This is a genomic window from Acidobacteriota bacterium, from assembly GCA_034211275.1.
Taxonomy (GTDB): domain Bacteria; phylum Acidobacteriota; class Thermoanaerobaculia; order Multivoradales; family JAHZIX01; genus JAGQSE01.
In genome coordinates, this window is the sequence record JAXHTF010000026.1 from 1 (window position 1) to 54,842 (window position 54,842).

Sequence of the window (54,842 nt, forward strand, 5' to 3'; positions counted from 1 at the left end):
ACCAGCTGCGCTTTCGGCGACTCCAGGACCGCAACCGGCGGCTGGAGGAGATCATCAGCCGGCGCACCGCCGAGGTCCTGGAGCGCAAGGAGGAGCTGGGAGCGGCCAACCGGCAGCTGGCCCACGCCAACCGGCAGCTGCGGCGGATCAACGACGAGCTGGCCAACCTGGACCGGGAGAACGCCGACTTCCTGGCCATCGCCGCCCACGACTTGCGCACCCCGCTGGTCAACCTCAAGGGCTTCGCCGGGGAGATCCACGGCGCCCTGAAGGTCTTGGGCGAGGTCCTGGCCGCCGGCGAGAAGCACCTCGACGCCCGCGCCCGCCGCCGACTGCACATGGCCTTCGTCGAGGACATGCCCGAGGCTCTGGGCTTCATCGACAGCTCGACCGAGCGCATGGACCAGCTCATCGACGCCCTCCTCGCCCTCTCCCAGCTGGGGCGGCAGAAGCTGGTGTTACAGCCGGTGGATATGCGCGCCTTGGTCCACGAGACCCTGCGCAGTCTGACCTACCAGATCTCGCGCAATCGGGTGCGGGTGACGGTGGGCGACCTGCCGGTGGTGCAGGCGGATCGCGGCTCCATGAAGCAGGTGATGGAGAACCTACTCAACAACGCCGTCAACTACCTCGACCCCCAGCGGCCGGGGCGGGTGGAGATCAGCGCCGAAGAGCAGGGTTCGGAGGTGGTGATCCACGTCCGCGACAACGGCCGCGGCATCGCCGAAGACCAGGCGCATCAGGTGTTCAAAATCTTCGGCCGCGCCGGTGCCGGGGACGTTCCCGGCGAAGGCGTGGGACTGGCCTTCGTCCGTACCCTCATCGAGCGTCACGGCGGGCGGATCTGGTTCGAGAGCGAAGAGAACCAGGGAACGGTCTTCAGCTTCAGCCTGCCCAAGCGACATCGGGACCAGACCCATGGCGCGTGATCTGACGGCCCACGGCTTGACGGCGCATGTTTTGACGGGGCACGGCCGGCCGGTTCCAGCCTTCTCAGCGATGCTGCGGAGCCTGTCCCGATGCCTCCTGGGCCTGCTGCCGCTACTCGCCCTGGTGCCGAACCATGCCGCCGCCCATTCCCTCAGCGGTCCCGACTGGCAGATCTGGCGCTCCGTTGACGGCATGCCCCAGAACACCGTCACCGCCATCGCCCAGGACCCCCTCGGCTATCTGTGGATCGGCACCCAGGAAGGGCTGGCCCGTTTCGACGGCCTGCGCTTCAACGTCTTCGACCGCCTCAATACGCCCCAACTGGAGCACAACCTGATCAACGCCCTGGCCATCGACGCCGGCGGCACGCTGTGGATCGCCACCCCGCGGGGGCTCACCTACTATCGCCAGGGCGTCTTCCACCACTTTTCCGGCAGCGACGGCCGCCTCGACCAGACCATTCAGGACCTGACCCTCGACCTCCACGGCCACCTGTGGATCGCCACCCGCAACGGCCTCAGCCGCTGGGACGGCGCCAGCCTCACTACCTTCACCACCGCCGACGGGCTGCCCCACAACACCATCCAAACCCTTTGGACCGACCCCGAAGGCCGGCTGTGGGTCGGTACCGAGGGCGGCCTGGCCCGCCTGGGGAAAGGCAGCGAGCAGCGCTTCCTCGCCGTCACCACCCGGGAAGGCCTGAGCGACGATCTGATCATCGCCATCGGCCCCGGACGCGGCGCCGAGATCTGGGCCGCCACCCTCAACGGCGGGGTCAATCGCATCGACCCCCAGACCCTCGAGCCGCTGGGGCTGGTGCCGGAGCTGGCGGACCGCATCGTCTTCGCATTGCTGGAAGACCACCTCGGCGACCTATGGCTCGGGACCCGCAACGGCCTGCTCACCATGCCGCGGAGGCCCCGCCACAGCTCCGCCGGCACCTCGGCGGAGCTCGGGCCGACGATTCGGCGGGCGGAGATCCTCCAGCCCGGGGCTCTGACCCCGGAACCCTCCAGCGCCACCGTGCTCAGCCTCTTCGTCGACCTCCAGGGGCACCTCTGGGCGGGAACCTCCAAGGCCGGCCTGATGCTCTTCGACCAGTCCAGCTCGGCCGTCGTGCGGGAGGTTCCGGTGCTGGTGGAGTCCCTGCGCCAGGACGGCGAGATCCTGCCGCCGGCCCCCGGATTGCGTCTCGACCCCAGAGCCCAGGAGCTCGAGCTGCGCTACACCGCCATCGACTTTCATCAGCCTCGGCTGCTGCGCTTCTGGCATCGTTTGGAGGGCTTCGACGACCGTTGGATCGACAACGGCTCTCAGCGCTTCGCCACCTACACCAACCTGCCGCCGGGCCGATACAGCCTGCAGGTCGCCGCCTTCCTCCCGGGCCGTGAGGATCCCGTGGGCACCGCCGCCTTCAGTTTCCGAGTGCCGCCGCTCTTCTACCAGACCACTCTGTTCAAGATCTTCGCCGGCATCCTCCTCCTCGCCTTCGCCCGTCTCCTCTTCACCCTCCGCATGCAACGCCTGCTGGCGCGGCGGGAACGGCTCCAGGCCACCATCGAGGAACGCACGGACGAGATCCAACGCCAGCGGGATCATCTGGAGGAGACCAACCGGCGCCTCGAATTCGCCAACCGTCAGCTGCAGCTAACCAACCAGGAGCTCAAAGCCCTGAGCCGCGAGAAGGCGGATTTCCTGGCCATCGCCGCCCACGATCTGCGGGCTCCCCTGGTCAACCTCAAGGGCTTCAGCGGCGAGCTCAAGCTGGCCCTGACGGAGGGTCAGGAGGAGATCGAGCCAGTGCTGGAAAAAGTCGACGACGAGCTCCGCCAGCGGGCGCGGCAGGTCCTCGACGAGGATATGCCGGAGGCCCTGAGCTTCATCGAATCCGCCTCCGAGCGCATGGACGGTCTCATCGGCCCGGTCCTCAAGCTCTCCCGCATCAGTCGCCGGGAGCTCGACCTCGGCATGGTAGACATGCGTCAGCTGACCCTGGAGGTGGTGGAAGGTCTGGCCCCCGAGCGTCGGCAGGCCGGCGCCAGCATCCGGGTGGGGTTGCTCCCCAAGGTCTACGGCGACCGCACCTCCCTGGCCGAGATCATGACCCAGCTCCTGGACAACAGTCTGCGCTACCTGGTGCCCGAGCGCCCGGGCAAGATCGAGGTCTTCCACCAGGAAAAATGGGGCCGGACCTACTTCCACGTGCGCGACAACGGCCGCGGTATTCCGGAGGAGCAGCGGGCCAAAGTCTTCCGCATTTTCGGCCGCGGTGGCCTGCCGGACACCCCCGGCGACGGCATGGGCCTGGTTTACGTGCGCACCCTCATCCACCGCCACGGAGGGCGCATCTGGTACGAGTCCAGGTCTGGAGAGGGGACAATTTTTAGTTTCGTCCTGGGAGATCCTGAACCCACCCAAACGGACTTTTCCAGCACAGAATCCGAGGATGGACGAAAATAGGCATCACTTTACAGATTTCCGAAAAAGTGTATTTGACGCGCAGAAAAATACTTGCTAGGGTATAAGTACAGCTCGTTTTTTACAATATAATTCTGATGATTACAGCTGAAAGTATCAACAGCCCTGACCGACGTCAGGTCGTCGGCATCCGAGCTGTTGAACCGTAGGAAAGGAGGTTCGCCATGTCCATCAATCTCACCGACTTCCTCATCGAGCTTTCCGAGAACCCAGCACGCTTGCGCGAGTTCCGCCGGGACCCCCATCGGGTGGCCACGGAGATGGGACTCGGAGACCGCGAGCGCAACGCCGTCGTCCGTCGTGATGCTCAGGAGATCCGCAACTGTGCCAGCTCCGGCCTGGAGCCCACGGAACCGCGGCCCATCTTCGTTCAGTCCACCGTCGCCGAACTCCCTCTGCCGGTCTGAAGTCTGTCGTTCGACCAACGGCGGTGACGAGTCAAATCCAGCGAGCTGATTTCCGGACCCGTTTCCGCCGTGTCGACATCTGACCTCACCACCCAGAGCCAGGAACGCCGTGGAGGGGATTCCCGCGGCTCCCTGGTCGTAGTGGGCACGGGCATCCGCTCCGTGGCCCAGACCACCATCGAATCCCGGGCGGCCATGGAGCAGGCGGATCGCCTGCTCTACCTGGTCGCCGATCCCATCACCAAGGCTTGGATCCGCAAGCTCAACCCCCGCCACGAGTCCCTCGAAGACTGCTACTCGGAAGACTTGCGGCGCATCGACTCCTACCGTCAGATGATCGCCCGCACCCTCGCCTACGTCCGGGCCGGTGAGCACGTCTGCATGGCCCTCTATGGCCATCCCGGGGTCTTCGTCTACCCCTCCCACAAAGCCATCGCCGAAGCCCGGGAAGAAGGCTTCGAGGCCGAGATGCTGGCGGGGATCTCCGCCGAGGACTGCCTGTTCGCGGATCTCGGCATCGACCCCGCCGACTTCGGCTGTCAAAGCTTTGAAGCCACCGACTTCCTGGTCCGCCGCCGGGTCTTCGACACCACCAGCCACCTGGTGCTGTGGCAGATCGGGGTCATCGGAGAGATCGGCTACCGCCCCAAACAACGCTTCCATGAGCAGGGACTCCGAGTGCTCATCGAGCACCTGGGGGAGTTCTACCCGGCGGACCACCCGGTCACCGTCTACGCCGCGGCCCAATACGCGGTATGCGAGCCGTCCATCGAGACCTGCCCGTTGAATCGCCTCATGGAGGCGGACATCTCCGCCATCTCCACCCTCTACGTCCCCCCCGCCGCCCCCGGCACCACCGACGAAGAGATGATGCGCCGGCTGGGGCTGGTGAAATAGTTCCCTGACCAGCCTGGTGGGCGGTTGCCCACCCTACGACTCTTCTCTCATCCCCGAGCACCGGCGACGTAGGCGGCGGTGATCTCGTGCCGCGGGGCTTCGAAGATGCCCTGCACCGGGCCGTGCTCCACCAGGGTGCCGCTGCCGCCGTCGACCCAGAACATGGCCACGTCGTCGGCGATGCGCCGGGCCTGCGCCAGATTGTGAGTGACGATGATCGTCGTATAGCGTCCCCGCAGGCGCTCGATGAGATCCTCCACCACGGCACTGGCGAGGGGATCGAGGGCGCTGCAAGGCTCGTCCAGGAGGATCACCTCCGGCTCCAGCAGCAGCGCCCGGGCCAAACACAGCCGTTGCTGCTGACCGCCGGAAAGATTGCCCGCCGGAGCCTCCAGGCGATCCTTCACTTCCTCCCACAGCCCCACCTGCCGCAGCCCCTCTTCGGCTCGCCGCCGGCGCTCCCCGCCGCCCTTGATCCCGTGTTGCCGCAGCGGGAAGGTGAGGTTTTTGAGCACCGAGAGGGGAAAGGGATTGGGCTTCTGGAAGATCATCCCCACCCGCCGCCGCAGGCGCAACAAATCGACGTGGGGATCGAGGACGTCCTCCCCTTCCAACATCACCCGGCCCTGGACCCGGCAGTCCGGGATCAAATCGGTGAGCCGGTTGAGGCTCGACAGGAAGGTGCTCTTGCCGCAGCCGGAAGGCCCGATGACGGCGGTGATGCAGCCCCGGTGCACCGGCAGCGAGACGCCCCGTAGCGCGGCCTTGGAGCCATAGCTCACCGCCAGATCCTGCACCACCAGACAGGGTTCGCGGGTCGGGCAGCATTCCTCCCGCCGATCCCAGGGGTGCTGGGTCCAGGGGCGCTCTTGGGGGTCTTGGGTCATGGCTTCCTCGGCGTTGAACGGCTCATCGGCTTGGGCTCATCGGTTTGGGGATTCAGGTTCGGGTGATCCGCCGGTGCAACCAGCGCTCGGCGATCCACGAGGTAAGACCACTCACCCCCAGGAGTAGAGCGATGAGCACCAGGGCGGCGGCGAAGGCCCGATCCTCGCCGCCGGGAACGTTCATCGCCAGATCATAGATGTGCACCGACAGTGACCTGCCGGAATCGAGCCAGGAGCCGGGCATGCGGTCGACGTAGCCGCTGGTGAAGAGCAGCGCTGCCGTCTCCGCCAGTGCCCGGCCGATGCCCAGCACCAGCCCCACCACCAGCCCCGGCGTCGCAGCGGGCAGGAGGATGCGCCAGATGGTGGCACTGCGAGACAGGCCCAGGGCGGCAGCGGCGCGGCGGTACTCGTCGGGCACCGAGCGAAAGCCGGCCTCGGTGGCGCGGATGAGAATCGGCAGGACCATGCACGCCAGGGTCAAACCGCCGGAGAGAATCGAAAAGCCCAACCCCAGATAGAGGCTGAAGAAGGCGTTGCCAAAGAGGCCGAAGACGATGGAGGGAACCCCCGCCAGCACGTCCAGGGAGCGCCGCACCAGGGTGCCGAAAAGCCCGTCTCCGCGGGTCAGCTCCGCCAGCAAGAGGGCGGTGCCGAGGCCGATGGGGGTGCTCACCGCCAGACAGACGGCGAGGATCATCAGGGTCGACACCAGGATCGGGGCCAGGCCTCCGGCGCGGCCGGCGTCCCGCGGTGCTTCCAGCAGCAGCGAGAGAGAAAGCTGGGGCAAGCCGTGGCGCACCAGATCCGCCAGCAGCCACAGGAAGACCGCGGTGATCACCAAGGCGACGCCCCAGGCCGCCACCGCGGCGCAGCGATCCGCCCAAGGGGCGCTGCCGCTCCCTCCGCCGGCCTTCAGGCGCAGACCCGGCGCTTCAGCCACGGCGGCGCCCCCGGGCAAGCCACTCCGCCGCCGCCACCAGGGCGACGATCATCGCCATCAACACCAGGGCGCTGACGAAGAGCGCCGACCGGTGGTGGTCCAAGGCATAGCCGAGCTCCAAAGCGATGTTGGCGGTGAGGGTGCGCACCGGATCGAAAACGCTGGCGGGAACCTGCACCACATTGCCGGTGACCATCAGCAGCGCCATGGTCTCCCCCACCGCCCGCCCCGTGGCCAGCAGCACGGCGACGGCGATGCCGTTGCGGGCCGCTGGCAGCACGACTCCGGAGAGGGTCGCCCAAGGGCCCAGCCCGAGGGCCGCCGCACCGCGCAGATAGCTCGCCGGCACCGCCCGCAACGACGCCTCCGAGAGCAGGGCGACGGTGGGCAGGATCATCAACGCCAGGATCAGGACGCCGGTGAGCAGGCTTTGCCCCGGCGGCTCCCAGCGGCGGATCAGCGGCGCCAAGGTCACCAAGCCCCAGAACCCATAGACCACCGAGGGAATGCCCGCCAGCAACTCCAGCAGACGGCGGAAGATCCCACCGATCGAGGGCGGGGCGTAGTAGCGGCAGAAGAGGGCGGCGAGGATCCCCGCCGGCGTCGCCAAGACCAAGGCGCCGAAGCTGGCGGCGAGGGTACCGGCAAGCATGGGAGTGAGGTTGAAGGACCCCGCCTGCGCTCCCCCGGTGGGATGCCAGGACGGGTCGCCGAAGAAACGCTCCAATCCCACCGACGACAGCGCCGGCCAGGCGTCCCGAGCCAGGAAGATCAGGATCAACCCCATCACACCGGCGGCCAGGGCCGCCAGCGTGCCGGTGCCCCAGCGCAGAGCGCGATCAGCCGGCGTCGCTGCCAAGGTCGACCGTGACGAAATATTGAGCCTCCACCAGGTCGTACACCGCCGGAGAACGAGAGTAGTCGAGGAACGCCCGAGCCAGCGGCGACACCGGTCCCAAGGTCACCAAGTTGAGCTGGCGAGAGAGAGGGAACGAGCCGTCCCGGACGCTGGCCACCGACGGAGCCACTCCCCCCAGGGGCAACAACTTGAGCGCGCCCCCCCGATCCACCTCTACTTGCGCCGCGCCGATGGAGACATAGCCCAGGGCGTTGGGATCCCCGAGCACCGTCTGCACCCCTTGTTGGTTGTCGCCGATGATCACCGTCGGCTGCACTTGACGGTTGTCGAGGCCAAAATGCTCCAGGAAGACCTCCAACGTCGAGCGTCCCTCCGCCTTGTGCACCACAGTGATGGGACCGGGCTCCCCACCCACCTCCGACCAATCCGCCACCTCGCCGGTGTAGATGGCCACCACCTGGTCTGCGTCGAGCTCCGCCACCGGATTGCTGCCGTGGACGATGAGGGTGACGCCGTCGAGGGCGACGGTGTGGGAGTCGAGATCCGCCTCCTCCGGCGCCAGGGCCCGGGAGACCATGCCGATATCCGCCGTTCCCCGGCGGACGTCGGCGATGCCCCGGGACGAGCCGCCGGTCTGAACGTCCACTCGTACGCCGGCATGCTCCGCTTCGAAACGCTTGGCGATCTCCCCTGCCAAGGGCGCCACCGTGCTCGAGCCGGTGAGTACCAGCCGCCCCTGGAGGCGGTCGGCGTCCCCGGGTTCCTGACCGCCGGAGCACGCGGCCAAAATCAGCAGAACCACCGCCCCCCACGCGGCCACTCCCCGGCGACCTTCCCGGGCTCTCGTGCAGTCGTCATGACTTCGATGCATGCAACCCTTCTCCATCGTTGCAGCGCTCTCCTCCGCTACCGGGAGGCCGGACACTTGAATGCTCGAGGCGCACGGACTAGGCCGCACGGACTAGGCCGCGCGGACGAGGCCGCGCTCCCAAGCCGTGTTCAATGAGGTATTCGGATCAGCTCGCCGCTTGGATCGCTCGCAGCATCGCGATGTTGTCGCGGTGACCGGTGAGGCGGGCGGTGATCTTGCCGCGGATGGGGTAGCCGAGCATGTAGAGATCGCCGACGATGTCGAGGATCTTGTGGCGGGCGAACTCGTCGGGAAAACGCAGCTCGGTGTTGATGACGTTGTCCTCGCCCACCAAGATGAAATTGTCCAGCCGACCACCGGACCCCAACCCCAGCTCGTTGAGCATCTTCAGATCGCGCATGAAACCGAAGGTACGGGCCGGGGCGATCTCCCGTTCGTAGGCCTCGAAGCTGTCCATCTCGAACTCGTAGTGCTGCTCCCCCACCGGCGCCGGGTAGCGCAGCTGGTAGGAAACGCAGAAGCCATCGTAGGGCTCCGCCACCAGGCTTTTCTCCCCCTCCCCCACCTCGTAGCGGCGATCCACCACCAGCTCCCGGCGGGGCGCGTCCTGGTCCGCGATACCTACCTCCCGCAGAGTGCGACAGAACTCCGCCGCCGAGCCGTCGAGCACCGGCACCTCACCGTGGACCTTGATCAACAGATTGGTGATGCCGGCGGCATGGAGCGCTGAGAGCAGATGCTCGACGGTGCGAATATTCTCGCCGTCCCGATCCAAGGTGGTGGCGTAGTCGGTGTCCCCCACGTGGCTGACGTGGGCGGGGATCAGGGTGCCGGAGGGAATGGTCTGGAGGTGGATGCCGCTATCCGGCGGCAGCGGCTGGAGCACCAGCCCGGTGCGGGTGCCCGAATGCAGGCCCAGCCCGTAGATCACCTTGTTGGTGCTGAGGGTGCGCTGGGGGCGCTCCGACACCTGCACTTGGGGCAGCAGCGGCGGAGCTTCCAGGCGCCGCTGCGGCTCCACGCCCACCGCTTTGCCTTCGAGGTTGGCAGCCTCCAGATTGTCCGCGACCTTTGCAGGGCCGGCGTCCTGCCGGCGCAGTCCCAGGGCGCCGGTGACAGCATCCATCACCCGCTGATAGGACAGGGGCTTCTCGATGTAGTCATAGGCTCCGAGCTTGATGGCCCGTACCGCCGTGGAGGTGGTGCCGTGGCCGGAAATCATCACCACCGCCGCGGTGGGATCCAGGTCCCGGAGGGCCTGCAGCGTCTCCAGGCCGTCCCGGTCCGGCAGCCAGATATCGAGGAAGACGACATCCGGCCGCTGCTCGCGGTAGATGCGTAGAGCCTCCTCACCGCTGTCGGTGCCCAAGGCCTCATAGCCCTCGTCCTCCAAGATGTTGGAGAGAGTGGAGAGAATGCCGGGTTGGTCGTCGACGATCAGGACTTGTTGTTGAGCGCCCGCTTCATGGGCGCCGGACGGGCGGGCGTCTTGTCGATTGCTGGCTCTGGCCATAGGCGGGATCCTCCGTTCCTCGGCCCGTTTCGCAGGCGGGCCGCGAGGGCGCGTCGATCATACCCCAGCGGGTCCGGGGAGGGCCGACGGTACGTCATCCTCCTCCTCGTCCGGCACCGCAGAGCCGGCCTCCCGCCCTGCCGCGGGGCTGCTCTCCCGCTCCGTCGCCGGCGCGGCGATCCAGGTATAGACGGCGGGGATCACATAGAGGGTCAGCAGGCTCCCCAGGAGCAGGCCGCCGATCACCGCGATGCCCATGGAGGCGCGGCTCTCGGAGCCCGCCCCCAGGGCCAGCGCCAGGGGCAGGATGCCCAGAATGGTGGACAGGCTGGTCATCAACACCGGCCGGAACCGCGCCGCCGCGGCCTTCTGCACCGCGGTGAGCAAATCGGCGTCGCGGCTACGCCGCTGGTTGGCGAATTCGACGATGAGAATGCCGTTCTTGGTCACCAACCCGATGAGCATGATCAAACCGATCTGGCTGAAGACATTGAGGGTTTCGCCGGTGAGGGCCAGTGCCACCATCGCTCCGCACAGCGCCAGCGGCACCGTGAGCATGATGGTGAAGGGATCCCGGAAGCTCTCGAATTGTGCCGCCAGCACCAGGTACATCAGCACCAGGGCCAAGAGAAAGACGAAGCCAAGGCTCGACGAGCTCTCGGTGAAATCCCGGGACGGGCCGGTGAGGGCGGTGCTGAAGGTCTCGTCCAGCACCCGGGAGCCGATGGCGTCCATGGCGGCGATGCCCTCGCCCATGGGGACGCCGCGGGCGAGGCCGGCGGAGACGGTGGCGGAGACATAGCGGTTGTAATGGTAAAGCTGGGGCGGACTGCTGGTCTCCTCCAGGCGCACCAAATTGTCCAACTGCACTAGCCGCCCATCGGCAGCCCGTACGTGCAGCGAGCGCAGATCCAGCGGCTCGTCCCGGGCCCCCCGCTGCACCTGCCCCACCACCTGATATTGCTTGCCACCGCGGAGGAAGTAGCCGAAGCGCTGACCGCTGAGGGCGGCGTTCAAGGTGTCCGCGATATCCAGCGCCGAGACTCCCAGATTGCGCGCCCGATCGCGGTCGATATGCACCTCCAGCTCGGGCTTGTTGAATTTGAGGTCCACATCCACCGCCGAAAAGCGCGGTTCCTCGTCCGCCGCCTGCAGAAACTCCGGCAACACCTCCCGCAGCTTCTCGAAGCTCGGCGCCTGCAGCACGTATTGCACCGGCAGCCCGCGGCGGGAAGAGCCGATGGTCTGCTCCTGGGAGACGAAGACCCGCGCCCCGTTGAGCCGCTGCACCGCCTCCGACAGATCGTCGGAGATCTCCTGCTGGCTGCGCTGACGCTCCTCCGCCGGCGAGAGGATCAGGCGCACGAAGCCCGAGTTCACCGAAGAGCTGGCGCCGAAGCCCGGCGAGGTCACGGAGATCACCGCTTGCAGCTCCGGCACCTCCTCCTGCACCAGCGCCACCAGCCGGTCCATGTAGTCCTCCATGTACTCATAGGAGGCGCCTTCCGGAGCGGTGACGTTCATCCGAACACGTCCCCGATCCTCCAGCGGCGCCAGCTCCTGGGGCAAGCTGCGGCCGACCCAGAAGATCACCCCGGCGCAGGCGGCGATGATCACCAGGGCGAGCCAGCGGTGGCGCAGGAAGGCTTCCAGGGAACTGCGGTAGCCGGAGGTGAGGCGGCGGAAGAAGGGCTCGCTCCAATGATAGAAGCGGGAATGACCGCTCCGCCGGTGGAGCAACCGAGTGCTGAGCATGGGGGTGAGGGTGAGGGCGATGAAGGAGGAGATCACCACCGCCCCCGCCAGGGTGACGCCGAACTCGCGGAACAGCCGGCCGGTGAGGCCGCCCATGAACAAGATGGGCATGAACACCGCCACCAGCGCCAGGGTGGTGGAGATGACGGCGAAGAAGATCTCCCGGGTTCCCTCGATGCCCGCCTGCTGGGGCTCGATCCCGTCCTCGATCTTGGCGTAAATATTCTCCAGCACCACGATGGCGTCATCCACCACCAGCCCGATGGCCAGCACCAACCCCAGCAGGGTGAGGACATTGATGGAGAATCCAGCGGCGTACATGATGAAGAAGGCGCCGGTGAGGGAGACCGGAATCACCACCGCCGGAATCACCGTAGTGCGCCAGTCCCGCAGGAAAGCGAAGATGATCAGCACCACCAGGCTGAGGGCCACGAAGATGGTCTGCTGCACCTCCGCCACCGACTCGCGGATGTAGTCGCTGGTATCGAAGCCCACCCCCAGCTGGATGTCCTCCGGCAGATCCTTCTCGATCTGCGCCACCCGCCGGTAGAACTCGTCGACGATCTCGATCTGATTGGCACCGGGCTGGGGCCGCAGCACCACCCCCACCATGGGCACGCCGTCGCGCTTGAGGATGGTGCGCAGATTCTCCGGCCCGATCTCCGCCTGGCCGATGTCGGAAAAGCGCACCAGCCGCACCCCGTCCTGCTTGATCACCAGATCGTTGAAATCCTCCACCGTCAGCAGCCGGCCACGGGTGCGCACCGTCAGCTCCACCTCGCCGCCCTCGATGCGGCCGGAGGGCAGCTCAACATTCTCCCGCCGCAGAGCGTCCCGCACATCCACCGGCGTCAAGCCATAGGCGGCGAGCTTGGCGGGATCCATCCACAGCCGCATGGCCGGCCGTTTGGAGCCCCAGATATCCACCTCGCTGACCCCGGTGATGGTCTGCACCCGCTCCTTGAAGTCGTTCTCCGCAATGGCGGTGAGCTCGAGCAAATCCCGGTGATCGCTCTGGATGTTGAGGAAGATGATCGGCGGCGAGTCGGCATCGGCCTTGGACACCGACGGCGGATCCGCCTCCGGCGGCAGCTGGCGCACCGCCCGGGACACCCGGTCCCGGATGTCGTTGGCGGCGGTCTCCAGGTCCACCCCGAGATCGAATTCCACCCGCAGCGTGCTCCGACCCTCGCGGCTGATGGAGGTCAGGGAGCGGATCCCCGCCACCGAATTGACCTCCTCCTCCAGGGGCTGGGTGATCTGGGACTCCACCACGTCGGCGTTGGCGCCGGTGTAGCTGGTGGTGACGCTGATGACCGGCGCGTCCACCGACGGGAACTCGCGCACGCCCAAGGACAGGAATCCGATGACGCCGAAGAGGACGATGACCAACGACATCACCACCGCCAAAACCGGGCGGCGGACGCTGATGGAGTACAGGCTCATGGCTCTAGCGCGCCTCCACCGCCGCACCGGGCTGAACTTGCTGGAGTCCCGAGGTCAGTACCAGATCCCCCGGCTCCAGGCCGCGGACGATCTCCACCTGACTCTCCAGGCGCGCTCCGATGGACACCTCCCGCTGGCGGGCGACGCCGTCCTCCACCACGAAGACGGTGGTGCGTCCGAGTTCCGGCACCAGCGACAGACTGGGCACCAACAGTGCCTCCGGACGGGTGTCGAGCACCAGCCGAACCTGGGCGAAGGCGCCGGGCACCAGGCTGCGATCGGGATTGGGACTGCGCGCCCGCAGCTGCAGGGAGCGGGTCTCCGAATCCACCGCCGGCTCCAGAGCGTAAATGGTGCCCTGGTGCTCTTGGTCGCTGCCGGCGACGGTGAAGATAATCTCCTGACCATCCCGCACCCGGCCGGCGTATTTCTCCGGCACCGAGAAATCGATCTTCACCGGGTCCAGGCTCTGCAGCGTCGCCAGCGGATCCGACGGCGTCACGTAGGCTCCCTCGCTGATCCGCCGCAGCCCCACCACGCCGGAAAAGGGCGCCCGCACCTGGGTCTTGTCGAGACGAGCCTGGATCAGCTCGATCTCCGCTGCCAACGAATCGAGGTCGGCGGAAGCCTCGTCGTAGGTTTCCTGGCTGATGGTCTCCTCGTCCAGCAGCCGCTTCGCCCGGCGCTCCCGGGTTTCCGCCAGCTGCCGCTCCACCTCGGCGCGTTGGAGCTGGGCCCGGAGCTCGCTGTCCTCGATCTTGACCAGCACCTCGCCGCGGCGCACCCTAGTCCCTTCTGCGAAGAAGATGCTCTGCACCCGGCCGGCGGCGGAAGCGGTGAGCTCTACTCGCTCGCTGGCGCGCACCTCACCGGTGGCCGTCACCGCCTCGGTCAACGGCTGGGCTTCGACCCGGTGAACGTCGACCCGCAGTGCCTTGGGCTCCTTCGTCCCTCCCGCCGCCGCTGGCGGCGGTCCCCCCGCCGAAGCGCCCCGGCCCCCCTCGCTCCACTGCCACACCCCCCAGCCCGCGAGGGCGAGCACCAGGATTGCTATCCACCAAGTTCGTTTCACTATTATCTCCATGAAGCCAGGGCTCCCCGAGCTCTTCCAGCGGAAATCGAGGAGCTCATGGGAAGCCCGGATCGCGCCGCGCCGGGCGCTGTGCCGTCGAGGATTGAATAGAGCACCGCGGAGCGATGAGCCCCGCACCAAAAAGTCTACTACGTAGATCGTAGGCAAAGGTTCTTCGGCCAGCGCCGGAATCTCTCAACCACCCAGCGGGCTTCCCGGAAGTGTTTGCACCCAGCGCCATCGAGGAAGTATTCTTATCCTTCTACATGGCCCGTCCTGCCTCCGAGGCTATCCCCGCCGGCAGGAACACCGGCCCCTCCCAACCAGAATTTTCGAGCAGGGTTCATGGATCGATTGCCGCACCTTCATCAGCGTTTCTCCACCACCTTCAACCCCTCCCGACTCCTCGTTCTCCTGCTGCTGGCAGTGAGCTTCGCCGGGGAGCCCTTCGCCCTCCAAGCTCAAGAGCCGCCGCCGCGGTTTCCCAACGTGCTGGTGATCACCGTCGACACCCTGCGCACCGACCGCGTCTCCGCCTATGGCTATCACCGCAAAACCTCCCCGGCCCTGGACCGGCTGATCCAGCAAGGCGCACGCTTCGACGAAGCTCGTTGTGTCGAGCCCCTCACCGGTCCCTCGCTGGCCTCGATGCTGACCTCCGTCCACCCTCACGACCACGGCGCTACCCGCAACGGCCTGGCGGTGCGCCCCGGCCTGACCTCTCTCGGCACGGTCCTCGGCCAGCGCGGCTACCGCACCGCCGCCCTGGTGAGCAACTGGACCCTGCGCAGCCGTCTGTCAGGCCTGGACGAGCATTTCGAGGAGTACGTCGAGGTCTTCACCCGCAAGCGGTGGTTCGGCCTGATGAACTCCGAGGCCACCGCTGAAGACGTCACCACCGAAGCCTCCCAGTGGATTCGCGACCACGCCGAGAACCAGGGCCGCCGGCCCTTCCTCGCCTGGGTGCACTACGTCGAGCCCCACGCCCCCTACCGTCTTCACGAGGAGCAGGCGGAACGTCTCCGGCTGGGGGGCGGCGAGCTGAGCAAATCCGACCGCTACGACACCGAGGTGGGCTTCGTCGACCAGGCCATCGGCGAGCTCCTGGCCACCGTCGAAGAGCTCTACCCCAAGAACCGCACCGTCGTCGTCTTCGCCTCCGACCACGGCGAGAACCTCGGCGAGCACGGCTATTGGGGCCACGGCCGCCACCTGTGGGAAGAAAACCTTCGAATCCCCCTCTCCATCACCTGGCCCGGCACCATTCCCCCCCAGGTGGTGCGGGCTCCGTCCACCAACCTCGACATCGCCCCCACCGTCCTCGGCCTCATCGGCCTGCCCATTCCCGAGGGCTTTCAAGGCCTCGACTGGACCCCCATCCTGCACGGAGACCAAGAGCAGCCTCTCCAACGCACCACCCACCATCAAGCCCACCGCGGCGCCGTCCACTCCCCCAAAGACGAAGACCGCGCCCGCCGAAAGGGACTGCTCGAAGTCGCCATAGTCGAAGGCCAGCGCAAAGAAGTGCTGCGCATCAAAGGCAACGATAAACACCGCGCCTACGATCTGAGCACCGACCCCGGTGAGCAAAAGAACCTGGTCACCCAGAGCTCCGAGGCCTCCGCCACCCTCGCCACCTGGCTCGGCCAGGTCAACGAAGGCCTCACCGCCGCCGACAACCTGCCGGCCCCGGCGCTGGACGAGGAATCCCGAGAACAACTCCGCGCCCTGGGCTACCTCGACTAGACACCCATCTACTGCCCCAACCTCCCCAAGGGGGGTGCCATTTGTTGGTTCTTAGACATCTCCTACCTAAGGGAGGTGCCAATTGTTGGTTATTGTTGGTTTTTGGCCATCTCCCGGCGTCCCCTCACCAGATCTTCCACCTGCCAACAGCCCCAAATCCCCTAGACAAGCCCCCCCAACCAACGACCCAGCCCTCCAGAACCGCTCAATCTGCCCCGGTAAACCCATTGCCCACTGCCCTCTCCCCATCCAAGGCACACCTCTCCCCAAGCCCCGCAGCCCGGCGGGCACTGTTGATCCGACTTCGCTTGTTCCGAAAGGTCGCCAGCCCCGACTCAGAACATCATCTCGCCTGTGCCCAGGCCGATGGCTCCACGAAGGCCAAGGCCGGTGGAAACGTGCCTTCCGGGAACCGAACGAGCCGATCCCCAGCCCGGAGCTTTGCCGAAGCAGCCATGTAGGCAGCAACCACTTGTCGGTAGGCTTCCTCGAAGGCCTTCTGAACCGCCTTGGAGGCTGCGATGGTCAACGGTGCCGGGCCCTTCTTGGGCCTCCTGGGAGCTGCATGGGGCTTCTGCCGCAGGACTCTCTTTCTGCCCATAGGGCGGGTGCCGTGCTTCCGGTGCCTGGCCCGGGTCTCGTCCTCGATCTGCTCCACCAGAGCCCGAACCCGAGCCTGGTACTCCTCCCAGGACAGGCCGGCCCAGCAAGGTAGCTGAGCCAGCTGGAGGATCTCCTCTTGCTCGTAGTCTTCCTCCTTGGGAGGCGATGCCGGGCGGTTGTGGCGATCGCGGCATAGGCTCGTGCGATCGACCCAGGTACCTCGGTGAGCTTGGCCCTCCAAGATCATCGAGGCGGGATGGAGCCCCGGCCATTGGAGAGGGCTAGCGACCAGATCTTCCTTGCAACCGTGAGAGAGCAAGTAGCGCAGGATCTGCACCTGGGATTCTTCGTCGTCGGCGACCACTGAGTAGGAGTACTGGCGATGCCAGAACTTTCCGGACCAGCGGTGGATGCGGCCGGCTTCCCGGGCCAGATTCCCCGCGAAGTAGTGCATGAACTGAGCCATGGCGTGGGCGTTGGGAACGCGCAGGAGGAGGTGGACGTGGTTGCCAAAGATGAGGACCACCACCACTTCCACGCCGGCCCTCCTGGCGGCGCGGGCGACGATGGCTTTGGCCAGCTGATTGAGCTGGCTGTTGGGGGTGAGCAGGAAGCGGGCTTGGAGGCACCGGTGGGTGACCAGGACCAAGGCTCCGCCAGGGGGAACGAATCGAATACTTTGTTTCATCGAGGCTCCTTTCCATCCCTACAGGAGGGAAAGAGAAGCCGGGATCGCTCACCTTTTTGGAGAAAAGGGCGAGATTTCTGGAGATTCCGGGGGTGGGACCCAAGTGTTGGTTCTGTATCGGAAGGATTCTCAGGAAGGGGGACCCAAGTGTTGGTTCTCGACCTCCGGAGCGAGCCCCTGGTATCCTGCACTCCGCCACGACGATTCACCCCACCGACGCCAGGAGACCTCGACTATGCGACACGGGACCTTCCAAACTGCCCTCCTTTGGACTCTCACTGCCCTGTTGACTCTTGGGTGGGCCGGCACCGCCCTCGCCCAGGACGCCGACGCCATCCTCGGTGTCTGGCGCACCGCCGAGACCGACAAAGGCTACTCCCACGTCAAGATCTACCGCGACGGCGATACCTACTCCGGCAAGATCATCTGGCTCAAGAAGCCCACCTACGGTCCGGAGGAAGGACCGGAGCTCGAGGGCAAGGAGAAAACCGACCGTCAGAATCCCGACAAGAAGCTCCGCGAGCGGCCCATCGTCGGCCTCGAGCTGTTGGAGGGCTTCACCTACGATGCCGGTGATCAGGAATGGGGCGGCGGCACCATCTACGATCCGGAAAAGGGCAAGACCTACAAGAGCTATATGAAGCTCGACGGCGACACCCTGATGGTTCGCGGCTATATCGGCTTCTCCCTCCTCGGCCGCACCACCGAATGGTCCCGCGTCGAGGAGAAAGAGCAGAAGTCCGACGACTGAGGAAGGACTCCCGGCGCGGCTTCAGGAGCTCAGATCTTCGATCCGTAGCGGCGCCACCTGCACCGTCGACGAGCGGCCCAGCCGCACCTTCCCCGGCGGTAGCCCCTTAGGCTTGGAGACCTCGCTGCAGCGGGTCACGTGCACCGGCACCCGGCCGCCTCGGCGTGCTTTGGAATAACCTGCCGCCAACCCCGCGGCCATCTGCTGGGTCTCCCGCGGCAGCCGATCGAGATTGTCCGGGTTGCGCACCACCACGTGGGAGCCCGAGTCCGCAGCTACGTGAAACCAAAAATCCCGTGGCGAGGCCAGGCGGAGAGACAGGATGTCGTTGTCGGCGGCGGTGCGCCCCACGAGGATGGTGAGGCCGTCCGGCGAGACCACTCGACGCGCTACCGAACGGCCGCGCCAGGTTCCCTGTTCCGGGTCGGGAGGGGGTGGAGGGGAGGATCGCTTGGCCGGGCTCACGGCTCCATTGTACCCGTCATCCGCCGCCCCCATCAGCAGCGGGACGGCCCTTCGCGTTGATCGACGAATAGCAGGCCGGGAGTGCTAGCGCGCCAGGACGATGTCAAAGCTCGCCCGGACGGTTCCGCCGTCCTCCGGTGCCTCCAGCCGTACCGCCAGCCGCTCGCGCTCTTCTTCACCGGTGACGAAGTCGTCCGCCGCCTGGGGATCTCCGCGGAACTGCATCTCCGAAGCCAGCGTCTCGTACCCTGGATGGGTGATGCGGAAGTGGACGTGGGCCGGCCGCCGGCCGTAGCTCCCGGGAACGATGGTGCGGAAGGAATAGCGTCCGTCGGCGTCGGTGAGGGTCTTGCCCCAATATTGGAAGTTGGGATCCTTGGGCAGCGGCACACCGCTACCGGTCGTCCGCTGCTCCGCCGGGTGGTCGTACTTGCCGTGGATGTCCGTCTGCCAAATCACCAACCGCGCGCCGGAAACGGGCTGCCCGTCGGTGTTGCGCACCGTCCCCTGGATGGCCAAGGGCTGACCTTCCGGCTCGCCTTGGGAATCCGGCACCGTGGTCAGGTCCGCGTCCGCCGGTAGCGAGTCGTCCACCGGGTAGAAGGGGCCTTCGCCGGTATGGGGCGTCGGCCGCAGCTGCGCCTGCAGGATGAACCACGGAATCATGGTCAGCCCTGCCGCCAGGATCACTCCCCGCAACCACCGGCCACGGCGGTTCGGAGTGTCTTCTCGGTGCGTCCTCGCCATCATTTGCCCTCGATTCCGGTCTAGAGCCAGGGATCCGAAGCACGGGCTTCGGGCTGCGGTCTCGGACTACTACGTCCGATCCCGGGGCAAGGTTGCGACCCTCCATCGGACCTCGGAGCCCCGGCGGCGGCATCACTCCCCGGCTGTGCTCTGCAGCTCCTCCCGGGGAGTGAAGATCAGCGAGACGGAATTGATGCAGTAGCGCAGACCGGTGGGCTGCGGACCGTCGGCGAAAACGTGGCCGAGGTGGGCGCCGCAGCGCGGGCAATGGACCTCGGTGCGGCGCATGCCGTAGCTGGTGTCCACCTCTTCCCCGATGTGGGATTCCTCGATGGGCTCCCAGAAGCTCGGCCAGCCGGTGCCCGACTTGAACTTGGTGCGGGAGTCGAAGAGGGTCAGGCCGCAGGCCATGCAACGATACACGCCGTCCCCCTTGGAATCCCACAGATCACCGGTGAAAGCCCGCTCCGTCCCCTGCTCTCGGGCGACGTGGAATTGCTCCGGAGTCAGCCGCTGGCGCCACTCTTCTTCGCTCAGCTCCAGCTTCTCGATGGTTCCTTCGGGGTCCGGGTCCAGCCCCGGCACCGCCGGCTCCCCGGCTTTGTGGGTCGAGGCCTTCTGGGCATCGGCCTCCTTTGCATCGGTGCTCTGCTGAGCCGCCGTGCACGCTCCAGTGGAGACCACCAGCACCGCCAACGCCGTCAGCACGAACCTCCAGCCCCGAAGTCCCGAACGAGCTGCGCCGCGAGGTGGGCCGGCCGCTTCGAAGGGCACCGCATGGGAAGCGGCCGAGCCGCGGGCCACCGATTCCTGATTCCTCGCTCCATATTCCATCGCTATCTCCTTCCGAGTGTTCTGATCGAGGCCGGGAGAGCCCTGTTCAAGCCTACGAGCTGGGCCGACGGCATGGATCTACCGGCCGCTGGCGATGATACTCTCCCAATCCACACCGCTATGAGCGTATCGACCCTTTATCCCGATTCCGGATCCGTGTTCGCATCGCCGGTCTCGGCGACCGCAGGCTCCGAGGTGCGGTCCTGATCGTCGAGACTCGCTACGGCCGGCTGCGCGGGCAGCGCAGCCGGGGCGTGACCGCGTTCCGAGGCATCCCCTTCGCCCGGCCGCCGGTGGGAGAGCTACGCTTCCAGCCCCCCCAGCCACCGGCGGCTTGGAGCGGTGTCCGGGACGCCAAAGACTTCGCCCCCATCGCCTATCAACAAGAGGTGCTGCTTCCCGTCCTGGGCAAGCTGTGGCGCTGGCTGCGGGGGAATCAGAGCGAGGACTGCCTGTACCTCAACGTCTGGACCCCCGGTGGTCCCCCAGCCCGCCGGCCGGTGATGGTGTGGATCCACGGCGGCGGCTTTCTCTTCGGCTCGGGCACCTTCCTGCTCTACCGCGGCCGGGAGCTGGCGCGGCGCGGCGACGTGGTGGTGGTGACCCTCAACTATCGCCTGGGAGTGCTGGGCTTCCTCGATCCCCGGGAGCTCGGCGCGCCCCGGGACGCCGGCTTCGTTCCCAATCTGGGATTGCGGGACCAGCTGGCGGCGCTGCGCTGGGTGCAGGAGAATATCGCCGGCTTCGGCGGCGATCCGGACAACATCACCGTCTTCGGCCAGTCCGCCGGCGCCATGAGCGTGGGAGCGCTCCTCGCCGCCCCCGCCGCTCAGGGCCTCTTCCACCGCGCCATCCTCCAGAGCGGTGCCGCTCACCACATCTCCACCGGCGACGACAGCGCGCGTTACGGGCGCCGCTTCCTCCGCCACCTGGGGCTCGAGACCTTCGATCCCCGGGTGCTCCAGGACCTCTCCCCCAAGCAGCTCCTGAAAGCCCAAACCCAAGCCATTCCGGGCATCCCGGCCCGCGGCTTGCTGCCCTGGCAGCCCACCGTCGGCGACGACCTGCTGCCGCGGCCGCCCCTCGACGCCATCGCCGACGGCGCGGCTTCCGGAGTGGAGCTGATCGTTGGGACCAACCACGACGAATGGGCCTTCTTCACCCCCGCCCGGCCGAGCCTTCGCACTCTGACCTGGCAGCAACTGGAGCGCCACGCCGAGCGCATCTTGCGCGAGCACCGCATCGAAGGGATCACCGGCGCCGAGGCGCTGGCGGTGTACCGAGCCTCGCGCAAGGAGGAGTTGGACTCCCCCTATCGCCTCTATGTCGCCTTGCGCACCGACGAGGTCTTCCGCATCCCGGCTCAGCAGTTGTTGGAAACTCAAGCACCCCATCAGCCACGGATCTTCTGCTACCGCCTCGACTTTCCCGTGCCCGCCCTCTCCTCCACCCTCGGCGCCTGCCACGGTGCTGACCTACCGCTGGTTTTCGGTACCCACACCCACCCCGCTCTGCTGCCCTTTTTTCTCGCCAGCGGCGAAGCCCGGCGGCTCAGCGACGCCATCCAGGACGCCTGGAGCTCCTTCGCCCGCCGTGGCTCGCCCTCCCACAGCAGCGTCGGACCGTGGGCTCCCTGGGAACCCGTCGCCCGCAAGACCATGATCCTCGACCAAGACTGCCGGCTCGAGCGCGCCCCCCGGGAGGCCGAGCGGCGGCTGTGGCTGGGGCAGCCCTAGGAGCCGGCCTGTTCGCCCCACGCTTGCACCCCGGGATCCGCTAGAATAGCTTTCTCTCGAACGCGTATCCGGACTTGCTTTTCGCTGGCGACGGTAGATCCATCGGTGCAGCGAACAGGCGGGACGGATACCAAGGACAGCCACCACCGACCCACTCAACCGTTGATTTACCGGTAGCACGAGCCATGGGTAAGAGTCACAAGGATCAGAAGAGCGTCAGCCGCAGCAAGCGACAGTTCAAGCGCCGCTTCGCCGAGCTGGAGAACGAGTTCGACGAAGACATGGAGGACGAGGAGCTGGAAGAAGCCCTCTCCGACGAGGACGGCGAAGAAGGCGACGGCGACGACGAGGAAGAATAGGTCCTCGGCGGAAAGCCTTCGTCAGGCTCCCGTGGCAGCTCCGCCGGGGATCTCCTCGGCTTCCGCTGTCAGCTGGGACGTGCACTGCGGGCAACGGGTGGCCCGGAAGGGAATCTGCATCCGGCAATAGGGGCACTTCTTGTGACTCGGCTCCTCCGGCGGAGCTTTGTCCTGGCCGAACATCTCCTCCATCTCCTCATCCAGCCGGTTGATCGACCGGATGATCAGGAACATCACCAGCGCCACCAACAGAAACGCGATGACGTTGTTGACGAAGATGCCGTAGTTGACGGTCACCGCGCCGGCCTCCTGAGCGTCGGCGAGGGTGGCGTAAGGCGGTAACTCTTCGCTCCCCGCCTTGAGCAGCCAGAAGAGGTCGGAGAAGTCCGCCCGCCCCATCAACAATCCCACCGGCGGCATGATGATGTCGTTGACCACCGACTTGGCGATGGTGGTGAAGGCGGCTCCGACGGTGAAGCCGATGGCCATGTCGGCGATGTTGCCACGCAGAGCGAATTTCTTGAATTCGGCCATGAAAGACATGAGAGACCTCCACTCCTCGGATCGCTCCTCGGATCGAGCTGTTGGTTGGCGCTGAAGACCGATTCCGCGGCGAGAATTCTACCGAAGACCGGCCCGTTTGCTATCACTCCCGGATCTCCTTGCTCCCATCGTCGCGAGCTTGGACTGAGACGCCGAGGCTTCCTCCGGCTACGATATGATGGCCAGCAAACACCGTTGTCTTCACCCCGTGATCCGGCTTTGCCCCGATCTCGGTCCGGCCGCCGGCCACCCCCATCCGATAGGAGGAAGTCCATGCCCCGATCCCACCGCCTGCAGCCCTGCCGTCCCCGGCTTCTTCGATTCCCGAGGCTACCTTGCAGCCCTGGCCTGCTGGGCCTGAGCCTGCTCCTCTTGCTCGCCTTGGGCACCGCCGGTGCCGCCGAGGCCGCAGTGGTACCGGAGCTGGACGCGGCGGTGCGGGTGGTCCGTACCACCGACGGCATTCCCCATGTCTACGCCTCCCGGGACACCGACGCCATCGCCGCCCTGGGCTATCTCCACGCTCGGGATCGCCTCTTCCAGATGGACTCCCTGCGCCGGATCTTCAGCGGCACCTACGCCGAGCTGGTGGGATCCGCCGCTCTCGGCTCCGACATCCAGCTGCGCACCCTCGGTCTGCGGCGCGCGGCGGAGCGCACCTATGCCGCCCTCTCCGCCTCCGACCTCGCCTGGATCGAGGCCTATGCCCACGGCGTCAACGCCTACCTCCAGCAGGCCCCGCTGCCGCCGGAGTACGGCGCCTTGGAGCTGTCCAAGGCCTCAGTACCGCCATGGACCGTGGTGGACTCCCTGGTCATCGCCAAGGGCCTCGCCTTCGGTCTCTCCTTCGACCTGTCGGATATCGACAACACCGTCAGCTTCATGACCTTCAGCCTCACCGGCGCCGCCGCCGGCTTCGACGGCGCCGCTCTCTTCTTCGAGGATGTCTTCCGGGTCGATCCCCTGGCCGCCGTGGCCTCCGTCCCCGCGGCGCCGGGACAGGCTCCGTTGGTGCAACCAACGAGCCTCGACGCCGGCTCCCCGGCGGCGGCCCGAAGCGCCGCCCAGGCCGCCGCTCAGAACCTGCAGAGCTATCTCCGCCCGGCAACTCTCGATCTCGCCCGGAGCTATCTACAGGAGGCGCGGGAGAACACGGTGCTGCGCGCCGCCGTCGAGGCCCGGGAAGCGGATCGCGGCAGCAATTGGTGGATGTTCAGCGGTGAGCACACCACCACCGGCACCTCCATGATGGCCAACGACCCCCACTTGGCCCTGGACAGCCCGGCGACCTTCTATGAAGCCCACCTGCTGGTCTTCGATCCCCAGCGCTTCCGGGTGCTCAACGCCAGCGGCATCAGCTTCCCCGGCGTACCGGCCCTGGCCCAGGGCTGCAATATGGACATCTGCTGGGGCTCCACCACCAATCCCATGGACGTCACCGACGTCTATCAGGAGATCCTGGTCCTCGATCCCACCACCGGGCTACCGGTGGCCACCCTCTTCGACGGCCAGCCCGAGCCGCTGGTGTTGATTCCCCAGGTCTACCGGGCCAACACTCCGGGCAACGGCGTCGGCGACGACGTAGCGCCCGTGCCGGTGGGGCCGGCGGAGGGCGGCATCACCTTCGTCGTGCCGCGGCGCAACAACGGCCCCATCGTCAACTTCGACTTCACCGACCCGGCCAACGCCGTGGCCCTCAGCGTCCAATACACCGGCTGGGGCGCCACCTTCGAGGTCGAGGCCTTCCGCCGCTGGCTGCGGGCGAAGAACGTCGACGACTTCGTCGACGCCCTGCAATCCTTCGACGTCGGCTCCCAGAATTGGTCCGTCATCGACCGTAGCGGCACCATCGCCTACTTCACCAGCGCCGAGATGCCCCTGCGGGAGGATCTGCAGGAGCTCAATGCTCCCGACGGCGGCATCCCACCCTTCCTCATCCGCGACGGCAGCCACCAGTTCAACCACGAATGGCTGCGCGCCGGGGACTCCGACCCGCGGCGGGCGCTGCCCTACCAGATCCTGCCCTTTGACGAGATGCCCCAGAGCGTCAACCCCGCCATCGGCTTCTTGATCTCCGGCAACAACGATCCGGTGGGCACCACCTTCGACAACAATCCCCTCAATCAGCTGCGCCCCGGCGGCGGCCTCTACTACCTCAACGCCGGCTACGCCAGCCTGCGCGCCGGCCGCATCCAGCAGATGGTGGACGAAGCCCTGGCGACGGGACCGGTGAGCCTGGAGGACCTGCAGCGCATGCAGGCGGACAACCAGTTGCTGGATGCCCAGCTCCTCACTCCCTTCATCCTCGACGCCTTCGACAACGCCTCCGCCGCCGGTGCTCCGGCGGCCCTGGCGGCCTTGGCGGCGGACGCCGAGGTGGCGGAGGCGGTGAGCCGGCTGGAGGCTTGGGACTTCACCACCCCCACCGGCATCACCGAGGGTTACGACCCCGGTGACGATGCCACCGCCCTCACCGCCCCCGGCGCCGACGAGGTCGCCCACAGCGTCGCCGCCACCCTCTACAGCACCTGGCGCGGCCAGGCGGTGCGCCGGGTGGTGGACGACACCCTCGCCGCGGTGGGGCTGGACTCGGTGGGTCCGGGGAGCCGACAGGCCCTGATGGTCCTCGGTCACCTCCTGCTGGAGTTCGACGACAACCAAGGAGTGGGCGCCTCCGGCATCCCCTTCTTCCCGCCCACCGCCGCCGCTCCGACCCCGGAGAACGCCCGGGATCTGGCGATCCTGGAGAGTCTACGGTCGGCCCTGGATCTGCTCGCCAGCGATGATTTCGCACCGGCCTTCGGCGGCTCCACGGACCAGGACGACTACCGCTGGGGTTACCTCCACCGCATCGTCTTCGACAACGATCTGGGGAGCCCCTTCAGCATGCCCTCCGGCGGCGGCCTCCAAGACCTGGCGCCGGGGCTACCCGGCGTCGCCCGTGCCGGCGGCTTCCAGACCGTCGACGCCTCCGCCCACAGCGCTCGCGCCGACGGGGTCAACGAATTCATGTTCGGCAGCGGCCCGGCGCGGCGCTTCGTGGGTACCTTCACCGGCGGCGGGCTGGACGCCTGGGAGACCATCCCCGGCGGTGCCAGCGCCCTCCCCGGCAGTCCCTTCCAATCCAACCTCCTGATGCTCTGGCTGACCAACAGCTATCGGCCCCTGGTGCTGCGGCCCCAGGCGGTGCAGCAGGATCGGCTGGATCAGATGGTGCTGCGGCCCGCTCCCTAGCCCCAGAGCTAGAGGTAGCGTTCCTCGACGATCCGCCGGTGGTGCTCCGCATGGCCGGCGAGGATCCACACCAGGGCCCGCACGGTGCACGGAGCGTCGCTGGCGACGCCGCGGCGCTCCAGCATCTGCGGGGTCAGGCTCTGCACCAGCGCCCGGGTGGAGGCCCGGATGGCCCGCAGCTCGGCCACCAGGGCCGCCAGGGACCGTCCCTCGAACTCCCCCGCCTCCACCCACGGGTCCTGGTCGATGCCCGGCAGCGGCGCCGGGTCGCGGCGGGCGAACCACACAATGCGGTGGCTGAACACGCGCTCGGTGTCGTTGACGTGGCCCACCACCTGGGCCACCGTCCACTTGCCCGGAGCGTAGCGATCGCCCGCCCGCTCCTCGCCCAGGTTCTCCAGGAGCGTCGCCAGCTCCTCGCCGAGACGCTCCAGAGTCCGCCGCACGTCCCCGTCGGGCACCCGGCCGATGTAGCCGTGGTAGAACGGAGCACACTCCTCCGGCGCCGGGCGCTGGTGGAAAGCCTCGGCGGACAGGTCTGAAGATAGGGTGGAGGCGGATTCAATGCCCATTGCTGGTTTCTCCTACTTCTCAAATCACGAGTTGCTGGTGGCAAGCGGCGATCGTCAAGCCTTAAGGCTAGCTGGTAGGGTCCCCGTTGGAATCTTGCGAAGACTCCGAGCCGCCCCCCGCGGGCAAGAGCCGGAGCGGCGAGACCTGAGCAGATTCCAATGGGGACCCTACCAGCCGGTCCGGATTATCCGTCGGCTCCATAGCTAGTCTCGGGAGGTTGTCATGTTCTCATTCCGCTACACCACTGGTGATTTCCATCTGCGCCCCCGCGTCGTCGCTCTGGGGCTCTGCCTGCTGCTCTCCGCATCCGTCCAAGCGGATGACACCGCGCCTCGCTCCGAGGCACCGAGCCCGCTGCAGCAGCAGGCCCTGGCCGCCGCCCGGGAGTATCGCCAGGCCCACGGCCCCGCCATCCTCCGGGACTTCGCCTCCCTGCTGGCCATCCCCAACGTCGCCCGGGACGATGAGAATATCCGCCGCAACGCCCAGCGCATTCGCGACGAGCTCACGGCCCGGGAAGTCAGCGCACGGCTGTTGGAGGTCGAAGGCGCACCGCCGGTGGTCTTCGGCGAGCGCAATATTCCGGGCGCCCAGCGCACCCTGGCGTTCTACGTGCACTACGACGGCCAGCCGGTGGACGAGGCCCGCTGGACCGTGCCGCCGTGGCAGCCGACCCTGATGAGCGCCGCCCTGGAAACCGGCGGCGAAGCCATTCCCTTCCCCGAAGATGGCGCACCCGTGGATCCGGAATGGCGCCTCTATGCCCGCTCCGCCGGCGACGACAAAGCGCCCTTGGCGGCCCTCTTCGGGGCCCTGGATGCCCTCGAGGCCGCCGACATCGAACCGACGGTGAACCTCAAATTCTTCTTCGAGGGGGAGGAGGAAGTGGGCTCGCCGCACCTCGAGCAGTTCATCACCCGCTATCGAGAGCTCCTCGACGCCGACCTATGGCTGATCTGCGACGGACCGTCCCATCAGAGCGGCGCTCCCCAGCTGGTCTTCGGCGTGCGCGGCTACACCGGCTTCGACCTCACCGTCTACGGCGCCAACCGCTACCTGCACAGCGGTCACTACGGCAATTGGGCTCCCAATCCAGCCCAGGAGCTGGCTCAATTGCTGGCAAGCCTGAAGAATGATCAGGGCCGGGTGCTGATCGATGGCTTCTACGACTCCACCATCCCTCCCGGTGCCGCCGAGCGCGCGGCCCTGGACCGGCTGCCGGTCTACGACGAAGAGCTGCGCCGGGAGCTCGATCTGGCAGCCACCGAGGCGGACAACGCGCCGCTGCTGGATCGCCTGCTCATCCCCTCCCTCAACGTCCGAGGAATGGTCAGCGGCGCCATCGGTGACGCCGCCCGCAACGTCATCCCCACCGAGGCCACCGCCTCCCTGGATATCCGGCTGGCCAAAGGCAACGATCCGGTGGCGATGCTCGACCGGGTTCAGGCCCATCTGGAAGGTCTCGGCTACCACGTGGTGGCAGACGAGCCGGACGGCGCCACCCGCCGAGCCCACCCTCGGCTGGTGCGCATGGTGCGCCGAATCGGCTACCCCGCCACCCGCACCCCCCTGGACGAGCCCCAGGTACGGCCGGTGGCGACGGCCATGACCTACGCCGCCGGTCAGGAGCCCCTCTTGGTTCCCACCCTCGGTGGCTCTCTACCGCTCTATGTCTTCGTCCAGCACCTGGAGACACCGCTGGTGGTGCTGCCCATCGCCAACCACGACAACAACCAGCACGGTCCCGACGAGAATCTGCGCCTCGCCAATTTATGGCTAGGCATTGATATCATGGCTACGTTAATTACCATGCCATAATCAACTAGCCGTCGTCGGCTGACCTGCCGGTCTCGGCTAGTTCCTCGCGAAGACCCCCGCCAGACCCTATGCAAACCCCACGCTCTCGCCACGCCATCCGCATCGGAGAGCAGCTCGTGCTGCTGCCCCGGGGGGTCACCATCGATCAGTGGTCGCTGGAGAAGACGCGCTGGCAGAATCCCCGGATCCGAGCCTTCCTGGGCTGCATTCAGCTGCTGGAGAGCGTCCTCGACAGCAATTTCGCCATCCTTCACTGCTCGCCGGAGCGGCTTGACGAGATCTGGGCCAAGGTGCAGCGGGTGAGCGAGGGCATCGAGAAGGAGCTCATTCCGCTGCTGCGGGCGGAGTCCAAGGTGCACGGTCTGGAACAGGCGCGGCAGCGGGCCGAGACCGCCGCCGAGATCTTGCTCAAACAGACCTTGCAGCCGCTGCAGCAATTCCCTTCGAACCTGCCGCCGGAAGGGCTACTGGAGCTGCGCAAGAGCTTGTGCACCGCCATCGGAAAGATCTACGCCTTCCTCCAGGACGCCTTCGGGGACATCATGACCAACGATCCCCGCAGCCGCTACGACGCCGACTACTTCCTCTCCCGACGCTTCCATCGGGACATGGAAGAGGCGGAGTGGTTGTACCGCTCGGTGGCCGGGCTGGAGAGCTACGTCCAAGGTCTGGAGAATCCCCGCAAACGCAAGCTCGGAGGCTTGGCGGCGCTGCTGCGGGAGGGCGGCGCCTTTCCCGAGCCCCACGATTGGTCCGACACCGCCCCTTTCCTGGACGAGCTCCTCTCGGTGCTCACTCCCAGGCTGAAGCAGATCCTCACCCTTCAGGGCGTGCGCTTCGAAGAGCTCGAGGTCGTCGACCGCTACGCTTCCGACATTCCGGCCCAATGCCAGCTCCTCCAGACCCTCTACGAGGTCGGCCGAGACACCCTCGACAAGATGGCCGACGAGGTCGGCGATTCGTGGCAGGAGCAGTCCCAGAACCGCCGGGATCAGGAGCTCTTCGCCCGCACCGTAAGCCTACGGCTGGCGGAGAACCTGGATCGTCTGAATCAGCCACTGCAGGATCTCTCCGCCTTCGTTCCCCTGTGGCGGGAGGGCATCAGCAAACGCCGGGCTCTGCTCTTCCACACGCCGAGCTCCGACCCCAAGCCTTCAAGCAACGGCACCCCGGAGCTAGAAGGGTCGGAGAGCGACTCGGCACAGCAGGACTGATCCTCCGCTTTCAGTCCGGTAGCGTCCTAGGTCGAGCTCCCTCAGGGCATCACCACCCGACTCCAGCGGTTGGTGTCCCCGGTCTCGAAACCGTCGATGAAGATTGGGTCGAGGGGCACTCCGCCGACCTCCACCGAGCCAATGTCGCACACCGCCATCAGATCTCCGTCGGCGTCCACCGGCCGGACGAAGCCCCGCTGATCCGTGGTCAGCGTCGCCCCGTCGGGATCCTCGCAGCCCATGGGGTCGCCCAGGTCGAGCACCGGGCTGCCCATCATCGGCAGATGGGTCTGGGTGCTACCGCCGTTGTCCGCCAGCGCCGCCAGCAACGGATCCAGGGGCGCGGCATTGTCCCCCACCTGGTCGCCGGCGACTCCGTCGACGAAGCCGCTGCATTGAGTGCGGTCCCCCACCACGTTGTAGCCCCGGGAGGTGAAAGCGGCCACCGGCGTCCGGCAGTCGGGGCTCGCGGTGCAGGTGGGGCAGGGATTGGTATTGCCCGCCAGCACCGAATTGCCCAGCTCCGTCTGGTCGCCGCCGAAGGGCGAGCCGTGGATGCCGCCGGCGACGCCGTTGTCGTCCATGTCGGCGTCGGCGACGTTGGCGGTGACGGTGACGTTGAACAGACGCACAAAATCCAGATTGTAGATGCCGCCGCCGTCGCCGTTGGCGGAGTTACCGGAAACCGTGGAGTTGGTCAGATCCACCTGCCCGCCCTCGTTGGTCAGACCGCCGCCGTCGCTCCCGGCCTGATTGCCCGACAAGGTCGAGGCGTTGAGCACCACCGCCGCGCCGGAGAACATGAAGATGCCGCCACCGTCGGTGCCCGCGGTGTTGCCGGAGACGGTCTGGGTGGAGAAGCCCACGGTGCCGCCACTGATGTACACGCCGCCGCCGGCATCGTCGGCGAAGTTGCCGGTGATCGGGCTGGCGGTGAGAGTGGCGGGAACGGCGTTCAGGTACACGCCGCCGCCGTCGCCGGTGCCGGGAGCCTTCGGATCGTCCCCGCGCAGGGCCATATTGCCGGACACCGGCGTATTGATCAGGGAGAGCAGATCGCCGCTGGCGTAGATTCCCCCGCCACCGTTCTGCGAGTTGTTGCCGCCGGCGATGTTGCCGGTCACCGAGCTGTCGGTAAGGTTCAGGGTGCCGGTGCTGAAGATGCCGCCGCCCAGGTTGTTGGCCTGGTGGTCAGCGATGACGCAATTCTCCACATTCAACACCGCGCTATTGAGAATGCCGCCGCCGACGTCCTGCCCGGCGCCGTGGCGCAAGGTCAGGTGGCGCAGGGTAGCGGTGCCGGCGGAGACCAGCAGCACCCGGTCGCTGGCGGTGCCGGCGGTGGTGTCCGCCTCGATGATGGTGGTGGCGGCATCCGCCCCCTCGAGAATCTGATCCTGCCCCAGCTGCAGCGCCGTGCCCAGGGTCAGGGTGTAGGTACCCGCCGGAATCACGATGCGATCCCCCGCCAGCGCGGTGAACAACGCGTCCCGCAGCGAACAATCACCGTTGGTGCAGCTGAAGTCCTGCTCGTCCACGGTGGTGTCGACAAATACGTCCGCAGCCTCCACCGGCAGCGCCAGCGACGCGCCCAAAGACAGCGCGGCTCCCAGGATTACCGACTTCCAGACTTTCATCCCTAGCCTCCTTCTACGCTCGGGTTGCAGCCGGGGGGCCGCTCATCGCTTGAGTTGAGTTCGAAGCGCAGAAGCTACCACAGATCACAATGATTCAGTGAAGTACTGAATCTCTATAGTTGGATATGGGCAGAGGGGGAAGAGGCTGGACTCCTGCGAACGAGGGAGTGAGGAGGTTGTTGGCGGAAAGGATGATGGAAGTAGGAAAGGCCTGTGGTCTCAGCACCTCCGCCCGGGGATCCAATCCCCGGGCTACTCAGGTGCCGCCAGCTCCGCTGGCTCCGGAGGGGAAGACGTGGTTGAGCAGGCTCTGGGAGCCGGATTCATCCGGCGGTGTCCTGGGTAGCCCCGGGATTGATCCCGGGGAGGGACTCCAATTCGCCGAAGGTGCTGGCACTATTCGGAATTCGCTCAGGACCCCCCCACCCGCAGCTGCACCCCGCTGGAGTAGGCGTTGAACTCCGGCGCGTAGAGGCTTTGAACGGTGGCCGGGCCGACGCGGAAGATGCCGTCCTGGGTGGCCCGCAGACGGTGGCGGAGGACCACCTCGCCGGCGGGGAGCTGCTCGACGAAGAAGTGGATGCCGCTGTCCCGGACTTCTCGATACCAGGCGAGGCCGAGATTCCACTCATAGCCGCTGGTCACCGCCTCCGGCTCGAAGCCGGCGCCCCGGGGGTCCTCCAGGTGCACGTACTCCGCTGCGTGGCTGGCGCGCACCGTCAGCTCTACCTCCACCTGATCCCCCACAGCTACCGAATCCCCCTCCTCGATGGGCGTCAAGACCCAGCCGTCGCCGGGGTTGTGGCGGCGGTAAAAGCGCCGCTGAACGGTGAAGAAATCCCCCTCCGCCGACTCCGGGAGCCGCTCGGTGGAGAAATGCCAGGTGGCGGAGGCGAAGAGCAGGCCGGGAGTCTCCTTCTCCACCGTCACCGTGGCCATGGCCGGCGTCACGTCGGCCCCGTCCACCACCATCTGAGCACCCTTGCCGGTGTACTCGTCGGGCTCGAAGATGAACTCCCGGCGCCGCTCCCCCGCGCTCACCGTCGCCGCCTCCGTGGCTCCCAACTGCCCTTCCCGCTGCAGATAGTGCGTCAGGCCGTAGAGCACCTCCGCGGTGGCGCGGGTGGACTTCCAATGGTTGAGCTTCTTGTTGAGCAACAACCACTGCACCAGCCCGTGGCGGCGCTCGTCGTCGGGATCGAGCTCGGTGAGCACCCGCAGAGCGAAAGCGTGGCTCTCGATGGTGTCGTTGTACCAAAGCCAAGCGCGCTCCTCCGGCGCCCAGTAGGTCCCCAGATCCTCGTCGGTATGCGCCGAGTCCATGATGCTGTCGAAGACCAGTCGGGCGTCCTCGCTGCGGCCGGCGCGCTCCAGGGTGAGGGTCAGATACCCCTTGAGCAGCGGCGAATGCTGCTTCCAATGACTGAAGGAGTGATCCAGCAGCGCCTTGCGGTCGTCGGCGCTGAACACGCCGCCGGTCCAGCTCTCGTCAGGATAGGAAGAGAGCACGTAGGCCAGGAAGGTGGTGGATTCCCAACAACAATCCTCCTCCACCATCCGCCGCGCCAAATCGTCGACGTAGTGGCGGTGTAGATAGGCCCAGGCTCGGACCACCACGTCCTGGGGCACCTCGACACCGAACTCCAGGGCCTTGGAGAAGCCGTAGAGGATGTACATCGTCATATAGGGCGACGGCGGGCCGCCGGGCCACCAGGGGAAAGCCCCCAACGAGGTCTGGGCCTCCCGCAGCTTGGCCAGGGAAGTCTGGCGCTGGGCTTGCGCGATGTCCGGGTCCAGAACCTTGATCAACGCCGCACCGTCCTCGCCGGTGCCGCCGCCCTCCGCCTGCCGCAGCCACGGCGACTCCACCAGCAGCATGCTGCGGTTGGGATCCGGCTGCGCCCAGGTCTCGAATTGGGTCTCGCGTTCGGCGAATCGGCGGGCCATGGCCGCCACCGCCGGATATTCGTCGAAGAGGCTGGACAGAATACCGGTGGAGACGAAGCGGTTGAGGGTTTGCTCGGTGCACTCGTAGGGGTAGTCCACCAAGTAGGGAAGAGCCTCCAGCACGCTGTAGAAGAGCTGAGCGTCGAGGGTCACCACCAGCTGCTCGTCGATGCGGCTGGCGTCGTCGTCCGCCGCCAGATCGGGGAAGGTCAGCTGGCGCCGGTCCGCGCCCTGAAGGGCGGCGAAGCGGCTCTGGCTGAGATGAATCCGCGAGGGCAGCACCGGCAGCGGGCGCAGCTCACCGTCGCTCAAGGAACCGGCTCGGCCCACCGCCCGGAAGGCCACCAGGCCGACGCGATTCGGCGCCCGCACCGGGAAGGTCAGGGTGGCGCTGCCGCCGGGCTCGAGATCGAAGGCCACACCGGTGGCGGCCTCGGCGTCGAGATCGAAGGCGGCGCCCAGGTCGCTGCCGTCCTGCGGATCCTCGATGGAGAAATCGAGACTGCCGGAGAAGGCCTCCTCACCGGCGTTCTGCACCACCACCCGCAGCTCGGCGCGGTCCCCCTCGCGCAGGAAGCGCGGCAGATAGGGCCGCACCAGCAGCTCTTTGACGCTGCGGGTAGAGGCCTGGGCCCGGCCGGAGCGCAGATCCCGGGTCACCGCGTGGGCCCACACGCTCCACTCCGTCACCGCGTCCGGCACCTCGAACTCGAAGCTCACGGAACCGTCCTCGGCGACGAGCAGCTGGGGCTGCCAAAAGGCGGTCTCGGAGAAGTCGCTGCGCACCTGGGGCTCGTCGCCGCCGTCGGCACCCCCGTCCCCCTCCGGCGGTGGCGGCGGTGCCGGTGGTGCACCTTCCTGATTCGAGGCCTTGAAGGCGATGTCCACGGACTCCTCGACGGCGGGCGCCGCCGCGGCCACGGAATCCATCGCCATAGACTCCATCACCGGCGCCTCTCCCCGAACGGCGAGCTGGCGGGTCATGCCGCCGCGGCCCATGCCGCCGACCCCGTAGGAAGCGAAGAAGCGCAGGCGATCCCCCATCAGCGCCATGGCGCTCGTAGTGGCCCCCCAGCCGTCGGTGCGCCCCCACACCTGGTTCTGACTGCCGAGGGGGCTGAGCAGCGGCGGCGCCGCCCCGTGGCGGGGATAGAGATCGAGAGGATGCGGGGGCTGATGGGGAGCGAAGACCTCCAGGCTGCGGTCGTACATATAGGCCAGCACCTCTGCCGCCCCGGCGGCCAGCGCCTCCTCTCCGTCCGCCGAGGCCACCCGTACCCGCCAGGTCTCCCGCTGGCCCGGCCGCAGCCGGTCGCGGAAGGTCTCGAAGCTCACCGCCAGTCGGCGGTCGGTCCAGGGCACGGCGACGGTGCGCGTCTGGGTCATCAGCTGGTGATCCTGGAGCCCGGAGAGGGAAAGGCTGATGCCGCCGCGCTCCTTCGCCGTCACCGGCACCTCGATCCACCCGGACCAACCCGACGGCAGCTCGCGGCGCAGGAAGCGCCGGGGGCCGGCGTAGGCGTCGAAAACCATGGGCAGGGCCTCCAGACCGGTGTGGACCCACACCCGCAGGGTCTCCCCCACCTCCACCGACGAGGTCTCCGCCAGCAGCGCCATAGGCACCGCCAACTCCCCCTCCGCCGGCTCCTTCGCAGCCTCCTGCGCTGGCGCCGGGGCCACGACGATCTGCTCCTGGGTCTCGAAGACCGCGCCGAAGGAATCCTCGGTGCGATAGTGAAAGCGGTAAGCACCGGGCTCCAGCGAACCCAGGTCGACGGTGGCGGTGGCTCCCGAGGCGCTGGTTTCCGGGGCGGGCCGCACCGGCGGCGGCTCGATGCGTCCCGTGGAGGTAGGGGCCGAGGCCTTCGCCGCCCCCTCAACGCTCTCGGAGGCTGCCTCGTGCCTCACTTCTCCCGAGGCGAGCTCCTGGCCATCAGCCCAGCCCGCCAACACCTGCCCGATGGCGAAGTCCGTCTGCCAGCGCGGCCGCAGGCCGTCGCCGGGGGTGCGGTAGGCGTCGTCGTCGGGACTCGGCCGGCGAGTATTGGGAATCTGGTCCAGAGGCGGCAGCGCCGCCGGTAGCGGCGTCTCCGCCGGTTGCTGGAGGCGGGTCAGCCGCCAGCTGCCCCGTCCGGCCCGGGGATTGCCGTCGAGGTCCCGCCGGGCGATGGTCACCTGCACCGGCCGGTCGCTCCGTTGCACCTCTGCGCCGGTGTCTACCACCGCCTCGACGGCGACGAAACCAAGGCGGAAGGCGCGGCTGGCGGAGCGCGTCTCGCCTCCCTCGTCGGTGACGTCCGCCTCGACCCGGAAACGGTACGTGATCCCGAGGTCCGCATCCGCTTCATCGGCCTGTGGGGTGAAGGCGAGCTCGAAGCCGCCGTCGGCGCCCAGGGAAGCAGTACCCGCCGCCACCGTCTGGCTCTCGAAGCTGCGGTTGGGGCTCGCCCACCACCAATAGTAGGGCGGCAGCTGAGGCTCCCGCACCACCCGCCAGTCGACCTCGCCGGCCACCACCGGCAGCCCGAAGTAATACCGCGCCGTGCCCTGGAAAGCCGCCCGGCGGTTGAGCCGCAGCTCCTCCTCCGGTGCTTCCAGCTCGACCTCGAAAGTCGGCCGTTTGTACTCCTCCACCACCACCCGCGCCCCACCCCCCAGGGAGGTGCGCACGCGCCAATTCCCCAACAGCCGTCCCGGCGGCAGGGTGAAGCTGCCGGCGGCGGAGCCGAATTCGTTGCTCGTCACCTGGCTCTTGGCCACCGACTGACCGTTGGCGTCCACCAGCTCGACCTCGAAGCTCTCCCCCTCGAGGGTCTGGAAGCGCCCCTGGTCCGCCCGGCCGCGGTAAGCCACCACCTTCCACAGCAGCTCCTGGCCGGGGCGATAGGCGCTGCGGTCGGTGTAGACCAGCGCCGCCGTCCGACGGCGGGTGTCGGCGACACCGCTGAGGTAGACACCGTTGGCGAGCAGGCTGGTGTCCTCGCCCTTGCGTACCAGCAGGAAGTGGCCGTGACGGGCCACCGCAGTGCCGAGCGGCGTGACCCGGCCGTCCTCACCGGTCTCGAGGTCGCGCACCCGTTGATGACCGGAGTTCCAGTCCCGCCGATAGAGCAGCACTTGGGCCCCCGCCACCGGCTCACCACTGGCGCCGGAGCGCACTTGCACCTCCAGCGCTCCGGGGGTCTGGCGCACCGTCGGCACCAGATCGCTGACCACCAGATTCACCGCCGCCAACCGATTGGTCTCCCGGCGGAAGTCCTCCCGGGCAGAGGCCACCAGCACGTAGAGGCCCGGTTCCTCCCCCAGCGGGGGCGTCACGAAGATGCGGTGATGGCGATAGTCCGGCGTCGGCGGCAGCTCCTCCGTCCATCGGGTCAGGGGGTCGCCGGAGGCGACGAGCCGCTCCACGGTGCGCTGCCGGGGCAGCAGGTTGTAGTCCTGGGCCTGCTCCACGGTCTCCTGAAGATCGAGGCGGTAGGCGCGGAAGTGGAGCCGGGAAAGATTCTTGAAGCGCACCTGCACGGAGCGCTTGCTGGGGCCGTCCAGGAGCATGGAGCGGAGCTGATAGTCCGGCGCCTCGATGACCGCGACGCGGTCCCGGCAGCGCTTGCCGCCGAGGGAATCGGGATGGGCTTCCAGACCCTCCTGAGCCAGCCGGTGAGCCTGCACCAGGGCCTGGGGGTCGTCGAGCTCCGCCGTCAGCCGCGCCTGCTCCGCCATCCCCATGGACCACCAGGGGAAAGCCCGGCCCAGGGTCTCGCGATGGTTTTCCAGATCCGCCAACAGCTGCCGGCGGTGGCGGTCTTCATTGAACGAAGCCTCCAGCCGGCGAATGCGTTCCAGCCGCGCCTCGAAGGCCGCCTCCGGACGCTCCCCGGAGCGGTGCCAGGACTCCAGATCCTCCAGCAAGAGCGCGATGCGCGTCAGGGGATGAGTCTCCGGAGCCGTTAAGGCTTCCTCCACAGAGATCTCTTCGGAGGTCGGATCCGAGCTCAGCAAGCGCTCCAGATCCATCAGCTCCGCCCGATTCGATTCCGCCGCCGACCACAGCGAGGTATCCGCCAGCAGCTCCACCCACAGATAGGTGACCGTATCCCGCAGAGTGCCGCGGATCCGTGGGGGGTAGTTGTTCTGGCGCAGATACTCCGCCAGCAGGCCCACCGGGGCATGGCCCCAGCGCTCGCGCCGATCCCAGACCTCAGCGTAGGCCCGATTCGCCTCGGCGACGATCTGCTGAGAGGTCCAACGCTCCAGCTCCAATTCATCCTCGCTGGACATGGGGTCGTCGCTGGACACATCCTGGACGACCCGCTCCCGCTGGCCGATCTCCCAACCATAGGCCTGGTGATAGGTCACCAGACCCTGGGCGTAGAAGAGGGACAGCGCCGCCCGCTGCCGCGGGTCCTCGGGCCAGGGCGCCGAGCGCAGCTGCTTCACCGCCGTGGCGTAGCCGTGGAGCGCGGTGCGCAGCTGTACCTCTTTGATCAACGCTCGGGTGTAGAGCTCGTCATTCTCGGCGGTCTCGGCGGCCTCCCGCAGCTCCGCCGCCAACTCGGCGGCCTGCTGCATCTTCTGCTCGGAGACCAGCTGGTCGATCTTCTGCCAACGCGGATCCATAGCGACCTCCTCGGGGGACGATGGAGACGCTCCCGGACCCTGAGCGTCGCCGAAAGAAGGGCCGCAAGCGGCGAGACCGATGACCATGAGAATGACCAGCAGCGAGCGCGGAGTCGAGACGGAGCGGCGGAGTACGGAGCTGGGGACTGGGGCGTATCGATTCATAGCAACTAGTTTAGACCCTTCTCAAGGGGAAAACAGAACCGCGGGGGTGGAACTTTTTGGGGCCGGTCGCGGCATGGTTTGAAATCTAGCGAGCATTCGGTGCGAGGAGCCTGTCGAGCCCCCTCACCCCCGTCCCCTCTCCCAGCCCTCCCAATCCCCCACCCGGTAGAGGGGCGCCTCCACCCGTCCCCTTGATTCCAACGCTGCATCTCGAATCTATGATGAGCTTCGAGCTTCCCCCTCTACCGGCAGGTCGGGAGGGCGGCTGGGAGAGGGGGACCGGAGGGGGTGAGGGTCTTGTTCTCCAACGAGACATCAACCGCTGGAAGCTTCCAACCACTGAGTGATCTTGTCCAGCGTCCAACCCTAGGCCAGACGACCAGGAACGACCTCAGAGATCCGCCAGATCCGCCAAGTCGAGCTCGGAAGTGGTGAGCTCCTCGCTGTCCTGCTGGTCGAGGCCGTCGTACTCCGGCGCGTCGGGGCTGAGGTAGATGCTGAAGGTGGAGCCTTCTTCCAGGACGCTCTGTACCCGCAGCCGAAAGCCCATGAGCTCGCAGAGGGAGCGCGAGATGGAAAGTCCCAGGCCGGTGCCGCCGGGACGCTGGGCGCTGCTCGCCTCGCCCTGGCGGAAGGCCTCGAAGATGGCTTCCTGCTCTTCCTCCGGAATCCCCATACCGGTGTCCTCGACGTCGATGCGCAACGGCACACCGGTGTCCGGATCCGCGATCAGCCGCACCACTACCTGGCCTTCGCTGGTGAACTTGAACGCGTTGCTCACCAGGTTGATCAAGACCTGCTTGAACTTGAGAGCGTCGGCCCGGACGGTGCTGCAGGACTCCGGCAAGCGGGCCACCAGGTCCACTCGGGAGGTGTCCACGTCGCCCTTGAGCTGGGCCAACGTCTCGATCACCAGGCGCTTCGGATCCACCGAGCGGTAGACCGGCTCCTGACGGCCGGACTCGGTCTTGGCCAACACCAGCACATCGTCGATGAGAGCCAACAGATGCTCGCCGTTGGCGCGGATGCGGTCCAGGTAGCGCAGCTCTTTGTCGGTGAGCCGCTGATCCGGATTCTTGGCCAGGATGTTGGCGAAGCCGATGACCGAGTTCAGCGGGCTGCGCAGCTCGTGGCTCATATTCGCCAGGAAGCGGCTCTTGGTTCGGCTGGCCTCCTCCGCCGCCTCCTTGACCACCATCAGATCCGCCTCGGCGCGCTTGCGCTCCCGGATCTCCCGCTCCAGCTCGCGGGTCTTGGCAGTGAGCTCGGCGGTGCGCTCCGTGACCCGCGCCTCCAGCTCTCCCTGACTGCGACGGGCGCTTTGTTCGGCGCGGCGCCGGGCGGCGATATTGGGCAGCCAGCGGTAGAGTCCCACCGCCATCAGGCTGAAGCCACCGAGGAAGCCCACCAGCTTTTCCAGCACCGCCTGCTGAGGAGTCGGCCCCAGAACGATCAGCGGACTCAGCTGCTGGAAATGATCGGTGACGTCCACCGCCGTGCCCAGAAAGAGCAGCCAGAAACCGCCCAAAATGAGGCGCCAGCCACGCTCCTCACCGAGCCCTTCGCGGCGACCCACGTGGGTCGCAAAGACCGCTACCACCAAGGTGACCATGGCCACCAGGATCTCCAGGGTCAAGCTGAAGCTATTCATTGACGCCGAAACCCCGGGCAATTTTGTTTTCCCATACTTCGATGATTCTATCCTATCGGTTAGCGGACTTCCTCGACATGTTCACCAGGGTCTCGTCTCGCCCGGCGCACACTGCTCGGCCATCTCCCTGCCCGTCGGATCGAACCTGAAGGAGCGCGTCGGTGGCACAGAAAAAGCTATCCAGCGGGCTCCTCCGTCTGTACTGCCGGATGGTCTCCGGTGCCAGTCTCTTTCTGGTCAGCACGGGAAGCTCCCGACATCCGTCGCGCCCTGCTAAGATCGCGCTCCGCCCGCCGGCGGCAGCCCCGAAGTCTCCGATCCTTCGGCTTCCGCCCATCCCAAAGCCCAATTCAGAGGGGAATGACCGTCTATGGCCTTGCTTTCCGGATCCGCCAGCATCAGCCGATTCCGCGTGCTCAGCCGTCCCGAGGAACCGGATTTCGACAGCGCCCGCTTCACCGAGATCGCTCCCGGCTCCGAAGTCCGGGAGAGCATCGGCTTCGTCCCCATGGAGCCCGATGCTCCGTACCAGGTGGGGCATAGCCGCTTCGCCTTCCGGGTGCGCATCGACACCCTCCGCGCCGACTCGACGGCGGTCAAGGAACGGCTACGGTCCTTGATCCAGGCCGAGACCGAGGCCACCGGCAACCCCTTCGTGGGCTCGCGCAAGCGGCGTCAGCTCAAAGCCCTGGCGGAGGAGGAGCTGATCGTCCGCTCGGCGCCCCGTTCGCGCATCGTGGAAGGCTGCGTCGACGGTGACCGCCTGTACATCGCCACCACCGCCCGCTCGCGCCTGGGCACCGTGCTCGTGCTGCTCCAGCGCATCGGCATCACCGCCGCTCCCCTCGCCCCCTGGAACACCGGCGAGGAGGATCGCGCCTTCGAGCTCGAGAGCACGGTGGTGGAAGCCAAGGAAGAGGGGCAGAGCGTGCTCGGCTGCCGCTTCCTCAAAGCGCTGGTAGGCGACCGGGAGCTCTTCTTCGAGCCCGCCGCCGGCAGCGTCAAGCTGCAGACCCACGACGCCAAGGTGACCCTCAGCGGCGCGATCCTGGGGGACCTGCTGCGCTACCTCGACCGCGGCGCCGAGATCCTCTCCGCCAAGCTCACCACCGGCGAGATCGACCTGCGCCTCGACGCCCTCGATTTCCGCGCCAGCGGCCTGCGGCTGGAGACCGAGCGCCACGAGCATTGGACCGAGCTTCTGGACGAACGGCTGGAGAAGCTCGAAGCCGTCTGGGACCTGCTGGATCGCAAATACCGCGAGCTGGCCCCCCGCTTCGACACCGCTCCGGAGCCCACCACCGAAACTCCCTCCTGACCCCGGCCTCCCTGCGGTGGCAGCAGTGCCGACGCCTGAGCGAAATCCGGCCAGGACCCGCCCCAAAAGCAACCACTTGCCTCTGGGGCGCGGTTTTGCGATAGCATCACCGTTCAATCCCGTTCCGGCATTGCTGCCTTCATCCCACCGCCCGAGGAGGAGAACCGTGGTCGAGAGGATGTTTCGCTATCAGACTCGTAGTCGCTTTCTAGCCACTGTCCAGCGCCAGTGCGCGCCGGCATTGGCCTTCAGCCTCATCATCGGACTCGTCGTCGGGCTCGTCCTCACACTGGGCCCCGCCGCCGACGCCGCCGAGCCTGTGAAGAGCAAGCTGGGACGTCACTTCGACGCCCGCCTCGAGCTCGGCTCCGGCGACGCCGTCCAACCGTCGGCCCGCCAGCTCGCCGCCGTCGAGGCTCTGCGAGCCGAGAAGCCGGAGCTGGCGGTGACCTTCGACCGCACCACCGGCGTCACCCGCAAACTGGCTCACCCGACCCAATACCTCACCGGCCCGTCCGCCGAGGCCGACGCCGAGCTGCGAGCCATCAGCTACGCCCGAGACCACGCCGACCTGCTGGGCTTGACCCAGGAGGATCTGCAGAACTACGAGATCACCGACCGGGTCTTCTCCCGGGTCAGCGGCGCCACCCACGTCTATCTGCGCCAGCAGCATCAGGGCCTGCCGCTGTACAACGGTCAGCTGCACGTCAACATCAATCGCGACGGCCGCATTCTGAGCGTCAACAACGCCTTCCTCCCCAACCTCAGCGGTGCCGTCAACAGCTCCCAGCCCAGCGTCGGTGCCGCCGCCGCGGTGGCCGCCGGTGCGCGCCATGCCGGCCTCGAGGTGACCTCGCCGCCGGCTCTTCTCGGTGCCCCCCAGGGCGTCGACCAGCGCACCGCGGTGGATCCCCAGGGAATCTCCACCGAGCCCGTCGAGGCCCGTCTCATGTGGCTGGCGGTGGGCGCCGGCCAGGCCCGTCTGGTGTGGAACTTCCAGCTTTGGCTGCCCTCCGGGGACCACATCTTCGACTTCACCGTCGACGCCGCCACCAACAAAGTGTGGACCCGCATCGACTGGGTGGCGGAAGCCGACTACAACGTCTACCCGCTGCCGGTGGAAAGCCCCAACCACACCACTCCGGCACCGCCCATGGACGCCCGGGTGACCCTCACCGACCCCTTCGACCTCACCGCCTCGCCCTTCGGCTGGCATGACACCGACGGCATGGCCGGCGATGAGTTCACCACCCATCAGGGCAACAACGTCCACGCTTGGGAAGACTCCGACGGCAACGACTCCCCGCCGCCGGCGGCCAGCGAGCCCGACTGCGACGACACCATGGGCGGCATCGACTGCGACTTCCCGCTGGACCTGACCATGGCCCCCAGCACCTACCGCCCGGCGGCGGTGACCAACCTCTTCTACTGGAACAACATCATCCACGATGTGCAGTACCAATACGGCTTCGACGAAGAGGCGGGCAACTTCCAGCAGAACAATTACGGCAACGGCGGCAGCGGCTCCGACTACGTTCAGGCCCTGGCCCAATCCGGCCTCGGCACCTGCAACGCCAACTTCGGCACCCCGCCGGACGGCTCGCGGCCGCGGATGCGCATGTACATCTGCAACAACACCAGCCCCGCCGCCGACGGTGACTTCGACAACGGCGTCATCGTCCACGAGTACGGTCACGGCATCAGCAACCGTCTGGTCGGCGGCCCCGGCACCACCGGCTGCCTGAGCAACTCTCAGCAGCCCGGCGAAGGTCTCTCCGACTGGTGGAGCCTAGCCTACACCGCCGAGGTCGGCGACGCCGGCACCGACGCCCGCGGCATCGGTACCTACCTCTTCGGCCAGCCCGCCAACGGCCCAGGCATCCGGCCCCAGCCCTACTCCACCGATCCGGGAGTGAACACTTGGACCTACGAGAGCATCGCCGGCATGTCCATTCCCCACGGCGTCGGCGCCGTCTGGGCCCAGGCCGCCTGGGAGGTCTATTGGGCGCTGGTGGACGAGTACGGCTTCAGCGCCGACTTCTACGACGCCGCCGGCGGCGCCGGCAACCAGCGCATGATGCTCTACGTCAACGAGGGCCTGAAGAACACCGCCTGCTCGCCGACCTTCATCGACGTCCGCGACGGCATCATCCAGGCCGTCATGGACAACTATGGAGGCGATGACCTGTGCATCGTGTGGGATGCCTTCGCCGCCTACGGCCTGGGCACCGACGCCAGCACCCCGGGGCCCGGCAGCACCACTGCCACCAACGGCTTCGACACCCCGCTGGAATGCCAGTGCACGGTGCCGGAACCCGCGAGCGCCCTCACCGCCACCACCAACGGCGACAACCAGATCGACCTCTCCTGGACCGCCAGCCCGACGTCGGACGTGACCTACAACGTCTACCGCTCCTTCGACGGCTGCCCCCAGACCGATCCGGTGCTCATCGCCAGCGGCATCAGCGGTACGACCTACTCGGACCTCACCGTGTCCGGAGGCACCACCTACTCCTACACCGTCACCACCGTGGACATCACCGGCGACTGCGAGTCGGCGGCCACCAACTGTGACGACGACACCGCCACCGGCGTGTGCACCCGGCCGCCGACCTTCGACGGCCTGACCTCGGTGACCAACAACGGCACCCCCACCTGCGGCGTGCAGGTGGCCTGGGGCGCCGCCACCGGTCATTGCGGCACCGACGTGGTCTACAACGTCTACCGCTCCACCGTTCCGGAGTTCACTCCGGGCCCGGCGAACCTCGAGGCCAGCTGCCTCTCCGGCACTTCCTACGCCGACGCCGAGGTCTCCAACGGCACCGAGTACCACTACGTGGTGCGCGCCGAGGATGACTCCGGCAACGGTTCCGGCCAGTGCGCCAGCGGCAACGAGGACGCCAACGAAACCCGCGGCTCGGCGGTTCCCACCGGTACCATCGACTCCTTCCTCACCGACGATTTGGAGAGTGGAACCGGTAATTGGAGCCTGGCAGCGGGCGGTGCCGACAGCGGCACCAGCCCGTGGACCCTGGTGGACACCAACTCCAACTCGCCGACCCACAGCTACTTCGTCTCGGACGAGGCAGTGGTCAAGGACCAGTACTTGGTCACCACCGCGCCCATCGTCATCCCCGGCGGCACGCCGGCGATGCTGAGCTTCTGGCAGCAGGTGGCGACGGAGGCTACCTACGACGGCGGCGTGCTCGAATACAGCACCGATTCCGGCACCTCGTGGTTCGACATCCTGGATGGCGACGGCGGCTCCGTGCCGGCCAACGCCAACCGCTTCCTGCTCAACGGCTACACCGGCGTGATCAGCACCAGCTTCAGCAGCCCCATCGGCGGCCGCGAAGCCTGGGAAGGCAGCCTCGGTCCCTGGCAGCAGGTGCAGGTGGATATGAGCGACTTCGCCGGCAACACCATCCTGCTGCGCTGGCGCATGGCCTGCGACAGCTCGGTGTCCGCTACCGGCTGGTGGATCGACGACATCGATCTCAGCTTCACCAACGCCTGTGCCGCCAGCGTGCCGCTCTTCACCGACGGCTTCGAGCTCGGCAATACCTCGTCGTGGAGCTCCAGCATGGGCGAGCCCGAGCCCTGAGCTCGGATGCTCGGTAGCTCACCGGCCCGGCGCCGGTGAGCTCATCCCCAACCCTTCGAACCCCGACCTCGCCCTGGCGGCGCGGTCGGGGTTTTTTCATGTTCCGCCAAGGATCTCCCTCGGCGCCACCCTGGGACGCTGCTGCAACAGGTCGAGAAAGCGCTTGGAAAGCCGGAGATCAGCTGGTAGTTTCTCCCTGCGCATCGTTCGCCATTCGAATCCTTCGCCCGCACCGCAGCCCTTGGAAGCTCCCTGCGGGCCAGGAAACTGCTGCATCAAGCAGCCCCTTCAGACGCTGGACCTAAGGAGTCGAGCCATCAGCACCAGGATCTTCATCGGAAACCTCAACTACTCCACCACCAGCCGCGAGCTCACCGAGCTGCTGGAGACCGTCGGTGAAGTCGCGGACCTCTACCTCCCCAACGACCGCGCCACCGGACGCCCCCGCGGCTTCGCCTTCGCCGAGATGGGTTCTCCGGAGGACGCCGAAGCGGCCATCGAGCAGCTCAACGGCAAGGAGCTCGGCGGCCGGGAGCTGCGCATCAACGCCGCCGAGGAACGGCGCGGCCGAGGTCCCGGCCCTGGCGGCCCCCGCCCCGGTGGGCCTGGCCCAGGGGGCCCCCGCGGCCGGGGCGGCCCACGCTCCTTCGACGACTCTCCCGGCGACTTCTCCGGCTTCGACGGCCCTCCCAAGGGCGGCAAGAATAAAGGCAGCCGCCGTGGCCTCCGCGGCAAGAAGCGCAGCCTCTAACAGCCTGTGGTGAAAGTCAGACGCCAGCGAGGGCGAGCAATTTCTCGTCGAATCAAGGCCGGAAAACCGCAGGCGATGCGGGTATCGGCGAGGTTTTCGAACGAAGATTCGGCGGAAAAGGGCCGCTCGCAGCGCGGCTCGATTTTCACCACAGGCTGCTAAGCCGACCCGGCATCCCCGACTCTCTTCCGCCCCTCCCGCCCCACGGCGCGAGGGGCGGTCGCACATGGCCCCGATAAAGCTATTGTTCTCAAGGCTTTCAACAGGGGGGACCCACTTGTTGGTCGATCTTCTTCAACAGGGGGGACCCACTTGTTGGTCGCGGGCAACGAGCCTGGCGATTTGACCGCGAGGAAGCGCCGCAATACGCTCTTCGGCAACGCCATCCCCCCCAACTCTCGGGAGATCCGCCCATGGCCGAGCCCCCTGGCTCCTCCGCTTCCCCGCCTCGGCAACCCGGCGTGCCCATCGCCGGCCCCGATCCCGACATCGACGGCGCCGTCACCTCCGTCCTGCGAACCGAAGACGGCCTCGACCTCCTGGTCTCCTCCCTCCCCGCCGGCGGACGAGGCGTCGGGGCACAGGGCCAGGCCCTCATCGTCCACGGCTACGCCGAGCACCACGGCCGCTACGGCGAGCTCGTGGCGCTGCTCCACCGCATGGGCTTCAGCTGCCTGCTCCTCGATCTGCGGGGCCATGGCAGATCCCAGGGCAGCCGGGGACATGTCGCCGACTTCGAGCACTACCGCCACGACCTGGATCTGGTTCTGGAGAAGACCGGCTGGTCTAGGGATGTACCGTCGCTGCTCTTCGGCCACAGCCTCGGCGGCCTCATCGCCCTCGAGTACGTTCTCCACCGCCCCGGCCGCTTCGACCGGCTGGTGGTGAGCAGCCCGTTCCTGGCACCGGCGGTGGAGGTTCCCAAGCTCAAGGTCGCCCTCGGCCATCTCGCCGCCAAGGTCGCCCCCACCCTCAACCTCGCCGGGGTCCTCGATCCGGAGATGCTGACCCACGACGAAGAACAGCAGCGCCGGTACCGCCAGGACCCGCTGATCTTTCAGAGCTTCAATCCCAAGTGGTTCCTGGAGGTGCGCGACGCCCAGCAGGAAGTCTACGAGCGCGCCGGCGAGATCCGGATCCCGGCGCTCTTCCTCCTCGGCGCCAGCGACGCCGTCGCCGACCCGCAGCAGGGCCGACAGGTCTTCGAGCGCCTGGGCAGCGAGGCCAAGACCCTGCGGGTGTACCCCCAGTTTTTCCACGAGGTGCTCAACGAGAGCGGCCGGCAGCGCGTCTACGCCGATGTGGAGAGCTGGCTGCGGGACTCCGGAATCGCCGACTCATAGCCCTCGCCAAGGATCCGAGCCCCCTCCACAGCGCTCTCCGCGGACCGGAGATCACTCGCGGGAGAAGGACAGCTGCCGTTCCGGCACCGTCTCACTGAGTTGGACTTCCGGACGCCCCCAACTCTCCACCAAAGCGATGCGCCTCGCCCCCGGCGCCTCACCGGCGGCGAGGTATGGGCGGCACTCCTCCGTGACTCTGAAGCCCAGGTCCTGCCGCGCCAGGCACTTCAACCGCTTCACCACCGGCGTGCGGAAATCCACCAGGCTCGGCCAACCGGTGTGTTCCCGCCGCGGGGCCATGGAGATCACCAGCAGCTCTCGGCTCGAGCGCCGGTCGGTCTGCTGGGATCGTTCGAAGAGGAAGGCCGGGAGGCGGCCGATATTCTGCACCAGCGGCCCCGGTACCTCTGCCACCCAGCTCACCAGGTCGCCGAACCAGCCGGGCCGCCGGAAGTGCCCCAGGGGATGACTGGAGCGCAGGATCAACACCCGATCGGCATCGAGCCTGCGCGCCGCTTCCACCGGCACATTGTTGGAATAGCCGCCGTCCACCAAGAACATTTCGTCCTGGCCCCGGGGCAGCTGGACCCGGTGGGCGGAAAACACGGGGAAGGGGGAACCGGAGGCGAAGATGACGTCGGTGAGAAACTCCTTCTCCGCACCGCTCAAAGCCTCGCACCCCTGCCCGTCCCCGGGGCTTGCGGTTTGCTTCCACGGCAGCGCCTCCGCCTCGGCCTCCCAATAACTCTGCCAAGTGCCGCCGCTGGAGACCTCCTCCCCAACCGATGGACACAGCTCCGGCGCCGGCGCGAAGGCGAAGAACCGCGTGCCATCGGTCTCCAATTCATTCGCCGGGGTGACGAAAAGAGCGGTAAAGCGGGGCTCCCGAGGAGCCGACCCGTGGTCGGAAAGGGACTTCCGATACTCCTGCTCGAAGTTGCTCCGAGCTCCGCGGAGGAAGTCCAATGCTGCCTGATTGCCGTAGAGCGCCGGTGCCACCACCAGATTCCACCAACCGAGGAAGAGCACCGCCATGGCCGCCAAGCGCAAGAACCGCCAGGACAGGATGGTGCCGTTGGGATGGCGCTGATTGAGATACCCCACCCCTCGGCGCAGGATGTCCGGGAACCATCCCCGGGGATGCTGCCGCCGAGCGGCCTCCAGCAGCGCCCACCCGAGCACCAGCGCCGCCGCCAGCAGCACCAGCCAGAAGCGGCCGGTGAGCTCGAGGAGGGAGAGCTGAAGCTGCGGAATCTGCGACAGGGCAACGACCACCAGATAGACCACGAGCCCGTGGAAGAGCACCACGAAGAGTGCCACCAGGAAATCGTCGATGCCCTGGAGCCGATAGGAGGCGTGGGAACCGTGGAGCCAGAGCATCAACCCCAGCCCCAAGATCAGCGCCCCGACCATGAAGACCATGGAACCGGGGAAGATGCCCAGTCCCGAAGGCAGGAAGAAGATCTCCCCGAGCCTGCCGTCGATGAAGACCGCTCCATGCTCCTCCCCCGGTGCCGTGAGCAACAAGACGAAAGCACAACTCACCAGCATGGCGGAAAAGAAGGTGACGGCGCGCCGCTGAGCGCCTCCCCGGCCCCGAGCCAGATAGAGATAGACCGCGAGAAAAACCACCACTAGTGCCAGCCCGGCGAGGAAGACCGGTGGCGCCTTGACGAAGATCCGCAGCGGTGGAACCCCCAGCAGCACCAACGGCACCATCAGGGCGCACAGACCAAACCACACCACCGCCTTCCCGAGACTGGGGAAATTCGCGGCGCCGGCGGAGGCCACCTGCAAACGCCAGTGGGTCGCCACCGAAGCCAGCAGCCCCACCAGAAGAACGGTGAGCGCGTAGGCGAGACCGAAGGGCGCTTCTCCGAAGCTGAAATACTCCCCAATCCACGACTCGCCCCGCTCCAGCAAATCCCCCATCAAGGCCCAGCCCCGCAGCACCAACGGCACTAACACCAGACCGGCACCGAGAGTGATCAATGCCCACCAGGAGATCCATGGCTTCGGCTGGTAGCCCTTCGAAGGCGACGACGCGGTGGAGTGCATCACCAGGCATTGATCCGCCAGCATGGCCATCCACACCAACACCGCGTAGAGCAGCCCCTCCATCACCGGCACGTGCTCGCGAGCTCGCTCGCCGGAGAGCCAGGAAGTCAGCAGTGGAGCCAGCAGGAGAATGGGTAGCAGGATCGCCTGCATCCGCCAGCGCGCCGCCGGAAACAGGTCCACCGGCTCCTGCAGCCCTTCCGCCTCCTGCTCCGGATCGCGAACGGCGGCCTTCCCGGCGGCCTCCCGGAGGGGCCTGCGACGCACTGCCAGTAGCGCGCACAGGCAGAGGAAAATCACCACCAGGCTGAGCCAGCGCAGCAGATCTGTAGAACCGAAGATGGCGGCGCTGGTCAGAGGCTCTCCCGTCGAATCCCGCCACAAGACCTCCGCGAGGTTGAACGGCCCCCCTTCCCCCAGGCGCGCGACAAAAAAGCCGATGAGGGAGCCGCCGCTGGTCCCCACCACGTGATCCACCACCAGCGAGTCCCCGGTCTCGGCTCCCGTCTGTACCGCCTGAGCCCGCCCTTCCCGGACCTCGCCGGCCCAGCGGTTGATCAAGGCCTTCTCACCATAGAAAGTATCCAGCAGCACCGATTGGTACGCCGCCTTGACTCCGCCTCCGGGCAAGACCAAGGACAGCTCGTCGTCCGCCTCGCCGCTGCTGTGGGTTCGGGTCAGGCGGAGCGCCTCGTCGGCGGTGAAGTCGAAGGTACGCACGCCGAAGAATGCCACCGGTTCCAGGAACGCCGCCACAAAGGCGGGCACTGCGTCCTTGCGGGCCTCTCCCCCGGATCGTCGCGCTCGCCCTTCTAGCGCCGGTAGAGGCAGCCCCGGGGGCACCCTCACCGGCCGCAGCGCATCGTCGGTGCCCAGCCACCAGGCCGACCCCGCCCCCGCATCTCCACCGCCGCCTGCCTGCGGCGACAGCGCCCCTCCGATTCGTCGGCGCACGACCAGGCGATCCGAGGCCAAGCTCTCCACTCGCGGTGCAGGCTCAACGATGGAGCCTCCGATGGGGTCCCTCTCCGCCACCGGGTCCGCGGCTCCATCGGCGCCGTCGCTGAACAGAAGCTCCACCCGCTGCCGATCCTCCGGAAGCTCGAAGTCCAGAGGGTCGAGATTCCCGCCGCTATCGGCCAGCCGCTCCAGGGGCTCGTGATCCAGGGACAGCCGCAGGTCGTGGAAGAACCCTCGCCATACCGCGGCGTCCACCGCGGCTCTCGGCACCGCCGGATCCCTGTCAGCGCTCTCGTCGGCGGCGTCCCATCCCAGGGCCTCCCAATGCTCCTCGAGCCATCGGCCGGTGGAGGCCAGCGGTGCTACGAAGCCACCGGAGGAAAAGTGCGAGGGCATCACCAACCGGTAGTCGGTGGTGCCTTCCGCGGCTAGCTCGCAGCGAGATCGCTCCCTCTTCAAGGCCGCCTGCAGCGGGCTCTCGGCTTCTTTCTCCTCCGGTCCTTCCGCCGACGAGGCCCGCCCATCCCCTCCTCCCGCCGCCTTCAGAGCCCGGCACCACAGCACCTCGCGGTAGCCGTCGAGCCACATCTGAGGATCTGCCTCCACCCGCCAGGCGGTGCCGTCCCACCGGCGCACCGCCAGCAGCGGCCGGACCGGACGGCGCCAGAGCTCTTCCGGAGCCCCCTCCACCAATTCCTCGGGCCGCACCGGCAGCAGCTCCACCTCATCCCGCTGCAGCAAATAGCGTCCCATCCACGGCAAAATCCCTGCGTCCACCTGGGATTGGCTGAGCCAATCGAGCACCTGATAGTCGCTACCCAGGGCGAGGTTCACCTGCAACCGCCGCCGTCCGGCGCAAGGATCCTGAGACTCCCCGGGCAACCGCGGCCGGCGCACCCCCAGAAGCTGCTGCATGGCGACGTTCTCCTCCCCTTCACCGATGCGGAAAGCCGCCGACACCTGTTCCACCAGGGCAGGGCCGTCCACCGCCCGCTGCGCCACCCGGAAAGGCACGGCGACGGTGATCGCCTGGGGGATCTGCTCCTCGCAGGCAAGGCCCCGGAACACCACTCCCGCAGAGGCCGGCGGCGCCAGCAACGAGCTCAGGGCGACCACCGCCCAAGCCACCAGCAGGGCCGGCAAAGCGGCGCCCCGCATCGGCCATGGCCGGTCCTCTCGTCGCCGAAGCCGATGTCGTCCGGAGCCCGCGGGAAGTCCTTCCCCTCGGTGGGTCCTCGTCAGCATCCCGGCTGTCCACATCGTCCCCATCAGGGCTCCTCCTCTCCAGTCTGATCTCGTCCTGCCGGCCCCTCCGCAACCTCCGCCCCGTGCCCTCGAAACCGCAGCCACCCCCCCGGCAGGGCCATGGAATATGTCTCGTTAGACGGACCGCAGACCGAACCTTCCGGCCCTTGCCAGCCGGCGGCCGGCGGCTCCGCTTCCGACACCTGCCGCAGGAAGCTCTCCGCCCGCCGCCGGGTCAGCAGCGGCACGAAGCGCGTGGGCTTCGCCGCCGAGCGGGAGAAGTCCTCCTGGTGCGCCACCAGAACGTGGCGGGGCTCGAGCTCCTCGAGGAGATACTCCGGAAAGCCCCGGGCCAGGTGATGGGAGGCGATGCACAGCACCGCCAGATCAACACCTCCGACCCCCGGAACCTTCGGCGGCAAGCCGGTGCCCTGGTGACTGGCGGAGTCCTGGTAATAGAGACGGAAGCGCACCTCCTCGCTCTCACCCTCCAGCAGCTCCACCAAGAACGCCAACGGCTGCCCCTGCCGCAGCTTCCAATGCCGCAGCTCCTCCCAAGGCCGATGGAGAGGCGCCCGGGCCTCGCCCTCGGCCCAGCGGAAAAAGCGCGATTGGGGCGCGTGGGTGGTGGCCAAGGGCATCACCCGCACCGGCAGCGCCCGGCCCTTGGCGTCCCGCAAGCGGACCCAGGTGCCCAGACGGCGATCCAGCGCTACGGTGCGCCGGTAGACGGTGGAATAGGGGAACAGTAGCTTGCGGGCCGTCCCGCTGGCGTAGATCTGCGCTCCCGGCGCGTGCTCCTCGGCCACCAGCGGAATGTCCAACAGATGATCGTAGTGAGCATGCCCCACCAAGATGGCCCCCACCTTCTCCATCGGCACCTCCGCCAACCCTCGCTTCACCGCCCCAGGGTCCGGCCGCATCTTGCCCAAAGCCACCCGCAGCGGCGATGGCCGGGAGAAGAACGGCCCGAAGAGCACCCCATGCCCCTGCCATTCGAGATACAGACCCGCGGTGCCCAGATATTGCAGGTCCACTTGCAGGTCCACCGGCACCCCGGCCCTCCGAGACGCTCCCCCCGAGCACTCCGGGGGCTCAGGCTCCGGCGACGATGAGCACCGGGGCGATGGCGAGCAGGGGGGCGCCGAGAAATCGAAGGCCTGCCCTCCATAGCCCGGAGCCAGCTCCGGGCCGATGCGGTGAGCGCAGGCGCTCCCGAGCAAGGCGAATCCCAGGGCCAAGAAGGCCAGCGGCCAGCGGCTCTTCATCGTCGTCCTCCCCCGCGGTTCCACCGCGACTGTCTTCGCTCTCTCTCGAAGATTGCAGAATGCTTCTAAAATAGCATTGGCTCCTGGCACGACTCTTTGCCTTTCCGGGCCGGATGAACGATCCTACGACCTCCATGACCAACATCGACACACCCCCCGTTTCCGAAGCCACCACCCACGGCGTGCACGTGCGGGTGGAAGCGAGCTACGATCCTCAGCGCTCCCGGCCCCAGCAGGGTCTGTGGTTCTTTCTCTACTCGGTGACCATCACCAACACCGGGGAGGACACCGTCAAGCTCCTGCACCGCTATTGGACGGTGGTCAGCGGTGACGGCTCGGAAGAGGAGGTGGACGGCTCCGGAGTCGTCGGCGAGCACCCCATCCTGGCTCCCGGGGAGAGCTTCTCCTACACCTCCGGCTGCCCCCTGCGCACCCCCTTCGGCGCCATGCACGGCAGCTACGAGATGCTCCGTCTCTCCGGCGGCACTTTCCGAGCCACCATCGCCCCCTTCGGCTTCACCGGCCCCTTCACCGTGCACTGATCCGCAACCTCCATCTACCCATGCCGTAGAATGAGGCGTCTGTCCTACTTCTGATTCTTCGATGCGGCACCGGTAGATTCGACATCATCGCCCGCTCTGACCCTCGCGAAAGGAGACCTGCAGATGCTCCGCCCCCGCTCTTCCCTCACCGGCCTCGTGGGCCTCGCCGCCCTGCTCCTCCTCACCGCCGCTCCCGCCCTCGACGCCGCCGCCCAATGGCCGCAATGGCGCGGCCCCGATCGTGACGGCAAGGCCCCGGACCAGGGCCTGCTGACCAGCTGGCCGGAGGGAGGCCCGCCGCTGCTGCTCACCGCCACGGGCTTGGGAGCGGGCTACTCGAGCGTCTCCGTCAGCGATGGCAAGATCTTCACCCTCGGCGACCTGGAAAACGGCCAGCACGTCTTCGCCATCGACGCCGCCAGCGGCGAGATCCTGTGGAAGACCCACCTGGGAGCGGCCTGGGACGACCGTTTTCCCGGCCCCCGCAGCACCCCCACCATCGACGGCGACACCCTCTACGCCCTGGGCACCGAAGGCGACTTGGTGAGTCTCTCGGTCGCCGACGGCAAGGTGCTGTGGAAGAAGAATCTGGTCAAGGACTTCGGCGGCCAGCTGATGAAGGCCCAGGGCACCTACGACTGGAAGTGGGTGGAATCCCCACTGGTGGACGGTGATCGTCTCATCGTCACCCCCGGCGCCGCCGACGCGGTGATGGTGGCGCTGAACAAAAAGACCGGCGAGGAGATCTGGCGCGCTCAGCTCCCCGAGCTCGAAGGCCCCGGCGTCCCCGGCGCCGCCTACTCCTCGGTGGTGATCTCCGAGGGCGCCGGCGTGCGCCAATATGTGCAGCTGGTGGGCCAGGGCGTCATCGGCGTCGCCACCGACACCGGCCGCTTCCTGTGGGCCTACACCCCGGTGGCCAACGAGATCGCCAACATCGCCACCCCCCTCATCGACGGCGACACCGTCTTCGCCTCCACCGGCTACGGCACCGGCGCCGCTCTCTTGAAGCTGGTCAAGACCGAGACCGGCGTCGACGCCGAAGAGGTCTACTTCCTCCCCGCCGAGATGTTCCAGAACCACCACGGCGGCATGATCCTCGACGACGGCACCATCTACACCGGCACCGGCCACAACAAGGGCCTACCCATCGCCCTCGACAAGGACAAGGGTCAGCTCGTCTGGGGACCCCTGCGCAACGACGGCCGCTCCTCCGCCGCTATCGCCTACGCCGACGGCCACCTCTACCTGCGCTACCAAAACGGCCTGATGCTGCTGGTGGAAGCCACCCCCGAGGCCTACCGCGAGAAGGGCTCCTTCGAGATCCCCAACGTTCAGCGCGAAAGCTGGTCTCACCCCGTCATCGCCGACGGCCGGCTCTACCTGCGGGAGCAGGAGAACCTCTACGTCTACGACCTGAAGCCGCGGATGGAGAAGAAGGCTTCCGGGGAGGGGGCTGGGGGTGAGGAGGCGGGGCGGTAGGTGTACTTGACGGTCACTCCTGCCATTTGTCTCGCGGAGGCCGATCAGCCCGCTTGAGGGCTTCGACATCTCGGATTCCCTCTTCGCCCAATGGGGGTCCGTTCTCCTCATACCAGGCCGGAAGATCCTCTGCGGATCCAGTGTCTTCTGGCCAGCGAGCCCGGAGTACGACCTCGCTGAGGGACTCTCCAGGATACCGACGGGCCTTCTGAAGCTTCTCGAAGGCTTTCGGGCAGAGCGAGATGTTCTCTACGGTCATAAATGCAGTATGAACAGGCTGCCCGTTGTGGGTCAAGTGGAGGCCGCGATCCACACAAACCGTTAAGATCTTGCGTTCACCACCGTAACTAAAGAGAAGCCACCCAACCCCAGGGCCTGGAAGGAGTCTCCATGCTGAAGATCGCCCGCAGCTTCCTCGCCGTCGTCGCCGCCTACGCGGTCATGGTGATTCTCATCACGCTGGCACAGGAGGGACTCTTCGGGGGTGTCAGTCTCCAGGAATCGGCTCCCGCCGAGCTCTTCGGCGCCGGTCTCCTCACCTTCCTCTCCGCCGTCGCCGGCGGATTCCTGGTGGCCTTCCTGGCCGGCCGCGCTTACCGGGCTCATGGCTTGATCATGAGCGCCCTGGTGGTGGTCGAGACCACCACCCTGGTCCTCACCCACCGCCTTCCCGGGCCTCTCTGGTTCGACCTGCTGGCCTCTGCGTCCCTCATCGTCGGCATCGTCGCCGGGGCGGAGCTCTTTCGCTGGTTTCGGGAGCGGCCCGAAGCCACCACGACGACGAGCTGATCTGGGTAACACCGCAGCGCGCGCGACCCCGCCCCGCGAGGGGTTCAAACCCATCGCGGCGGTCCTCAAAGCGGCGGTCCTCAAAGCCCCGCGAGG

36 protein-coding genes are annotated in these 54,842 nt (G+C 67.3%); 18 read left to right on the plus strand and 18 right to left on the minus strand.

The genetic code is table 11. The features are described from left to right. From SX243_06810 to SX243_06825, 4 genes are all read left to right on the plus strand, one after another. Positions 1-929, plus strand: a 929-nt coding sequence (locus tag SX243_06810) for an ATP-binding protein (protein MDY7092666.1), incomplete at its 5' end; no start/stop codon positions are given. Continuing rightward, positions 919-3,390 carry a two-component regulator propeller domain-containing protein gene (locus tag SX243_06815; GenBank protein MDY7092667.1) on the plus strand — a complete coding sequence of 824 codons (2,472 nt, stop codon included), beginning with the start codon at positions 919-921 and terminating at the stop codon, positions 3,388-3,390. The genes SX243_06810 and SX243_06815, both read left to right, overlap by 11 nt. A gap of 182 nt (positions 3,391-3,572) precedes the next feature. Beyond that, complete coding sequence (locus SX243_06820; protein ID MDY7092668.1) at positions 3,573-3,815, plus strand: hypothetical protein; 243 nt, start codon at positions 3,573-3,575, stop codon at positions 3,813-3,815. 69 nt (positions 3,816-3,884) lie between these two features. Next, the gene (locus SX243_06825; GenBank protein ID MDY7092669.1) at positions 3,885-4,712 is read left to right on the plus strand and encodes an SAM-dependent methyltransferase; all 828 of its coding nucleotides are present in this window, start codon (positions 3,885-3,887) and stop codon (positions 4,710-4,712) included. A 47-nt stretch (positions 4,713-4,759) separates the two neighbouring features. On the opposite strand, the gene SX243_06830 is transcribed toward SX243_06825, so the two are convergent. The 7 genes from SX243_06830 to SX243_06860 all read right to left on the minus strand — a co-directional run bounded on the left by SX243_06830 (position 4,760) and on the right by SX243_06860 (position 14,058). Beyond that, on the minus strand, positions 4,760-5,599 hold the full coding sequence (locus SX243_06830) for a phosphate ABC transporter ATP-binding protein (protein ID MDY7092670.1): 840 nt from the start codon (positions 5,597-5,599) through the stop codon (positions 4,760-4,762). Positions 5,600-5,651: 52 nt separating this feature from the next. After that, the gene (gene pstA / locus SX243_06835) at positions 5,652-6,464 is read right to left on the minus strand and encodes a phosphate ABC transporter permease PstA (protein ID MDY7092671.1); all 813 of its coding nucleotides are present in this window, start codon (positions 6,462-6,464) and stop codon (positions 5,652-5,654) included. 70 nt (positions 6,465-6,534) lie between these two features. Next, complete coding sequence (gene pstC, locus SX243_06840) at positions 6,535-7,401, minus strand: phosphate ABC transporter permease subunit PstC (protein MDY7092672.1); 867 nt, start codon at positions 7,399-7,401, stop codon at positions 6,535-6,537. Further along, the gene (locus tag SX243_06845) at positions 7,382-8,272 is read right to left on the minus strand and encodes a phosphate ABC transporter substrate-binding protein (protein ID MDY7092673.1); all 891 of its coding nucleotides are present in this window, start codon (positions 8,270-8,272) and stop codon (positions 7,382-7,384) included. The genes pstC and SX243_06845 overlap by 20 nt, the downstream gene beginning before the upstream one ends. Positions 8,273-8,417: 145 nt before the next feature. Further along, positions 8,418-9,785, minus strand: a complete 1,368-nt coding sequence (gene lpxC, locus SX243_06850; protein MDY7092674.1) for a UDP-3-O-acyl-N-acetylglucosamine deacetylase — start codon at positions 9,783-9,785, stop codon at positions 8,418-8,420. 57 nt (positions 9,786-9,842) lie between these two features. Continuing rightward, positions 9,843-12,986 carry an efflux RND transporter permease subunit gene (locus tag SX243_06855; GenBank protein MDY7092675.1) on the minus strand — a complete coding sequence of 1,048 codons (3,144 nt, stop codon included), beginning with the start codon at positions 12,984-12,986 and terminating at the stop codon, positions 9,843-9,845. 4 nt (positions 12,987-12,990) lie between these two features. Beyond that, positions 12,991-14,058 carry an efflux RND transporter periplasmic adaptor subunit gene (locus SX243_06860; protein ID MDY7092676.1) on the minus strand — a complete coding sequence of 356 codons (1,068 nt, stop codon included), beginning with the start codon at positions 14,056-14,058 and terminating at the stop codon, positions 12,991-12,993. Between the two features lie 345 nt (positions 14,059-14,403). On the opposite strand from SX243_06860, the gene SX243_06865 reads away from it, so the two are divergent. Beyond that, positions 14,404-15,804: a sulfatase gene (locus SX243_06865; GenBank protein MDY7092677.1), complete on the plus strand. Its 1,401-nt coding sequence runs from the start codon at positions 14,404-14,406 to the stop codon at positions 15,802-15,804. A gap of 343 nt (positions 15,805-16,147) precedes the next feature. Here the strand turns inward: SX243_06865 and SX243_06870 are convergent, their stop codons facing one another. Beyond that, a complete protein-coding gene (locus SX243_06870) occupies positions 16,148-17,095 on the minus strand; it encodes a transposase (protein MDY7092678.1) in 948 nt (315 codons plus the stop codon). A gap of 235 nt (positions 17,096-17,330) precedes the next feature. On the opposite strand from SX243_06870, the gene SX243_06875 reads away from it, so the two are divergent. After that, complete coding sequence (locus SX243_06875; protein ID MDY7092679.1) at positions 17,331-17,846, plus strand: DUF2147 domain-containing protein; 516 nt, start codon at positions 17,331-17,333, stop codon at positions 17,844-17,846. Positions 17,847-17,867: 21 nt separating this feature from the next. Here SX243_06875 and SX243_06880 read toward each other — a convergent pair whose 3' ends face one another. From SX243_06880 to msrB, 3 genes are all read right to left on the minus strand, one after another. Beyond that, positions 17,868-18,311, minus strand: coding sequence for an NFACT RNA binding domain-containing protein (locus SX243_06880; GenBank protein MDY7092680.1), 444 nt, complete (start codon positions 18,309-18,311; stop codon positions 17,868-17,870). 84 nt (positions 18,312-18,395) lie between these two features. After that, a complete protein-coding gene (locus tag SX243_06885) occupies positions 18,396-19,061 on the minus strand; it encodes a hypothetical protein (GenBank protein MDY7092681.1) in 666 nt (221 codons plus the stop codon). Positions 19,062-19,190: 129 nt separating this feature from the next. Further along, complete coding sequence (gene msrB, locus SX243_06890; protein ID MDY7092682.1) at positions 19,191-19,892, minus strand: peptide-methionine (R)-S-oxide reductase MsrB; 702 nt, start codon at positions 19,890-19,892, stop codon at positions 19,191-19,193. A 206-nt stretch (positions 19,893-20,098) separates the two neighbouring features. Here msrB and SX243_06895 point away from each other — a divergent pair, with 206 nt between their 5' ends. After that, complete coding sequence (locus SX243_06895) at positions 20,099-21,628, plus strand: carboxylesterase/lipase family protein (GenBank protein ID MDY7092683.1); 1,530 nt, start codon at positions 20,099-20,101, stop codon at positions 21,626-21,628. A gap of 185 nt (positions 21,629-21,813) precedes the next feature. Then, positions 21,814-21,987 (plus strand): hypothetical protein, encoded by a 174-nt coding sequence (locus SX243_06900; protein MDY7092684.1) that lies wholly within the window; start codon positions 21,814-21,816, stop codon positions 21,985-21,987. A gap of 21 nt (positions 21,988-22,008) precedes the next feature. On the opposite strand, the gene mscL is transcribed toward SX243_06900, so the two are convergent. Next, entirely contained in the window at positions 22,009-22,530 is a 522-nt protein-coding gene (mscL, locus tag SX243_06905; GenBank protein MDY7092685.1) for a large conductance mechanosensitive channel protein MscL, read from the minus strand. Between the two features lie 273 nt (positions 22,531-22,803). Between mscL and SX243_06910 the strand changes: the two genes are divergently transcribed. After that, positions 22,804-25,764, plus strand: a complete 2,961-nt coding sequence (locus tag SX243_06910; GenBank protein ID MDY7092686.1) for a penicillin acylase family protein — start codon at positions 22,804-22,806, stop codon at positions 25,762-25,764. An 8-nt stretch (positions 25,765-25,772) separates the two neighbouring features. On the opposite strand, the gene SX243_06915 is transcribed toward SX243_06910, so the two are convergent. After that, positions 25,773-26,336, minus strand: coding sequence for a DinB family protein (locus SX243_06915; GenBank protein ID MDY7092687.1), 564 nt, complete (start codon positions 26,334-26,336; stop codon positions 25,773-25,775). 223 nt (positions 26,337-26,559) lie between these two features. On the opposite strand from SX243_06915, the gene SX243_06920 reads away from it, so the two are divergent. Beyond that, entirely contained in the window at positions 26,560-28,155 is a 1,596-nt protein-coding gene (locus SX243_06920; protein MDY7092688.1) for a M20/M25/M40 family metallo-hydrolase, read from the plus strand. A 68-nt stretch (positions 28,156-28,223) separates the two neighbouring features. Beyond that, on the plus strand, positions 28,224-29,369 hold the full coding sequence (locus tag SX243_06925) for a hypothetical protein (GenBank protein MDY7092689.1): 1,146 nt from the start codon (positions 28,224-28,226) through the stop codon (positions 29,367-29,369). Between the two features lie 41 nt (positions 29,370-29,410). Here SX243_06925 and SX243_06930 read toward each other — a convergent pair whose 3' ends face one another. From SX243_06930 to SX243_06940, 3 genes are all read right to left on the minus strand, one after another. Continuing rightward, on the minus strand, positions 29,411-31,006 hold the full coding sequence (locus SX243_06930) for a choice-of-anchor Q domain-containing protein (GenBank protein ID MDY7092690.1): 1,596 nt from the start codon (positions 31,004-31,006) through the stop codon (positions 29,411-29,413). A gap of 411 nt (positions 31,007-31,417) precedes the next feature. Beyond that, positions 31,418-37,570: an alpha-2-macroglobulin family protein gene (locus SX243_06935; GenBank protein MDY7092691.1), complete on the minus strand. Its 6,153-nt coding sequence runs from the start codon at positions 37,568-37,570 to the stop codon at positions 31,418-31,420. Positions 37,571-38,126: 556 nt separating this feature from the next. Then, positions 38,127-39,386, minus strand: coding sequence for an ATP-binding protein (locus SX243_06940; GenBank protein MDY7092692.1), 1,260 nt, complete (start codon positions 39,384-39,386; stop codon positions 38,127-38,129). Positions 39,387-39,756: 370 nt separating this feature from the next. On the opposite strand from SX243_06940, the gene SX243_06945 reads away from it, so the two are divergent. The 4 genes from SX243_06945 to SX243_06960 all read left to right on the plus strand — a co-directional run bounded on the left by SX243_06945 (position 39,757) and on the right by SX243_06960 (position 46,402). Further along, positions 39,757-40,704 carry a hypothetical protein gene (locus SX243_06945; protein ID MDY7092693.1) on the plus strand — a complete coding sequence of 316 codons (948 nt, stop codon included), beginning with the start codon at positions 39,757-39,759 and terminating at the stop codon, positions 40,702-40,704. Between the two features lie 166 nt (positions 40,705-40,870). After that, positions 40,871-44,308, plus strand: a complete 3,438-nt coding sequence (locus tag SX243_06950; GenBank protein MDY7092694.1) for a M36 family metallopeptidase — start codon at positions 40,871-40,873, stop codon at positions 44,306-44,308. A gap of 163 nt (positions 44,309-44,471) precedes the next feature. Then, positions 44,472-45,059 carry an RNA-binding protein gene (locus SX243_06955; protein ID MDY7092695.1) on the plus strand — a complete coding sequence of 196 codons (588 nt, stop codon included), beginning with the start codon at positions 44,472-44,474 and terminating at the stop codon, positions 45,057-45,059. A 413-nt stretch (positions 45,060-45,472) separates the two neighbouring features. Further along, on the plus strand, positions 45,473-46,402 hold the full coding sequence (locus tag SX243_06960; protein ID MDY7092696.1) for an alpha/beta hydrolase: 930 nt from the start codon (positions 45,473-45,475) through the stop codon (positions 46,400-46,402). Positions 46,403-46,453: 51 nt separating this feature from the next. Here the strand turns inward: SX243_06960 and SX243_06965 are convergent, their stop codons facing one another. Next, positions 46,454-50,578 (minus strand): hypothetical protein, encoded by a 4,125-nt coding sequence (locus tag SX243_06965; protein ID MDY7092697.1) that lies wholly within the window; start codon positions 50,576-50,578, stop codon positions 46,454-46,456. Between the two features lie 110 nt (positions 50,579-50,688). Next, positions 50,689-51,933 (minus strand): hypothetical protein, encoded by a 1,245-nt coding sequence (locus SX243_06970; protein MDY7092698.1) that lies wholly within the window; start codon positions 51,931-51,933, stop codon positions 50,689-50,691. A gap of 134 nt (positions 51,934-52,067) precedes the next feature. Between SX243_06970 and apaG the strand changes: the two genes are divergently transcribed. From apaG to SX243_06985, 3 genes are all read left to right on the plus strand, one after another. Further along, positions 52,068-52,475, plus strand: a complete 408-nt coding sequence (gene apaG / locus SX243_06975; protein ID MDY7092699.1) for a Co2+/Mg2+ efflux protein ApaG — start codon at positions 52,068-52,070, stop codon at positions 52,473-52,475. A gap of 123 nt (positions 52,476-52,598) precedes the next feature. Beyond that, positions 52,599-53,957 (plus strand): PQQ-binding-like beta-propeller repeat protein, encoded by a 1,359-nt coding sequence (locus SX243_06980; protein ID MDY7092700.1) that lies wholly within the window; start codon positions 52,599-52,601, stop codon positions 53,955-53,957. A 390-nt stretch (positions 53,958-54,347) separates the two neighbouring features. Then, positions 54,348-54,746: a hypothetical protein gene (locus SX243_06985; protein MDY7092701.1), complete on the plus strand. Its 399-nt coding sequence runs from the start codon at positions 54,348-54,350 to the stop codon at positions 54,744-54,746. The last annotated feature ends 96 nt before the right edge of the window (positions 54,747-54,842 follow it).

Bases quoted from the DNA above. Each gene is read 5' to 3' on its own strand.
- SX243_06815 (MDY7092667.1), top strand. From the start codon at position 919: ATGGCGCGTGATCTGACGGCCCACGGCTTGACGGCGCATGTTTTGACG.
- SX243_06820 (MDY7092668.1), top strand. From the start codon at position 3,573: ATGTCCATCAATCTCACCGACTTCCTCATCGAGCTTTCCGAGAACCCA.
- SX243_06830 (MDY7092670.1), bottom strand. From the start codon at position 5,599: ATGACCCAAGACCCCCAAGAGCGCCCCTGGACCCAGCACCCCTGGGAT.
- SX243_06845 (MDY7092673.1), bottom strand. From the start codon at position 8,272: ATGCATCGAAGTCATGACGACTGCACGAGAGCCCGGGAAGGTCGCCGG.
- lpxC (MDY7092674.1), bottom strand. From the start codon at position 9,785: ATGGCCAGAGCCAGCAATCGACAAGACGCCCGCCCGTCCGGCGCCCAT.
- SX243_06855 (MDY7092675.1), bottom strand. From the start codon at position 12,986: ATGAGCCTGTACTCCATCAGCGTCCGCCGCCCGGTTTTGGCGGTGGTG.
- SX243_06865 (MDY7092677.1), top strand. From the start codon at position 14,404: ATGGATCGATTGCCGCACCTTCATCAGCGTTTCTCCACCACCTTCAAC.
- SX243_06870 (MDY7092678.1), bottom strand. From the start codon at position 17,095: ATGAAACAAAGTATTCGATTCGTTCCCCCTGGCGGAGCCTTGGTCCTG.
- SX243_06875 (MDY7092679.1), top strand. From the start codon at position 17,331: ATGCGACACGGGACCTTCCAAACTGCCCTCCTTTGGACTCTCACTGCC.
- SX243_06885 (MDY7092681.1), bottom strand. From the start codon at position 19,061: ATGATGGCGAGGACGCACCGAGAAGACACTCCGAACCGCCGTGGCCGG.
- msrB (MDY7092682.1), bottom strand. From the start codon at position 19,892: ATGGAATATGGAGCGAGGAATCAGGAATCGGTGGCCCGCGGCTCGGCC.
- SX243_06900 (MDY7092684.1), top strand. From the start codon at position 21,814: ATGGGTAAGAGTCACAAGGATCAGAAGAGCGTCAGCCGCAGCAAGCGA.
- mscL (MDY7092685.1), bottom strand. From the start codon at position 22,530: ATGTCTTTCATGGCCGAATTCAAGAAATTCGCTCTGCGTGGCAACATC.
- SX243_06910 (MDY7092686.1), top strand. From the start codon at position 22,804: ATGCCCCGATCCCACCGCCTGCAGCCCTGCCGTCCCCGGCTTCTTCGA.
- SX243_06915 (MDY7092687.1), bottom strand. From the start codon at position 26,336: ATGGGCATTGAATCCGCCTCCACCCTATCTTCAGACCTGTCCGCCGAG.
- SX243_06920 (MDY7092688.1), top strand. From the start codon at position 26,560: ATGTTCTCATTCCGCTACACCACTGGTGATTTCCATCTGCGCCCCCGC.
- SX243_06925 (MDY7092689.1), top strand. From the start codon at position 28,224: ATGCAAACCCCACGCTCTCGCCACGCCATCCGCATCGGAGAGCAGCTC.
- SX243_06930 (MDY7092690.1), bottom strand. From the start codon at position 31,006: ATGAAAGTCTGGAAGTCGGTAATCCTGGGAGCCGCGCTGTCTTTGGGC.
- SX243_06935 (MDY7092691.1), bottom strand. From the start codon at position 37,570: ATGGATCCGCGTTGGCAGAAGATCGACCAGCTGGTCTCCGAGCAGAAG.
- SX243_06940 (MDY7092692.1), bottom strand. From the start codon at position 39,386: ATGAATAGCTTCAGCTTGACCCTGGAGATCCTGGTGGCCATGGTCACC.
- SX243_06945 (MDY7092693.1), top strand. From the start codon at position 39,757: ATGGCCTTGCTTTCCGGATCCGCCAGCATCAGCCGATTCCGCGTGCTC.
- SX243_06960 (MDY7092696.1), top strand. From the start codon at position 45,473: ATGGCCGAGCCCCCTGGCTCCTCCGCTTCCCCGCCTCGGCAACCCGGC.
- SX243_06965 (MDY7092697.1), bottom strand. From the start codon at position 50,578: ATGCGGGGCGCCGCTTTGCCGGCCCTGCTGGTGGCTTGGGCGGTGGTC.
- SX243_06970 (MDY7092698.1), bottom strand. From the start codon at position 51,933: ATGAAGAGCCGCTGGCCGCTGGCCTTCTTGGCCCTGGGATTCGCCTTG.
- apaG (MDY7092699.1), top strand. From the start codon at position 52,068: ATGACCAACATCGACACACCCCCCGTTTCCGAAGCCACCACCCACGGC.
- SX243_06980 (MDY7092700.1), top strand. From the start codon at position 52,599: ATGCTCCGCCCCCGCTCTTCCCTCACCGGCCTCGTGGGCCTCGCCGCC.
- SX243_06985 (MDY7092701.1), top strand. From the start codon at position 54,348: ATGCTGAAGATCGCCCGCAGCTTCCTCGCCGTCGTCGCCGCCTACGCG.